The sequence below is a fragment of the Paraburkholderia metrosideri genome (genome assembly GCF_904848625.1).
Lineage (GTDB): Bacteria > Pseudomonadota > Gammaproteobacteria > Burkholderiales > Burkholderiaceae > Paraburkholderia > Paraburkholderia metrosideri.
In genome coordinates this window covers 459,269-515,018 of sequence record NZ_CAJHCP010000006.1, presented here as the reverse complement: position 1 = coordinate 515,018, position 55,750 = coordinate 459,269, and the positions used below count along the sequence as shown (strand labels likewise).

Here is a 55,750-nt window from a genome sequence, read left to right as displayed (position 1 = left end):
TGATCGGAATCGCCGCTTCTCGCGACCTGCTGCGCCGCCTGCGTGAACAGCAGCCGCAACTGGTGCCGATCAAGGTCGAGCGTCCGGATTTGCAGGCTCCGCGGCGCGACCGTTGAGTTGACGCGTTATCGCGGCGCTTTTCGCCTGCTTTGGCAGGTGAGCGCCGCGTGACGTATGAGTTTCCGATCGATGCCGGTGTGCTTACATCCGCGCACGTTAAAGCAGCGCGTCGATCAATCCCGGTTCATCGTTGAGCACACGGTCCACCTCGTGACTCACCCGGTGCCAGCGAAAGCGGCCGGCGGCGAGGCAAGCGCCTCGCGCCAATTGTTCGAGTTCGTCGGGAGGTAGCGCCTGATCTAGCCAGCGGCGTGCCGCATCCGGTGAAAATGCCAGCGGGCGGCGTCCGTGTACGTCGACCAGGCCTGTGTCGGCGCTGGCTGTCACGATCACCAATCCCATCCCTTCTGTTTGCGGCTCCGTGCCGCGTACGCTCGACAATGCCGCCAGATACATCGGCGCGCCGCTCTTCAGGTGCACGAAGTATGGCTGACGTTCGGGTGCCTCCCGTTGCGATGGCTCCCGGTTCCCGCTGCCGTCATCGAGTGTCGTTTCCACGCGCCATTCGAACCAGCCATCTGCCGGCACCAATACCCGGCCCGTTTTCCATAGTTGTTCGAAGTAGCGCGCAGTGGGCGCAGCGTCGGCGCGTGCGTTGATGGTTTGCGGCAGATGCTGCTCGCGCGCCCAATCAGGGCAGTATCCCCAGTGAATGGCGTGCAGGGTTTGATCGGGATAGATCGCCAGCGGATGCGTGCCCGGCGCCAGGTTGTAGCCGGGGCGGCGGTCGGCGGCATCGAAAAGCATGAGCGGATCGGCGAGACCGAGATGGTCGGCGTAAAGGCGGGGATCGCGGTACTGGCTGATTCGACCACACATGCGCGATCTCCATGGATGACCAACGACGCCAGCCTAATGTGTGCGCAGCGTGCGCACAAGCCGCATTACCCCGACCGGCGCCAGGCCGATGCTAGATTTCGACGACTTTGTCCCACGCGAAAAGCGGGTTTTCCAGCAAACCGGTGCGCCGATCGAGATAGCCGCGCGGATTGCACACCACGCGCGTGCCGTTCACGGTGTAGTCGAACGGTGTGTGCGTGTGGCCGTGAATCCACAGCGCAACCGGCGCCCGCACCAGTTCCGGCAAATGACTGACGAACCCCGCCGACACCCGGTCTTCGGCATACCGCTCGGCCAGACTCAGCCGATGCGGCGCGTGATGGGTGACAACGATTGTCTTGCCGTCAAACGGTTTCGCAAGCTCGCTGTCGAGCCATGCACGCGCTTGACGATGCAGCGCGAGCGAGTCGTCGGGGGTGAAGTCGCGGGTCGCGTCGTGGGTGTCGTGCGGCCAGTTAATCTGGATCAGCCCCTTGAAGTCGAGCATGACCCGCCGCGATGCACCGATCGATTCGGCGAGCGTATCCGGATCCGCGCCATACAGCGCGAAGTCGGTCCACAACGTCGTGCCGAGCACACGCCACTCGCCCTGCGGATCGACCAGCGTGGCGTTGTTCAGCACATGAACGTTGTCGACTTGCGCTGCCGCGTCGTCGAGCGCGCGTTCGAGCGCGCCGAACTCGCCGTCGTAGTACTCGTGATTGCCAGGCACGTAGACCACCGGCACGGCGCCGTCGAAGGTCTGCGCCGCCCAGCGCGGACCGGCCGCATGATTGTGGATGTCGCCGGCGAGCACGATCAGATCCGCCTGCGCATGCGGGACCAGTTCGGGTTCGTCGTTTTCCAGATGCAGATCGGACAGCACTCGAATCTTCACGAATTCGACTCCTGCAAACGCCCCCGTGCGGAAGGCAGAGGCTTCGGAGGCCTAGCGTAGCACCTTGCCAGGGTTCATCAGGTTCAGCGGATCGAGCGCGTGTTTGACGACACGCATCAGTTGCACCTCGACGTCCTGCTTGTAATGTGCGGCCTCGTCGATCTTCAACTGCCCCAGCCCGTGTTCGGCGCTGATGCTGCCACGATGCGCATGCACGTTGTCGTAGACGATCCTGTTGATCGGGCTCTGGTACTGCTTGAGAAACGCCTTCGCGTCGACACCTTCGGGCGCCTGCACGTTGTAGTGCAGATTGCCGTCGCCGAGATGCCCGAAGGTCACCATGCGTGCACCCGGCGCCGCCTGCGCGACCGCGGCGTCGGTTGCCTCGATAAAGTGGCCGATGCGCGAGATCGGCACCGCGATATCGTGCTTGATGTTCAGACCTTCCTCGGCCTGCGCGAGCGGAATGTGCTCGCGCAGATTCCAGAACGCCTGCGACTGGGTGAGATTTTCCGCGACCACCGCGTCTTCCACGAGTCCCTTTTCCAGCGCCGTTTCCATCAGGCTTTCAAACAACCCGCGCGCGTGTTCTTCACTTTCGCTATCGGACAATTCGAGCAACACAACTTGCGCGTGCGATTGCGCGAACGGATAACGCATCTGCTCGAAATGCCGGCCGACCAGTCGCAGACAGAAATCCGACATGAGTTCGAAGCCGGTGAGCAGCGGCCCGGCGATGCTTTGCGTGAGCGACAGAAAGTCGAGCGCCGCGTGCGGCGACGCCAGTGCGGCGAGCGCCGTGACCCGGGCAGCCGGTTGCGGATGCAGCTTGAGCACGGCCGCGGTGATGATGCCGAGCGTGCCTTCCGCCCCGATGAACAGGTCGCGCAGATCGTAGCCGGTGTTGTCCTTGCGCAGCCCGCGCAGGCCGTCCCACAACTCCCCTTGCGGCGTGACCACTTCGAGGCCGAGGCACAACTCGCGCGTGTTGCCGTAGCGGAGCACGCCGGTGCCGCCCGCATTGGTGGCGAGATTGCCGCCGATCGTGCAGCTGCCTTCGGCGGCGAGGCTCAACGGGAAAAGCCGGCCCGCTTCCTCGGCATGCTTTTGGACTTCCGCGAGGATCACGCCGGCTTCGACGGTAATCGTGTTGTTGTGCGGATCGATGTCGCGCACGCGATTCAGCCGGCGCAAGCTGACGACCGCCTGCGCGCCGCTCGCGTCGGGCGTGGCGCCGCCCGCGAGCCCCGTGTTGCCGCCTTGCGGGACCAGCGCGACGCGATGCTCGACCGCGAGTTTGACGAGCGCCGCGACTTCAGCGGGCGTGCCCGGGCAAAGCACCGCGCAGGCCGCGCCGGTGTAGCGGCGGCGCCAGTCGGTGAGGTACGGGGCGGTGTCGTGCGAGTCGGTCAGCACCTGGGCTGTGCCGATGGCGTCGCGGCAAGCGTCGAGGAAAGCGGTCTGGGTCATGATGGTCGGTTGGCGGATTTTGGGGAGATTGTCAGGTGGGGCGGGGCGCTCTCATCTGGCCTTACCGGCGTTCGGACTGGAATGCCTGTCGACATCAGTTGCCGGCGCAGAGGTTGGCTGATTTGCCGTGGAGTCGGCCGCGAACGCTGCAGCCTGAAGCGGGGGAGGTGTGCTGCCGTGTTGCGCGTCCGGTTCGATGGCTGGGTCCACGGCGGCTGACGCGGCATTCGAAGCTGTCATCTGGCTCGCCGCCCGTTTCGCCGCCCCCTTAGCAGCCCGTTTCGCGGCTCGCTTGAACGGGCCGACATAAGCCAGCGTGCAAACAAAAAACACCACCGCAAGCGCGGTTTGCAGCCAGCCCAGCCGTGCACTCAACCCATGATCGCTCCAGCCGCGCACGACCCCCTCGGCGAAATACAGCAGAATCAGCATCGACGCCCACTGCAGCGTGTAGAGCCGGCGCCGCCAGACGCCGGGCAACGCGAGCAGCAGCGGGACCGCCTTCAGCACCAGCGCCGAGCCGCCGGGGCGCAACGGCGCGAGCCACCATTCCCACGCGACGGACAGAATGATCAGCGCGAGCAGCGCAGCGCTCGCGCCCAGTGCGGCAGCCGAGCTTGCATGAACCGGCACGGCGGCTGCGTGCAGCGATGCTTTCATCGCCGCATTAGCCTCTCGCGTGGCTGTCGATTCCATGCCCGGGCCGGCGCTCACGGCCGTTCGCTCATGGACGCCGCCGTGCGCGCAACGCGTGCGCCGAGTGCGATGGCGAGGGTTTTTTCGTCGGCGGAGATGCCTTGTGCGGCGCTCCCCGCCCGCGCGAAATGCGATGCGCCATACGGGGTGCCGCCGGTTTGCGTGGTGCTCAACGCGCTCTCCGTGTAGGGGATGCCGACGATCAGCATGCCGTGATGCAGAAGCGGCAGCATCATTGAGAGCAAGGTGGATTCCTGACCGCCATGCAGACTGCCGGTGGCCGTGAACACACAGCCAGGCTTGCCCGCCAGTGCGCCGGAGAGCCACTGCGGCGTGGTGCCGTCGAGGAAATATTTGAGCGACGCGGCCATGTTGCCGAAACGCGTGGGCGAGCCGAGCGCCAGACCCGCGCATTCTTCCAGGTCGCGCAATTCGACGTAGGGCGGACCTTCGGCGGGAATGTCCGGCTGGGTCGCTTCGCAGACGGTGGAAACCGGCGGCACCGTGCGCACGCGCGCCTGCATGCCGGGGACGCTGTCGACGCCATGCGCGATCGCCAGCGCAAGCTCGCGCGTGGCGCCGTGACGGCTGTAATAGAGCACGAGAATGTCTTTCATAGGCCTCATCGGTGAACGGGTATTATAGGGGCTGGGTCCGCCCGAGAGGCCACTGCAAGCCATTCGTAGCCATTCGGCCAGGGTCTTGGTCAGATGCTGGTCGGGGTGCTGAAACAGTCCTGAAACACCGGTTTAGAAAGCAAGGAGGTGGGTTTGTTGTCCAGGGTGCGTTTCGATCTCGACACGCTCAAACGGCTCGCGCGGTTTGCTGCGCAGCGCATTAGCGAAGACCGTATTCCGCAGGTGGCCGGCAGCCTCACGTTCACGGCGATGCTCGCGCTGGTGCCGCTCGCCACCGTTGCATTTGCGCTGTTCACCGCCTTCCCGATTTTCAGCTCGTTCCAGCAGTCGCTGCAGTTTTTTCTCGCCGACCATCTGATGCCGGAGCAGCTGAACAGCCAGATCTTCAAATATCTGAACCAGTTCGCGTCGAAGGCGAAAGGGTTGACCACGATTGGCATGATCCTGCTGTTTCTCACGGCAGTGATGACCATGATGACCGTGGAGTCCGCCTTCAATGTTATCTGGCGGGTACGCAAGGCGCGGCCTATCGCGCAGCGCATCCTCGTCTACTGGGCAATCATCACGCTCGGTCCGCTGCTGATCGGCGTGAGTCTGTCGATTTCCTCGTACGTGTTCACGCAATCCATGACGTTCACGGCGGCTCAGCGGATGACACCGGTCATCGAGTGGGCGCTTACCGGGGCCGCGCTGCCGCTGACCGCGCTCGCTTTCACGATGCTCTATGTGTATCTGCCGAACTGTCGGGTGGAATGGCGTGATGCGGTGATTGGCGGCGTGACCGCCGCGATCGCGTTCGAGTTGGCCAAGCGCGGTTTTGGTTATTACGTGCGCCGTATTCCCACTTATACGGCCGTGTACGGCGCGTTCGCCGCCGTGCCGCTCTTTCTCTTATGGATGTATCTGTGCTGGTTCATCACGCTGGCGGGCGCGATGATCGCGTCTGCATTGCCGGCCATTCGCATCGGCCAGTTTCACCGGCCTACGTTCGAGGGGAGCAATCTGTTCGACTCGCTCGAACTGCTCGCACGGCTCTCCGAAGCACGCGACGCGGGTAAGAGCGGTTACACGGTGCCCGAACTCGCGCGCATGCTCCGCCGTGATATGGACATCACCGTCCGCCTGTTGCAGAAGCTCGAGGAGATCGAATGGATTGCGCGATTGGAGGAGAACGGTGCGCGCCCGCATTTTCTGCTGCTGGCGAATCCTGCGCAGATTACGGTCGAACAGTTGTTCGATCTGTTCATCATCGACCGCGCGGAGCTTCAGTATCAGCTTGAACTGGAATCGACCCGCGTGGATAGCGGGACGCTTCTCGCCGCGCTCGACAACGACAAACTGAAGGTGACGCTGGCTGCGTTGCTGACGGCGCGGGTGGCCGCCCGGGCGGCGCGTGCTGGCGACAGCGAGCGCGCGGCGGCTGCGATGCCGCATCAGGCGGCTTGACGCAATCTGTAAAGGCCGACGCATTGCTGTACACGCCGCAAGCCCCGGCACAACCAGCCGGCACAAACTACAACGAAATTCGGCCGACGCAAATGTCCTTGAACATTACCCAGTCGCCCATCAGGCTGTAAAACGGATGCCGGAAAGTCGCGGGACGGTTCTTCTCGAAGAAAAAATGCCCGACCCATGCAAAGCCGTATCCACAGATAACGGCCGCTGGCAGCCATAGCCAGTCGCCGGTGGCAAGCGCCATCGCGAGACAGCCGATCACGCCGAGCGATCCCACGAAGTGCAGCCGCCGCGAGACCGTGTTGCGATGCTCGCTCAGATAGTACGGATAGAACTCCGCGAAACTCGCGAAGTGATCGGTGTGTGCGGTTTGAGCCATGACGGCCTCCGTGTGGACGCTTGTCGATCCTGTGCCCGTCGCGCCCGGTTGCCTCGACACGTACCTGAACGCCAGCTACATCTGGTCGAGACAGAACGGGCTTGACTCATTGTGCGGCTATCGGGCCAGGCGCGCAACCTGGCCATTCGGCCGATGGCGCGGCTGATTCAACCTGGATAGTGTGACGACTTGCCCGTCTCTATCGCGCTTGCCGAGGCGGGCTGGATGCGAAGCTAAAGAGTGCATCGAGCGTGGCGTCGGGTTGCTCGGTCATCAACGCGTGACCCGCTTCGAGCGTCACCGTGTCGACGGGAACGCCGGCCTGTGCCAGCGCGTCGGCGAGTGTTCGGGCAGCGCGCGGCGGAGTCATCGCGTCACGCCGTCCGACGATCAGACGGGTGGCGCAGCGCACCTGAGCGGCCCGGTTGAGGCCGTCCGCGTAGCTGTTGCAGGCGGTGAAGTCGGTGTGGAACAAATTTGGTTCACCGCTGGCCGACACGCGCTCCATCAGCCGCTGGTTCATACCGTGCAGCCAGAAGCCGGGACCCGGGGAGGACGGCTTCGCGGCGAGCGTCGAATGCGACCATTGATTGACCGTGCCGATTGCATCGGGCTCGCGATTCAGCGCCGCGTCGAGCAGCGCGTCGGAGACCGCCATCGGTACCGCCGTGGCAAGCAGAGCGAGGTGCGTGACGCGTTGTGGATAACGGCCGGCGAAATCGAGCGCGATCAGCGAACCCATGCTGTGGCCCGCGACGAACGCGCGTTTTACGCCCGCCGCGTCGAGCAGTGCGGCTAGCCAGTCTGCCATGGCCGCCACCGTGGTGAGGGCCGGGCCGTCACTGCGGCGATGGCCCGGCAGGTCGACGGCGAGCACGCTGAAGCCATGGTGAGCGAAATAGCGGCTTTGCAAAGCCCACACGCTGTGATCGTGCTCGGCGCCGTGGATGAATACCGCTGTCGGCAGACCGGCGTCGAACGGTTTGCCGCCGGTGTAGGCATAGGCCGACTTGTGTTGGACGGTGACGATCATGCTGACTCCGGGCGGGGTTGAGACGTGCTGCCGGAACCGCTGGCGCTGGCCGATTTCTGCGCCACTTTGAGCGCGCGCTTGAGGTCGTCGATCAGATCGTCCGGGTCTTCAAGTCCGATCGACAGACGAATCGTGCCTTCGGCAATGCCCGCGGCCGCGAGCGCGGCGGCGTCCATCCGGAAGTGGGTGGTCGAGGCGGGGTGAATCACCAGCGAGCGCGCATCGCCGACATTCGCCAGATGCGAGAACAGCGACAACGCCTCGATAAAGCTGCGTCCGGCCGCGCGATCGCCACGCAGATTGAAGCTGAACACCGCACCGGCGCCGCGCGGCAGCAGCCGTTTCGCGAGTGCGTGATCGGGGTGCGTCGGCAATTCCGGGTACGCCACGCTGTCGACGGCGGCATGAGCGGCAAGAAACTCGACCACGCGGCGCGTATTGGCGACGTGCCGCTCCATCCGCAATGGCAGGGTTTCGATCCCTTGCAGCAGTTGCCACGCGGCCTGCGGATGCAGGCACGCGCCGAAATCGCGCAGACCCTCGCGGCGTGCTCGCAGCAGGAACGGCGCGACCGTGCTTTCCTCGGTGAATACCATGCCGTGAAAGCCGTCATAAGGCTCGGTGAATTCGGGGAAGCGGCCCGACGCATCGAAGTCGAACGTGCCGCCGTCCACCAGCACGCCGCCAATCGTCGTACCGTGGCCGCCGAGGAATTTGGTGGCCGAGTGATAAACGAAATCGGCTCCGTGCTCGAACGGTTTGAGCAGGTACGGCGTTGTGAAAGTCGAGTCGACCAGCAGCGGTACGCGGTGTTCATGGGCGATCTGCGCCACGGCGGCGAGATCGAGCACGTCGAGCCCCGGATTGCCGAGCGTCTCGCCGAACAGCAGCCGCGTGGTGGGGCGCAGCGCGGCGCGCCAGGCATCGTGGTCGCCGGGTTTGACGAACGTCGTTTCGATGCCGAAGCGCCGCAATGTGTAGTGCAGCAGGTTGTGCGAGCCGCCGTACAGCGCACTGGAGGCGACGATGTGCGAGCCGGCGCCCATCAACGTGACAATGGCCAGATGCAGCGCAGCCTGCCCGCTGGCCGTGCCGATCGCGCCCGCGCCGTTTTCGAGCGCGGCAACGCGCTCCTCGAACACGGCTACGGTCGGGTTCGAGATCCGCGAATAAACGTGGCCGGCGCGTTCCATATTGAAGAGCGCGGCGGCGTGGTCCGAATCGCGAAACGTGAACGAGGTGGTCTGGTAAATCGGCGTGGCGCGCGCGCCGGTGGCGGGGTCGGGAGCGGCGCCGGCATGCAGCGCAAGCGTGTCGAAACGGTTGGCGGACATCGTGGACGGCGGGGCCACGAGCGGCCTCGCGAATGGTGAAAGTGGCGGCCATGCTATCACCGGCATTGGCGGCTTCAAGCGCGGTTTTCCCGAGGCGCGGGCGCGAAAAAATGCGCCTGGCGGTCCGCGAACGCCCGCTGCGCCTTGGTGGGCGGGCCGCTTTCCTTTTATGAGCCTTTCCGCTAGGATCAAAAATCATTCATGCATTGCCAGCTAGCGGGTATCACGGAGACAGATCATGCGAGTCAGCGACATTCTTAAAGTCAAAGGCAACACCCTTTTCACGGTCACACCGGATACCACGCTGCACGAAGCGGTCAATGCGATGGCCGAGCACGATATCGGCTCGCTGGTGGTGATGGAATATGGCGATCTGGTCGGTATGCTCACCTTCCGCGAAATCATTCTGACGCTCAGCAAGAACGGCGGCAGCGTCGGCACCTCGACGATCCGCAAGGTGATGGACGACCATCCGCTCACCTGCACGCCGGAAACCGACGTCAACGAAGTTCGCCGCATGATGCTCGAGCATCACGTGCGCTATCTTCCGGTGCTGGAAAGCCGCACGCTGATGGGCGTGATCTCGTTCTACGACGTGGCGAAAGCGGTGGTCGAAGAGCAGGGTTTCGAGAACCGCATGCTTAAGGCATATATCCGCGACTGGCCGGAAGAGCAGCAGGAACAGCAGCCGGCGCGTTAATGTCCGGTCACTTATCGTCGCGCTCGGGCTATCGCCACGAGCGCGACAATGCAGCCAAGGCGCGCGCGAAAGTGTGCGCTTTTTTTGTGTCCGCTCGCGTGGCGGACGATCAGAAAGCGCGGTTGCCGGCGCGGGGTTCTTCTCGCGGGCCGGTTCTCACACTTCTTCAAGCGCAATCGCGTTTATCTGGCACCGCGCCGCGTACCACGCCCGACATATGCGCCGTTCGCTTCTTCGCCACTTTTCTGACCTGATCCTTCCACTTCATGAGTGATCGTCCGCTACCTGCTTCCCGCCGCGCTGCCCGCGCGCACGACGCGCACGAATCCCAGTTCCGGCTGCTCGGTCAGCGTCGTTTCGCGCCGTTTTTCTGGACCCAGTTCCTCGGCGCGATGAATGACAACGTGTTCAAGATCGGCTTCACGTCGCTCGTCACGTATCAGGCGGCGCGCTTTTCAGGTGTCGATCCGGCCACTGCCGCGTTCCTGATTTCGGCAATCTTCATCCTGCCGTTCGTTCTGCTGTCCGCCACGGCCGGCCAGATCGCGGACAAGTACGACAAGGCGATGCTCACGCGCTTCGTCAAGACCTTCGAAATCGTCGTGATGCTGATCGGCGCTGCGGGTTTCTGGCTGCACAGCGCGCCGTTGCTGTATCTGTGCACGTTTCTGATGGGCGTGCATTCGACCGTGTTCGGCCCCGTCAAGTACTCGTATCTGCCGCAACATCTGTCGAAATCGGAGTTGGTGGGCGGCAACGGACTGGTCGAGATGGGCACCTTCGTGGCGATTCTGATCGGCACGATCATCGGCGGCGCGGGCGCGGGGCTTGTCGAGCACGGCGCAGTGGTGCTGGCCTGCGCGTGCATCGCGATTGCGCTGATCGGCCGCCTGATGTCGAATTTCGTTCCGGTGACGGCTGCGCCGCAGCCCGATCTGCGCATCAACTGGAATCCGTTCAGCGAGACCTGGCGCAACCTGAAACTCGCACGCGAAAACCGCACGGTTTTCCTCAGCCTGCTTGGCATTTCGTGGCTATGGTTTATCGGCGCGACGTTTCTGTCGTCGTTCTTCAGTTTCGCGAAAAACGTGCTGTCGGCCAACCCGGACGTCGTGACCGTGTTGCTCGGCACGTTCTCGATCGGCATTGGGCTAGGGTCGCTGATGTGCGAAAAACTGTCCAAACGGCGCATCGAAATCGGTCTCGTGCCGCTGGGTTCGATCGGCATGAGTGTGTTCGCGATCGACCTGTTTTTCGCGAGTCATGCGCTGCCGCCGGGGAGGCACCTGCTGAGCGTCGGCGAATTTCTCGTGCAGGCCGCGCATTGGCGCGTGCTGACAGATCTGTTCCTGCTCGCGATGTTCGGCGGCTTTTATAGCGTGCCGCTCTACGCGCTGATCCAGAGTCGTAGTCAGCCAAGCCATCGGGCGCGCATCATCGCCGCGAACAATATTCTGAATTCGCTGTTCATGATCGTATCGTCGTTGATGGCAATCGGCCTGACCGCGGCGGGCTTCAGTATTCCGGCGATTTTCCTCGTCACCGCGCTGCTGAACATCGTCGTCGCGACTTATATCTATTCGCTGGTGCCGGAGTTTCTGCTGCGCTTTATCGCGTGGATGCTGGTCCATACGTTCTACCGGATCAGGCTCGTGCATGCCGAGCGGATTCCCGAGGAGGGCGCGGCCGTCCTCGTGTGCAACCACGTGAGTTTCGTGGACGCTATCGTCATCATGGCCGAGAGCCCGCGGCCTATCCGTTTCGTGATGGACCACCAGATTTTCAGGTCGCCGTTCGCGGGTTGGGTGTTCCGTCATGCGAAAGCGATTCCGATCGCCCCCGCGCATCAGGATGCGGCGCTGCTCGCTCAGGCTTATGACCGCTGCGCGCAGGCGCTGGCCGAGGGCGATCTGGTGTGCATCTTCCCGGAAGGCAAGCTCACGCGAACCGGCGAGATGAATCCGTTCCGCCACGGCGTGACGGAGATCATCAAACGCACGCCCGCGCCGGTCATTCCGATGGCGCTGCGCGGCTTGTGGGGCAGTGTGTTTTCTCGCGGGAACGACGCGCGCTGGCCGCGGCCGATCCAGAAGGGCGTGATGAGCCGGCTGAGTCTCGCGGTGGGCGAGCCGATTGACCCGGCGCAGGCCACACCTGAGAAACTGCAGGAGATCGTTACGGAGTTGCGGGGAGCCCGGAAGTAAGGGGGCGGGTGCGGAGCAGGTAGGGTGGCACTCTGCCGGCGTGCGGTTGCCGGGTGCATCGGTCAGGTTGGGTGACTGGGTGTGCGCCGAGCGCGGCGCTTGGGTATGGCTGCCAGCAAAGCCCAACGCGTGCCCTCGCCGGGCGCACCTGCCAGCAAAACCCAACGCGTGCCCACCCACCCCTGGCCAATCGGCCAGAACCGCCGCGCGGAGCGGCCCAGATGCGATGGGGCTGGCATAATAGCGTTCTCCCCGCATTTCTTTGGACGACGCCCATGTCCGGCAACACGCTCGGTACGCTTTTCACTGTCACGACCTTCGGCGAATCGCACGGCCCCGCTATCGGCTGCGTGATCGACGGCTGCCCTCCGGGCATGACGCTCAACGAAGCCGACATCCAGTTAGAACTCGACCGCCGCAAGCCCGGCACGTCGCGGCACGTTACGCAGCGTCAGGAAGAAGACAAGGTCGAAATCCTGTCGGGCGTGTTCGAAGGACAAACCACCGGCGCCCCGATCGCACTGCTGATCCGCAACACGGACCAGCGCAGCAAGGACTACGGCAACATTGCCGACACGTTCCGTCCCGGCCACGCCGATTACACCTATTGGCAGAAATACGGTATCCGCGACTATCGCGGCGGCGGCCGTTCGTCCGCACGTCTGACTGCGCCCACGGTCGCGGCAGGCGCGGTTGCGAAGAAGTGGCTGCGCGAGAAGTTCGGCACCGAGATTCGTGGCTACATGGCCGCGCTGGGCGAGATTGACGTACCTTTCGTCGACTGGGTACACGTGCGCGAGAACCCGTTCTTCGTACCGAACGCCGACATCGTGCCGCAGCTTGAGTCGTATATGGACGCGCTGCGCAAAGACGGCGATTCGATTGGCGCGCGTATCAACGTGGTGGCCTCCGGCGTGCCGGTCGGTCTTGGCGAGCCGCTGTTCGACCGTCTCGACGCAGACATCGCGCACGCAATGATGGGCATCAACGCGGTGAAGGGCATCGAGATCGGCGCAGGTTTCGCAAGCGTCGCGCAACGCGGTTCGGTGCATGGCGACGAACTGACGCCGGAAGGCTTCGTCGGCAATCACGCGGGCGGTGTGCTTGGCGGTATTTCGACAGGGCAAGACATTACCGTGTCGATCGCAATCAAGCCGACTTCGAGCATCCGCACACCGCGCCGTTCGATCGACAAAGCGGGCAGTCCTGCTGTGGTCGAGACGTTTGGGCGGCATGACCCCTGTGTGGGCATTCGCGCCACGCCGATCGCTGAATCGATGCTCGCACTGGTATTGATCGACCACGCGCTGCGCCATCGCGCGCAATGCGGCGATGTCGCCGTCGGCACACCGAAGATCGCGGCCAGCGCGCCTTGATCGCCGTTATCTAACGCTCTGCGCGTGTGAACGCCACGCGCAGAGCGCAGCGCCGTCATGTCCAGTCCCAATGCCCACGGCCAGGTGGTGAACCATCTGGCAACGCTGCGCGCACGTGCGTCTTTGCCGGCTGCTATGGCAACTGACTGCTGCGCGTTCGGCCAGCGGTTGTCGCGACACGCTGGCGGTGACAGAAACCATCAGCAAGAGGCGCTCGCCGCTCTGGTACGCGCCTATCAACTCGACCCCGCCTGCGAACCCACCCTGCTCAGTACGAGATTGAAGCGCTGACGCGAAATTGAATTCCGGCCTTCGCCACGCCGACTTCTTAGGCGGCGCCGCGAAGGCCAACAAAGCCTGATTACATATTCGGGTAGTTAGGGCCGCCACCACCTTCCGGCGTGACCCACACGATGTTCTGTGTCGGGTCCTTGATATCGCACGTTTTGCAATGCACGCAGTTCTGCGCATTGATCACCAGGCGCTCGGTGTTGTCGTCGTTCTTCACGAATTCATACACCGCAGCCGGGCAGTAACGCGCTTCGGGACCGGCATAGGTCTGCCAGTTCACGTTCACCGGCACCGACGGGTCTTTCAGCGTCAGGTGAGCCGGCTGGTTTTCTTCGTGATTCGTGTTCGAGATGAACACCGAAGAGAGCCGGTCGAACGTCAGCTTGCCATCGGGCTTCGGATACGTAATCGGCTTGCATTGCGAAGCCGGTTTCAGCATCTCGTGATCCGAATGCTGATGATGCAGCGTCCACGGCACATTGCCGCCCAGCAGCTTCTGCTCGATGCCGACCATCAGCGTGCCGAGGTACAGGCCCTTGCTCATCCACTGCTTGAAGTTGCGCGCGCGGTGCAATTCAGTGTGCAGCCACGACGCCTTGAAGCTCTCCGGATAGGCCGTGAGTTCGTCGCTGGTGCGTCCACTCTGGACAGCATCAAAAGCAGCTTCAGCGGCCAGCATGCCGGTCTTGATCGCCGCGTGCGAACCCTTGATCCGCGATGCGTTCAGGAAGCCCGCATCGTCGCCGACCAGCGCGCCACCCGGGAACACCAGCTTCGGCAGCGACATCAGCCCGCCAGCGGTAATCGCACGCGCGCCGTACGACACGCGCTTGCCGCCTTCCAGAATCGCGCGGATCGCCGGATGGGTCTTGTAGCGCTGGAATTCCTCGAACGGCGACAGATACGGATTCGAGTAACCGAGACCCACCACGAAACCCACCATCACCTGGTTGTTGTCCATGTGATAGAGGAACGAGCCGCCGTAGGTGTCGTTCTCCAGCGGCCAGCCGGCGGTGTGCATCACCAGACCCGGCTTGTGCTTTGCCGGATCGATTTCCCACAGTTCCTTGATGCCGATGCCGTAGACCTGCGGATCGGCGCCTTCGCGCAGCTTGAACTTATCGTTCAGCTGACGGCCGAGGTGCCCGCGCGCGCCTTCGCAGAACAGCGTGTATTTAGCATGCAGTTCCATGCCGAGCTGGAAGTTCTCGGTCGGCTCACCGTCCTTGCCGATGCCGAGATTGCCGGTCGCGACGCCTTTGACCGAGCCGTCGTCGTTGTACAGAATTTCAGCCGCCGGGAAGCCCGGGAAAATCTCGACGCCCAGCGCCTCGGCCTGCTGACCGAGCCAGCGCGTGACATTGGCCAGCGAAATGACGTAGTTGCCGTGGTTCTTGAAGTTGTCCGGCAACGCCCAGACCGGCACGCTCTTCGAGCCGGTTTCGGTCAGGAACAGGAACTTGTCTTCGGTCACGTCGACCGTCAACGGCGCGCCTTTTTCTTTCCAGTCCGGGATCAGTTCGGTGATCGCGCGCGGATCCATCACCGCGCCCGAGAGGATATGAGCCCCAATCTCCGAGCCTTTTTCCAGCACGCACACGCCCAGCTCGACGCCTTTGTCAGCCGCCAGTTGCTTCAGGCGGATCGCGGCGGACAGGCCAGCCGGGCCGCCGCCTACGATCACGACGTCGTATTCCATCGACTCGCGTGGACCGTATTGCTCAATGAGACTTGCGGGGGTCATTGATGCTCCTCTTACCGTTAGAATGCTTTTTTCGGGATCGTATTGTGGGCGAACGACTCCCGCACTGCAACCAGATGAGCAGAGATTAGCACGATCGTTCTATTTCTATGGTACGGTATTGACCCGCATCGACAGTCTTACCGTATCTGTCAACCGCATCTGTCTTTACTACCGAACAAGGAACGACAATGGGCCGTTCGATCAATCTGGAAGGCAAGGTCGCGCTGATCACCGGCGCGTCGAGCGGGTTGGGGAAACGCTTTGCGCAGGTGCTGTCGCAGGCGGGCGCCAAGGTCGTGCTGGCGAGCCGCCGCACGGAGCGTCTGAAGGAATTGCGCGCCGAGATCGAGGCGTCCGGCGGCGCGGCGCACGTCGTTTCGCTCGACGTGACCGACTATCAGAGCATCAAGTCGGCGGTCGCGCATGCGGAAACCGAGGCCGGCACGATCGACATTCTGGTCAACAACTCGGGCGTGTCGACTACGCAGAAGCTCTCGGAAGTCACGCCTGCGGACTTCGAATATGTGTTCGATACCAATACGCGCGGTGCGTTCTTCGTCGCGCAGGAAGTCGCCAAGCGCATGATCATGCGCGGTAATGGCGCGCAAAAGCCGTCTTACCGGATCATCAATATTGCGTCGATGGCGGGTTTGCGCGTGCTGCCGCAAATCGGCCTGTACTCGATGAGCAAGGCGGCCGTCATCCATATGACGAAGGCAATGGCGCTGGAGTGGGGCAAGCACGGCATCAACGTGAATGCAATCTGCCCCGGCTATATCGATACCGAGATCAATCATCATCACTGGTCGACCGAGCAGGGGCAAAAGCTGGTATCGATGCTGCCGCGTCACCGGGTCGGCAAGCCGGACGATCTGGACGGGCTGCTGCTGTTGCTGGCGGCCGACGAGTCGCAGTTCATCAACGGCTCGGTGATCGCCGCCGACGACGGTTTCGGGCTTGCCTGAGCGCGTCGCCCGCCTTTGCGCTGAGCCGCAGAAAATGTTTCGCAGACGCCGGCCTCTCATAGCGGAGGGGCCGGCGTTATGGTTTCAGGGCCCTAAAGTAACGAGAAGAACGGAAGTACGATGAGCAATTTTCACGCAGTTTTCGAAATGTCGATGCCGATCCGCTGGGGCGACATGGATGCCTTCGGCCATGTGAACAACACGGTCTATTTCCGCTACATGGAACAGGTGCGGATTTCATGGTTCGAGCACCTGGGCATGGCCACCAGCAACGCGGACGGGCAGGGGCCGGTGATCGTCAATGCCTCGATGGAGTTTCTGAAGCAACTGCACTATCCCGGCGACGTGATCGGCCGGATGACAGTGGCCACGCCGGGCCGCAGCAGTTTCGACACGGGCTTCGAACTGGTGCGCGCCGACGACCCGGACACGGTTTATGCGCGCGGTGCGGCGCGTTGCGTGTGGATCGATTACGCGGCGGGCAAGTCGGTGCCGGTGCCCGACAGGCTGCGCGAGACCATTGAGCGGGCGGCGCTGGTCAAAGCGGCCTGATTCCGCGCATTCCGCGCATCAATTGCCGAGCAGCCGCTGTAACAACTCGGTCGCATTCCCCGTATCGTATTTACGCATCAGCCGCGCGCGGTAGACGTCGACCGTGCGCGGGCTGATCTCCAGCACCCGGCCGATCTGCTTGCTGGTTTTACCCGTCACCAGTTGCGCGGCGATCTCGCGTTCGCGCGGCGTCAATTCCACCGCTACGCGCCGCGTTGCGCTCAAATCCTCGAAAGTCCAGACGCCCGCCGCGTGCGCGTCCGCGCGCTGCTGCGCGCGTCCTGTCACGTGGCACCAGAATAATTCGCCGTTGGCTCGCTTCATGATGCGGTCGTCCGCATAGCTGCCTTGTGCAGTCATGATGGGCGGAATTCGCGCGCCGATCCGCTCGAATTCGTCCGCCGATGGATACAGCACCTGGAACGACTGCCCGAGCAGCGCCTCGCGCGTGGTGCCAAAGATCGACGCCAGTTCGTCATTACAGTCTTCGATTTTGCGGTCGCGCGACAGCACGAGTCCGATCGGGGCGAGGTGAAACGCGGTTCGGTAATCCAGGGCGGGCATGGGTCGGCGGCAAGTACTTATGTAGTTTTGCGTATTGTGCCGTATGGGGCGCGCAGCGTACTCTTTCGGGCACATGACAACGCAGCGAAAGCGTCCATGGCGGGCATTGGGTGACGGTTGAGGCAACCTGAGCGCACAGCCTGCCCCGGATGACTAGAATGACGTGTCGGGCGTCGCCCGCAGAACGTCATAAGAGCTGCAACGATCCGGATTCGGGTTTCCATAAAGGAAGGGACATACTGATGAACAAGGTCTATCCAGGCGCCGCCGAGGCGCTGAAAGACATCGTCAAGGACGGCCAGACGTTCGCCGTCGGCGGCTTCGGGCTGTGCGGCATTCCGGAGGCGCTGATCGGCGCGCTGCGCGATTCGAAGGTGCAGGGCATTACCTGCATCAGCAACAACGCGGGCGTCGACGGTTTCGGCCTCGGTCTGCTGCTCGAAACGCGCCAGGTCAAGAAAATGATTTCGTCGTACGTCGGCGAAAACAAGGAGTTCGAGCGCCAGTATCTGGCCGGCGAACTCGAACTCGAATTCACGCCGCAAGGCACGCTCGCCGAGAAGCTGCGCGCGGGCGGCTCGGGCATTCCGGCATTCTTCACCAATACCGGCTACGGCACGCTGATCGCCGAGGGCAAGGAAACCCGCCAGTTCGGCGAAAACCACTACGTGCTCGAACATTCGCTGACCGCCGACGTCGCGCTCGTGAAAGCGTGGAAGGCCGACAAGTCGGGCAACCTGATCTACCGCCGCACCGCGCGCAACTTCAACCCGATGTGCGCGATGGCCGGCAAGATCACGGTCGCGGAAGTCGAAGAGATCGTGGAGGTCGGCGAACTCGATCCGGACGCGATTCATACGCCGGGCATCTTCGTGCAGCGCATCGTGCTGAATGCGCATCCGGAAAAACGCATCGAACAACGCGTTATCCGCGCGAAAGGAGACTGATCATGGCATGGACTCGTGACGAAATGGCCGCGCGCGCGGCGAAGGAATTGCAGGACGGTTTCTATGTGAACCTCGGTATCGGCTTGCCGACGCTGGTGGCCAATCACGTGCCGGCCGGTGTCGAAGTGTGGCTGCAGTCGGAAAACGGCCTGCTCGGCATCGGTCCGTCGCCGACCGAAGAGGAAGTGGACGCCGACCTGATCAACGCGGGCAAGCAGACGGTGACCACGCTGCCGGGTTCGTCGATTTTTTCGTCGGCGGATTCGTTCGCGATGATTCGCGGCGGCCACATCAATCTGGCGATCCTGGGCGCGATGCAGATCAGCAAGAAGGGCGATCTGGCGAACTGGATGATCCCCGGCAAGATGATCAAGGGCATGGGCGGCGCGATGGATCTGGTCGCGGGCGTCAAGCGCGTGGTCGTGCTGATGGAGCACGTCGCGAAGGGCGACCAGCACAAGATTCTCGAAGAATGCACGTTGCCGCTGACGGGCGTGGCTGTGGTCGATCAGATCATTACCGACCTCGGCGTGATCGAAGTGACCGAAGGCGGCTTGAAGCTGACCGAACTGGCACCGGGCGTGACAGTCGAGGAAATCAAGGCCAAGACTGGCGCGCCGCTCGATGTGAGCGCGGTGAGTTGATGGCGGAACCGCCGGGCGTTGCGCAGCCGCTGTTTCCCTGGTTGTGAGCGGTGACGGAAGGCGGCAAACTGGTTCTTAAACGGGCGAGACGCGAGTCTTGCCCGTTTTGTTTTTTGAGCCAGCAAACGCTTCTTTTGCCTCCGGGCTGAGTTGCCTGACCAGGTTGTCCTGGTCTGTCCTAGGCCGTTTGGCTGATCCTTGTCGCGCGACAAAGCGGTTTACAATCGTTCGAAGAGTGAGTGCTTATCTGTTCCGTTAGATTGTCCCGCTTTGTCCAGTTTGATCCCGGCTGTGCCGAGGCCAATTTTGCAGCGCTTTTGCAAGGAACCCAGATGACCGCAATGACATCCGCTTCCACCGTCGACCAGCGCGCGCCGCGCCAGCGTTATGTGCAGTGCGCGAGCGGCGCTGGCCTGCATCGCATCGCCTATACCGAATGGGGCGACCCTGACAATCCGCGCGTGCTTCTCTGTGTGCACGGATTGACCCGTTCGGGGCGCGATTTCGATCGCGTCGCTGAAGCACTCGCGGGCACGTACCGCGTGATCTGTCCGGATGTAGCGGGGCGGGGCTTGTCTTCGTGGCTCGCCAACCCCAACTTCTATAGCGTGCCGCAATACGTCGCCGACATGGTCACGCTCATTGCGCGTCTGAATGTCGAAACGGTCGACTGGTTTGGCACCTCAATGGGCGGTCTCATCGGAATGGCGCTGGCCGGTTTGCCAGATACGCCAATTCGCAAGCTGCTGCTAAACGACGTCGGCCCGCATCTGGAACCGGTGGCGGTGCAACGCATTGGCGATTATCTCGGCAAGCCCATCCAGTTCGAAACGCTTCAGCAAGGTATCGACTACGCGGCATTGCTCGCGCAGACGTTCGGCCCGCTCTCGCCGGATGAGTGGCGTGAGATCAATACGCCATTGCTGCACGAGAAAGACGGTGCGTGGCGGTTCCGTTACGACCCGCGTATTGCACAGCCTTTTACCGCGATCACCGAGGACGCCGCGAAGCTCGGCGAGGCCGCGCTGTGGCACTCGCTCGCGTCGTTTCAAGGGCCGGTGCTGGTGGTGCGCGGCGAGCAATCCGATCTGCTGTCGCGTGAAACCGTCACGAAGATGGTCGAAACGGGCAAGGCTGTTTCGAGCGTCGAAATCGCCGGCGTCGGGCACGCGCCGGCGTTTGTCTCGGCCGATCAGATCGACATCGCCCGGCAGTTCTTTATCGGTTAGAGCGCTGACGCGTCATAATATGCGGTTTCGCGCGGCGTCCCTGGCGGGGCGCCATGCGGAATGCATCCCCGTTAATTTTTCAACCAGATTCAGGACTCACCATGGCAGTTATCCGTCATTACGTTGACAAGCGCCTCTCGGAAATCGCCGTGCATAACGGCACCGTATACCTCGCGGGTCAGATCGCCGAAGACGCGGATCAGGACATCACGGGTCAGACGCGCGAAGTGCTTGGCCACATCGACCGGCTGCTGGGCGAGGTGAACAGCGACAAGGCGCATCTGTTGTCGGTGCAGATCTACATCGCGGACATGGAGCACTTTGCCGGTATGAATGCTGTGTGGGACGAGTGGGTCGCGCAAGGCAACACGCCGCCGCGCGCTACCGTCGAGGCAAAGCTGGCCAACCCGAAGTGCCTCGTCGAAATCGTCGTGGTCGCTGCGCAGCGCTAAGCTGCGCCCCGTTGTCGTCATTGAAACCCTGTTGATTCGTCTGGCCCGGTGGGCCGTCGCACCATGAATACCGAAATCGCTACGAGCACGCCTCACCCCATTCCTTCTTTCGACGAAGCGATGGCGTTCGTGCGTAAGCATGCGGGAGAGGTGCGGCTGTCATCGGGCGAGTTGCTGGCGGATCACGCGGCGGGGACGGCGTCGATCATGCGCACGCTCAACGTCGATCCGCCTGCGGTGCTGGCGGCAGCGTTGTTCGCGTTGACGCCGCATTTGCAGGACCCGGAGCGTGTGATTGCCGACAACTTCGGCGAAGAGATCGCGCAACTGGTCGGCGACGTGCGCAAGTTGTTGCGCCTCGGCACAGTCAGCCTGCGGGCCGCGCAGAACGCGATGCCTGAGGCCGGGCGCGATGCGCAAGCCGCACGCCGCGCGCAGGTCGAGGCGCTGCGCAAGATGTTGCTCGCGTTCGCGCAGGACATTCGCGTGGTGCTGATCCGCCTTGCTTCGCGTTTGCAATCGCTGCGTTATTACGCGGCGGCGAAGATCATGCCGTCGCCGGACGTGGCGCGCGAAACGCTGGATATTTACGCGCCGCTCGCGAACCGTCTGGGCATCTGGCAATTGAAGTGGGAACTCGAGGATCTCGCGTTCCGCTTCGAAGAGCCGGTGACTTATAAGCGCATTGCCAAGCTGCTCGACGAGAAGCGCGTGGAGCGCGAGAGCTATGTCGCGCAGGCTATCGAGCGTCTGCAACAGGAGTTGGCTGCCGCACACATTCGTGCGGAAGTCAGCGGCCGGCCGAAACATATCTACAGCATCTGGCGCAAGATGCGCGGCAAAGAGCTGGATTTCGCCGAACTGTACGATGTGCGCGCCTTTCGCGTGATCGTGCCGGACATCAAGGATTGCTACACCGTGCTCGGCATCGTGCACAACCTGTGGCAACCGGTGCCGAGAGAATTCGACGACTACATCTCGCGGCCCAAGCCGAACGGCTACAAGTCGCTGCACACGGTAGTGGTGGGCGACGACGGTCGCGCGTTCGAAGTGCAGATCCGTACGCAGGAGATGCATCAGTTCGCCGAATACGGTGTCGCCGCTCACTGGCGCTACAAGGAAGCGGGTTCGCGTGGCTACGGTGGTCAGGTTACGGCCAATGAGAAGTACGACGAGAAGATTGCGTGGCTGCGTCAGTTGCTCGCATGGAAAGACGAAGTCTCCGAAGGCGAGCACGGCGAACAGCGCGCGGCACAGCCGTGGGAGCAATTGCGTCAGGCTACGCTCGACGACGATCACATCTACGTGCTGACGCCGCAGGCGCGGGTGATCCCGTTGCCGCATGGCGCCACGCCGGTCGATTTCGCGTATCACCTGCATAGCGAACTGGGGCACCGCTGCCGTGGCGCGCGCGTGGACGGCGCGATGGTTCCGCTTAACACGCAGTTGCAAAACGGTCAGACGATCGAGATCGTTGCGGTGAGGGAGGGTGGTCCATCGCGCGACTGGCTCAACCCCCAACTCGGCTATCTGCACAGTCCGCGCGCGCGGCAGAAGGTGCGCGCGTGGTTTAACGCGGTCGAGGTGCAGGAGCACATCTCGAGCGGCCGTGCGATGGTCGAAAAGACCTTGCAGCGCGAGGGCAAGACATCGGTCAATCTCGATCAGCTTGCCGCGAAGCTGGGCTTCAAGACCACCGACGATCTGTTCTCCGTGGTCGGCAAGGAAGAGTTCAGTCTGCGTCTCGTCGAGCAGGCGTTGCATGATGCGCCGCCGCCCGAGCCGGTGGTCGAAGCACCCGAGCATTTCGAGAAGCGTAGTAGCGGAGCAAGTGTGGCGCGCGGTGCGTCCACGGGCGTGCTGGTCGTCGGCGTCGACGCATTGCTCACGCAACTCGCGCGGTGCTGCCGGCCGGCGCCTCCGGACGATATTTGCGGTTTCGTCACGCGTGGCAAGGGCATGTCGATTCACCGCAGCGATTGCCCGACCTTCCAGCGGATGGCCGATCGCGCGCCTGAGCGTGTGCTGCAAACGGCGTGGTCGGCGGACGTGATGAGCGGCCGCGGCCAGTCCGTTTATCCCGTCGATCTGAGCATCGAGGCAACGGACCGGCAGGGGCTGCTGCGCGATATCTCCGAAGTGTTCGCGCGCGAGAAGATGAACGTGATTGGTGTGAAGACGCAATCACGCCGTAATGCCGCGTTTATGCAATTTACCGTCGAGGTGTCGAGCGCTTCGCAGATTCAGCGTGCGTGTACGGTGCTCGGTGAAATTACGGGCGTGGTGCGCGCGTCGCGCAAGAATTGATGGGTTGCCGCGAGGTGGCTCGTGCCGCCGCGCGTACGCGCGGCGTGCGCACGAACTCGCAGCAGAGAGTTGAGTAGAAAATTTAAAGTCGATGCATAAAAGTACTTGCCAAGCGGTGTAGCGCTCCATATAATCTCGTTTCTTCAGGCTCGTAGCTCAGCTGGTTAGAGCACCACCTTGACATGGTGGGGGTCGTTGGTTCGAGTCCAATCGAGCCTACCAACGAAAGAGAAATTCCGGTTTTGCCGGGGTTTCGCAAACTGCAGTAAGCGCCTTTGGCGCAAAAGGCGAATACGGTTATGACACCGCGAACGTTGACCGAGACCACTTCGGAGCGACGCTAGTCGAGGACCACTTTCGCCAAGGTAGTTTGCAGGAAATGTGAATGCGGCCCCTCGAAAGCGGGGCCGCATTTTTTTTGGGCTTGTTTGATGGTTGTATGTGCCGCCGCCGGTCGGCACCACGGAGAACGCAATGGTTTCGATACGTCTGCCTGACGGTTCTGTTCGACAGTACGAGCATCCGGTGACCGTCGCCGAAGTGGCGGCCTCGATTGGCCCCGGTCTCGCAAAGGCCGCGCTCGGCGGCAAGATCGACGGTGAACTGGTCGATACGTCTGCTCTGATCGATCATGACGTGGCGCTCGCCATCGTCACTGAAAAAGACGCAGACGGTCTCGATATCATCCGTCACTCCGCGGCGCACTTGCTCGCGTACGCAGTGAAGGATCTGTATCCGGAAGCTCAGGTCACGATCGGCCCGGTCATCGACAACGGCTTCTACTACGACTTCGCGTACAACCGTCCCTTCACGCCGGAAGATCTCGAGAAGATCGAAAAGCGCATGCAGGAACTCGCGAAGAAAGACGAGCCGGTCTCACGTCGCGTAGTGTCGCGTGAAGAGGCGGTGGAGTACTTCAAGAGCATCGGCGAAAAGTACAAGGCCGAGATCATCGAATCGATTCCGTCCAGCGACGATATCAAGCTGTACTCGCACGGCGGCTTCACCGATCTGTGCCGTGGGCCGCATGTGCCGTCCACCGGCAAACTGAAGGTCTTCAAGCTGATGAAGGTCGCGGGCGCGTACTGGCGCGGCGATTCAAAAAACGAACAGTTGCAGCGCATCTACGGTACGGCCTGGACCAAGAAGGAAGACCAGGAAGCGTATCTGCACATGCTCGAAGAAGCGGAGAAGCGCGACCACCGCAAGCTCGGCAAGCAACTCGACCTGTTCCATATGCAGGACGAATCGCCGGGCATGGTGTTCTGGCATCCGCGTGGCTGGACGTTGTGGCAGCAGGTCGAGCAATACATGCGCCGTCGCGTGAATGACGCTGGGTACCTCGAAATCAAGACGCCGATGATCATGGACCGCTCGCTGTGGGAAGCGTCGGGCCACTGGCAGAACTATCGTGAAAACATGTTCACGACGGAATCGGAAAAACGCGACTACGCGATCAAGCCGATGAACTGCCCGGGTCACGTGCAGGTGTTCAACCATGGTTTGCGTTCGTATCGCGATCTGCCGCTGCGTTACGCGGAGTTCGGCTCGTGCCACCGTAATGAGTCGTCGGGTGCGCTTCATGGCCTGATGCGCGTGCGGGGTTTCGTTCAGGACGACGCGCACATTTTCTGTACCGAAGACCAGTTCATCAGCGAATCGATTGCGTTCAATACGCTGGCGATGAGCGTCTACAAAGACTTCGGCTTCGACAATGTCGAGATCAAGCTGTCGTTGCGCCCCGACGCTCGTGCCGGTACGGACGAAACGTGGGATCGCGCGGAGCAGGGCTTGCGTGAAGCGCTCACGGCTTGCGGTGTGACGTGGGAAGAGTTGCCGGGCGAGGGTGCGTTCTACGGCCCGAAGGTCGAGTACCACATCAAGGACGCGCTCGGCCGCTCGTGGCAGTGCGGCACGTTGCAGCTCGACATGGTACTGCCGGAGCGTCTGGGCGCCGAATACGTAGCCGAAGACAACAGCCGCCGTCGTCCGATCATGTTGCACCGTGCAATCGTCGGTTCCATGGAGCGTTTCCTTGGTATTCTGATCGAGCACCATGCTGGTGCAATGCCGTCGTGGCTCGCGCCGATGCAGGTTGTCGTGATGAATATCGCGGAAAGTCAGACCGAATATGCGCAGTCTCTAGCCCAATCGTTGCAAAAACAAGGGGTTAGAGTTGAGGCCGATTTGCGCAACGAGAAGATTAGCTATAAAATACGCGAGCACACGCTGGAAAAGGTGCCGTACCTGCTTGTGGTCGGCGACAAAGAGCGTGAAGCCCAAACGGTAGCCGTGCGTGCCCGTGGTGGTGTCGATATGGGTGTCATGCCCCTCGACTCCTTCATTGAGCGTCTGCGCCAGGACGTGCAGTCGTTCAAGTGAGCCACTTGCAGCCCGGCTCGTTTTTTTAATTTTTAGAGGAAACGTAACATCGCTACTGATAAGTCTGCGCACCGCATCAACGGTGAAATTACGGCACCCGAGGTGCGTCTGGTCGGCGTCGAGAACGAACCGCTCGGCATCGTGAAACTCGCTGATGCGTTCCGCATGTCGGAACAGCAAGATGTGGATCTGGTCGAAATCGCTCCGCAAGCGGTTCCGCCGGTTTGCCGCTTGATGGACTACGGCAAGTTCAAGTACTCGGAAGCGAAGAAACAACACGAGGCCAAGCTCAAGCAGAAGGTCGTCCAGGTTAAGGAAGTCAAATTCCGCCCGGGCACCGACGACGGTGACTACAACGTCAAGCTGCGCAACCTCATCCGCTTCCTCGACGACGGCGACAAGACGAAAATCACGTTGCGTTTCCGTGGCCGCGAAATGGCCCACCAGGAAATCGGTATGCGCATGCTCGAACGCTTGCGCACGGATCTCGATGAAGTCGGTCAGGTCGAGCAAATGCCGAAAATGGAAGGGCGCCAGATGATCATGGTGCTCGCTCCGAAGAAAAAGAAGTAAGCAGCCAGAGCAGCGGCGCGCCGGGCGGTGCGCGCTCAGGCGGCTAAAGTTTGAAGTGATGCTGTGCCGGGTGTCCGGCGCGGTATCAGCAGGTTTCGGAAAGGTGTGTATTCAGGCGCTTTTCCCGAAAAGCGGCCGTTGGCAGGATTGGCGGTCTGCATACCAAGTGGAATGGGTTTCGAAGGGCGGGTAATGGCCATCAGGCCGACCGCACACCCATATCCATCTAATAATGGAGTTGTCATGCCGAAGATGAAGACCAAGAAGAGTGCTGCAAAGCGCTTCGTGGTGCGTCCGGGCGGTACCGTCAAGCGCGGTCAGGCCTTCAAGCGTCACATTCTTACCAAGAAGACCACCAAGAACAAACGCCATTTGCGCGGTTCGACGGCAGTTCATGATGCAGATATGAACTCCGTGCGCGCAATGCTGCCGTTCGCTTAACCCTTAACTGAAACTCATAGGAGCAAGATATGCCTCGAGTAAAACGTGGGGTTACCGCACGGGCCCGTCACAAGAAGATCATCAAGCTGGCCAAGGGTTACCGCGGCCGTCGCAATAACGTCTATCGCATCGCCAAGCAGGCGGTCATGCGCGCAGGCCAATACGCCTACCGCGATCGCCGCAACAAGAAGCGTGTGTTCCGTGCATTGTGGATCACGCGTATTAACGCGGCGGTGCGTCAGCACGACATGACGTACAGCGTGTTCATCAACGGCCTGAAGAAGGCTTCGATCGAACTCGACCGCAAGGTGCTGGCCGACATGGCTGTGTTCGACAAGGCTGCTTTTGCTGCGATCGTTCAGCAGGTGAAAGCCGCCGTTGCAGCCTGATTGCGCTTCTGGCAATTAAAACTGCGTGGTTCGTTGCAGCGAACATCCGGTAGTCTCGGTGACGCTGCAGCAAAAACGGGGCTCCTCACCGAGCCCCGTTTTTGTTGGTAGAACCAGTTTTGCTTCGATTGAACACTGACGTTGAAATGATGGGATCAATGGATCTGGACCAGATTGTCGCCGACGCGCAAAAAGCCTTCGCAGAAGCCTCCGACGTCACCACCCTCGAGAACGAGAAAGCACGCTTTCTTGGCAAATCGGGTGCGCTGACCGAGCTATTGAAGGGCCTTGGCAAACTCGATCCCGAAACGCGCAAGACCGAAGGCGCTCGGATCAACCTCGTCAAGCAACAAGTGGAAGCCGCTTTGACGGGCCGCCGTCAGGCACTCGCCGACGCGTTGCTGAATCAGCGCCTTGCCGCTGAAGCCATCGACGTCACGTTACCGGGCCGCGGCACCGGCGCAGGCAGCCTGCACCCGGTGATGCGCACGTGGGAGCGCGTCGAACAGATTTTCCGGTCGATCGGATTCGACGTGGCCGACGGCCCCGAAATCGAAACCGACTGGTACAACTTCACCTCGCTGAACAGCCCGGAAAACCATCCGGCGCGTTCGATGCAGGACACCTTCTACGTCGACGGCAAAGATGCCGACGGCCGTCAACTGCTGCTGCGCACGCATACCAGCCCGATGCAGGTGCGCTACGCGCGTACCAACACGCCGCCTATCAAGGTGATCGTGCCGGGTCGCACGTACCGTGTGGACAGCGACGCAACGCATTCGCCGATGTTCAACCAGGTCGAAGGCCTGTGGATCGACGAGAACATCAGCTTTGCGGATCTGAAGGGCGTCTACTCCGACTTCCTCAAGAAATTCTTCGAACGCGACGACATTCAGGTGCGCTTCCGTCCGTCGTATTTCCCGTTCACCGAACCGTCGGCTGAAATCGACATGTTGTTCGAAACGGGCAAGAACGCCGGGAAGTGGCTTGAAATTTCGGGCTCGGGCCAGGTTCACCCCACGGTGATCCGCAACATGGGCCTCGACCCTGAGCGTTACATCGGCTTTGCTTTCGGCAGCGGCCTCGAGCGCCTCACGATGTTGCGTTACGGCGTGCAAGACCTGCGTCTGTTCTTCGAAAACGACCTGCGTTTCCTGCGTCAATTCGCGTGAACCTGCGCGGTCGAACGCGACAAGCATAGAGCGCGGCACGGATTCGATGCGTGCCGCCAGCGTCCCCGGCAGTGGTTTGCAATCTCACGAACACCGAGTTGCAGGAAGCCGCCGCCGGACGTGGACCTAACCTGATCAGAACGTACACAGAACCATGCAATTCCCGGAATCCTGGCTGAGAACCTTTGTCGATCCGACACTTACGACCGATGAACTGTCGCACGCGTTGACGATGGCCGGTCTCGAAGTCGAAGACCTGCGGCCGGCTGCGCCGCCGACCACGAAGATCGTCGTCGGCCAGGTGCTGGAAGTCGTCAAGCACCCGGACGCGGACAAACTCAACGTGTGTCAGGTCAACGCCGGCACGGGCGCCACGCTGAACATCGTGTGCGGCGCGCCGAATGTGGCGCCGGGCATCAAGGTGCCGGTCGCGTTGGTGGGCGCGCAATTGCCGCCGGCCGAAGAGGGCGGCGCACCGTTCGCGATCAAGCTTTCGAAGCTGCGCGGCGTGGAAAGCCAGGGCATGTTGTGCTCGGCACGCGAACTGAAGCTGTCGGAAGATCATAGCGGGCTGATGATCCTGCCGGAAGATACGCCGATCGGCCAGGATATCCGCGAGACGCTGAATCTCGACGACACGGTTTTCGAAATCAAGTTGACGCCGAACAAGGCGGATTGTCTGTCGGTATTCGGTGTCGCGCGCGAGACGTCGGCGATCACGGGCGCGCCGTTGCGTCCGCTGGAAATCAAGCCGGCTCAAGTCACGCTCAACGAAATACTGCCCGTCAAAATCTCGGCACCCGATCTGTGCGGCCGCTTCTCGGGTCGCGTGATTCGCGGCGTGAACGCGCGCGCAAAGTCGCCGGCATGGATGGTGCAGCGTCTCGAACGCTCGGGGCAACGCAGCATTTCCGCGCTCGTCGACATCTCCAACTATGTGATGCTCGAACTGGGCCGTCCGTCGCACGTGTTCGATCTCGACAAGATCCACGGCGGCATGGATGTGCGCTGGGGCCGCAAGGGCGAAACGCTCAAGCTGCTGAACGGCAACACCGTCGAGCTCGATGAAACCGTCGGCGTGATCGCGGACGAGCAGCACATCGAAAGTCTCGCGGGCATCATGGGCGGCGACAGCACGGCCGTCACGCTCGACACCACCAACATCTATCTCGAAGCCGCGTTCTGGTGGCCAGATAGTATTCGTGGCCGCTCGCGCAAATACAACTTCTCGACCGATGCGGGTCATCGCTTCGAGCGCGGCGTTGACTATGCGACGACTGTCGAGCACATCGAACGTATTACGCAGTTGATCCTCGATATCTGCGGCGGCGAGGCGGGTCCGGTCGACGACCAGACCGTCAACGTGCCGAAGCGCGAGCCCGTGAAAATGCGTGTGTCGCGCGCGAACCGCATCATCGGTATCAAGATCGACGCCGACGAAATCGCGCAGATTTTCACGCGCCTCGGTCTCACGTTCGAGCACGATGGCGACACATTCTCGGTGATGCCGCCGTCGTATCGCTTCGACATCGAAATCGAAGAAGACCTGATCGAAGAAGTCGCGCGGATTTACGGCTTCGAAAAGATCCCGGCGCGTCCGCCGGTCGCGACCAGCGAAATGCTCGCGACCAACGAAACGCAGCGCTCGATCCACGTGATCCGTCACGCGCTCGCCGCGCGCGATTACGCGGAAACGGTGAACTTCAGTTTCGTCGACGCGGAGTGGGAACAGGACTTCGCCGGCAACGACAAGCCGGTGCGTCTGCTGAATCCGATTGCAAGCCAGATGTCGGTGATGCGTACGACGCTGTTCGGCAGCCTGATCAACGTGCTGCGTACGAACCTGAATCGCCGCGCGGCAGATCGCGTGCGCGTGTTCGAAGCGGGTCGCGTGTTCCTGCACGATCCGTCGATCAAAGCTGGCGAGTTGACGGTCGAAGGTTTCGCGCAGCCGAAGATGATCGGTGCGCTCGTGTACGGTCCCGCGCTCGACGAGCAGTGGGGCGCGTCGACGCGCGCGGTCGACTACTTCGATATGAAGGGTGACCTCGAAGCGGTACTGGCACCGGCGGTGGCCCGTTTCGTGAAAGCGGAGCATCCGGCATTGCATCCGGGACGCAGCGCGCGCGTTGAAGTTAATGGCCAGGCAGTAGGCTGGATTGGCGAATTGCATCCGCGCTGGATGCAGAAATATGATTTGCCGCATGCGCCGATTCTGTTTGAAATCGAAGCCGAAGCATTAATGCAGCGGGTATTGCCGATTCCGTCGGAAGTTTCAAAATTCCCGCCGGTGCGCCGTGATATTGCGGTTGTCGTGGATCAGAAAATCGAGGTTCAGGCATTGCTCGACGAGCTTCACAAGGCCCAGTCGGAAGCGGCTTGCAAGAGCGTCCAGAAGGTGGTGCTTTTCGACGAATTCCGTCCAAAATCAAACACTTCCGGTGGTCTGGCTGCTCACGAGAAAAGCCTTGCGTTCCGTGTGACCTTGCAAGATACTGGCGGAACCCTTCAGGATGAAACAGTCGATCTGGCTATTCAAACTCTGGTGGAACGTCTGGCTCGAGTATATGGCGCACGGTTGCGCGGATAACCCGCATTTAACAATTGCACGGCTGTTTCCGCATCCATTGTTTTCTGCTTGGCGCGCCATTTGATAGATATGAATGAAATGAACTCGAGTGATTTCGAAGCCCTTCTTACGGCGCAACGCAGCGCCATGATTCGCGATATTCCGACATCACCCGCCGTCGTTTCCACAGAAACGCCGACGCTGACCAAAGCTGAACTTGCCGAGTTGCTGTTCGACAATGTCGGGCTCAACAAGCGGGAAGCGAAAGACATGGTCGAAGCGTTTTTCGAGGTGATTCGCGATGCGCTGGAGAGTGGCGACAGCGTGAAGCTGTCGGGGTTCGGCAACTTTCAGTTGCGTGACAAGCCCCAGCGTCCCGGCAGAAATCCGAAGACCGGCGAAGCGATTCCAATCGCCGCGCGTCGCGTTGTGACGTTTCATGCAAGTCAAAAGCTGAAAGCGCTCGTTGAGAACGGCGCTGAGGCAAGCTTCACGCGCTGATAGACCGGCGCGTCCCTGCGCAACCCACCACGACGGCTAACTGACGATGACAGCGACGATCGAAAAAGTCGTCTTGCCTCCGATTCCGGCGAAGCGCTACTTCACGATTGGTGAGGTCAGCGAACTATGCGGCGTCAAACCGCATGTGTTGCGTTACTGGGAGCAGGAGTTCACGCAGTTGAGGCCGGTCAAGCGACGCGGCAATCGCCGGTATTACCAGCATCATGAGGTGCTGTTGATCCGGCGGATTCGTGAGTTGCTGTATGAACAGGGTTTCACGATCAACGGTGCGCGTAACCGGCTCGATTCGCATGGCGGGGGCGCGCATGGTGGTGCGGGTGCTTCGGTCGACGAAGGCGAGGACGCAGTTGCCGCGCAAGTGCCTGTCACTACAACTGCCGCCGTCGACGTTGAGCAATTGCGCAAGGAATTGCTGCAGGTCATCAATTTGCTGGACCACTGACGCTTTGTTCGTATGAGATGGTTCAAATCGAATGAAGTGTCTGTTATAATTTTTCTCTATTCGGGGCGTAGCGCAGCCTGGTAGCGCACACGCCTGGGGGGCGTGTGGTCGGAGGTTCAAATCCTCTCGCCCCGACCAAAGACATAAAACCCGGTAAGCTCAATCAGTATTGGTAACCCAATGTTGATCAGGTTTGCCGGGTTTTCTCGTTTACGGCTCCGCTATTCTGGCATCTGAATCATGCGTGGCAACGTAACCGCTGCCCAATGCCAATCCCTTCTTTCTCAGACGGTGTGTTGTAGCGTCGTGCGATTCGACGCGCGGTGTTCAAGCAGATTGCCACTTCCCAGCTAGGCAGTTGCGCACGGTCTTTGACAGGGAAAAGGCCGTCGCCCTGAAAACGATGCGGTGACGCGCGACGGTTTAAACGCGTTGCACTGCGCCATGCGTAACCGTGAGAAACACACCAGCGCGTCAGCCGTATAAAGCCCCATTGCGCCAATCCCCTCCGCCGCATGCCGATCGCGTAACATAACCAATCCTTTCCGGCAAACCGACGGAGGCCTCAATGCAGTCCGCAGAGATTCACCCTGACGACGACATGTACACAGGCTCGCTGGAGCACTACGAAAAGTGTGGCAACCAGTTCGCCGGCTTTGCCGAGCAGGCCGCGGGGTTGGTCGGGAGATCGACACGCCGCGTCCTGGAACTCCCGTGCGGTTACGGCAGAGTCACACGCCAGCTTGTCAAACACTTCGATCCGAGTCGGATAGAAGTCGCAGACATCATGATTCCGGCTGTCGATTACACGACCAGAACCTTCGGCGTGACCGGCCATTACGTCGCCGATCCGGTTAATGAATTTCGCACTATCCCCGCGGGCGAATTTGATATCGGCTTGATGGGTTCTCTTCTAACGCATCTATCGGAGAGCAACGCACGCACGGTACTCGAGAATTTCCTCGCGAAGTTATCGGCCGATGGTGTTGCCGTGGTGACGACGCACGGCGTGCGTGCTCATGAAATGCTGTCTTCAGGCGGCTGGTTCGAGGTTGCGCCAGGAGACAAAACGGCTCTTCTCACAGCGTACTCAATGGGCTCATACGGGTTCGCAAACTACACGCCGGATCAGCCGTTCGAAAAAAAGACAGTCGACTATATTGGCAGGTCATACGGTGTGTCGCTGATTCCTCACGCCTGGATGGTGGAGCAGGCCGATGAGCTCGGTTATCGCATCCTGAAGTTCAGTCCAGGCGCGTGGGACAACCATCAAGACGTATTCTGGCTAGCCCATCGCTAATCGGCGAGCGGTGCGCACACGTTGCGTTTGCAAAGTTGCAAAGCCCGTGAAAACGCACCGCACACCTCACCAGAACGCCGGCAGAATATCCACAAACAGGATCTTCACGATCGTCATAGCCGGAAAGATCATCGCGTAACCGATATCGGGCTTGTCTGTCGGCGTGAGCTTGTTAGCAAATGCAAGGATCGCCGGATTGCCACAAGCGCCCGTGACGATGCCGGCCACTTCATCGAACGGAAGCCGGTACACGAGCAACCCGAGAATCAGAATCGGCAGCACCAGTGCAATCAGCACGATCGCGCCGAGTCCGAGCATCAGTAAGCCGGTTTGCGAGACCGTAGCCGCGAACCTCGGCCCCGACGACATGCCCACTTGCGCCAGAAAAATCGTCAGTCCGAGATTGCGCATTACCAGATTGGCAGGCAGCGGCATAGTCCAGTGGACGCCGCCCGTATGGCGCAATTTTCCAAGTACGAGCGCTACGATCAGCACCCCGCACAAGCCCAGCGCGAGCTTGCCAATACCCGGCAAAGGAATCTGGACGGCGCCGACCAGGAACCCCAGCGCCATACCGAGTCCCACCGACACATAGCTGAATTCAGCGGTGCCCTTAATCGAATCGCCAAAGAAGGTGCGCAGTGCGGGGAACGTCGCGCGTCCGGTAAGCAGGCCCACCCGGTCGCCGTACTCAAGGACGAATTCCGGATTCGGCATGATGTCCGCATCGCCACGCCGTACGTGTGCCACGATCGCGCCATCCGGCAATTCAAGCTCGCCAAGCTGACGGCCCACCACCGTGGCGCGCGAAGCGAATACCCGCAGATAATCGAGGTCGCCACGATCACGCAGCACGCGCCCGGGCGCCGCTTCGCCGAGGCTCTTGCGAGTCTCCGCGAGCGCTGCGCTGTCGGGGCTGACAGCGAGTACGACATCGTTCTCCGCCAGCACGAGTTCGGGTGACGCAGGCGCATTGTGGTGAGCGCTGCGCACGGCGACGATCCGCACGTTCGCGGGCAATCCCGTGAGTGCTTCGGCCAGCGTCTTGCCGCAAAACGCCGGGTTACGCAGCGCGATTTCGAGAATGTCGAGTCCGGCGTTCGCGGTTGTCGCGATCTTCTGCGGACGCATCAGGAACGCCAGATAAAGCAGCAGAATCGGCCCGGCGACGCCAAATGGATAGGAAACCGAATAACCTACCGCTGCGTCATCGTTACCGAGTGCTGCGATGGCAGCTTGCAATGCAGCTGTGCTGGTGCCTGCGCCTGAGAAGAGACCGAGCGCATAGCCGGGATTGATCTGCATGACTCTCTGGATCGCGACGCTCGTCGCGCCCGCGCACAATACGCCGATCAGTGCGAGCAGATTCGCGCGTCTTCCTGCCGCGCTGGTGAGTCCGAGGAAAAACTGCGCGCCGTATTGAACGCCGACGGTGTACAGGAACAGCGAAAGTCCGAGTGTGCCGACCATCGGGGCCGGTGCGGATTTCGGTGCAAACCAGCCGGCCGCGAGCGCGACGAATAGCACTGCGCCGACCCCAAGCGAGAACCCCTTGATATTGATTTCACCGACGAAATAGCCAATCGCGATGGTGAGGAACAGCGTCATCAAAGGCTGATGTTCGAGTAGCGTCTTCAGGAAATCCATGTTTCCTCCGCTGCAGGGGCAGACTTCGACTCGTGCTGATCTATCTCTTGCTACGGCGCTATAAACGCAAAATGCGGGAGAGCGGCGTCTGCAAGGCCGGTCTCCCGCATGAATCTAACAGAATCCGTTTAAATCGACTTAATCGGCTCCGAGCGCAATGAATCTTTCAAGATGATGATCTTCATCGCCGAGTTCATGATCGATCATCACCAGACGCTTCGCGTAATGGGCGAGCGGCAATTCCCACGTCATGCCGATTCCGCCATGCAGTTGAATGCATTCCTCCGCGACCAACGCGCCGATTCTGCCAATGCTGAATTTCGCCGCCGACACCGCACGTTCCCGCACCTTGCGTTCGGCGCCCAGCGCCGCGGCCGCATTGATGACCGCAGAGCGTGCCTGTTCAATTTCGAGCGACATGTCGGCCATTCTGTGTTGCAGCGCCTGGAAACTGCCGATCGGTACGCCGAACTGTTTGCGCGTGCGCAGGTACTCCAGCGTGTAATCTCTGGCCACATCCATCGCGCCGACGGCCTCGGCACACAAGGCCAGTACACCGCAGCCAATCGCGTATTCGAGCGTCGCCAGGCCTTCGTCGACTATGCCGAGCACAGCGTCGTCGTCGAGCGTCACGTTGTCGAATGTGACTTCGGCTGCACGCCCGCCGTCTATCTTGCGATAACCACGCACATTCACGCCCGCCGCGTCGCGGGGCACGAGAAAGAGCGTGATGCCGTGCTGCGCATCGTCAGCGCCGCTCGTGCGTGCGGACATGAGAAAGAGGGACGCGTGCTCGCCGTGCTGAACCACCGCCTTCGCGCCGTGAAGTTGCCACGTTTCACCATGGCGTTGCGCGCGTGTGGTGACGCGGGCGAGTTCATAGTGACTGTCCGGCTCGCCGTGCGCGAGCGCAACGATTTTTGAACCGTCGATCAATTCGCCCAGCAGCGCTTTCTGCGCGTCTGCGCCGCTCTTCGCGATAGCCCGTCCGACAATCAGCGTATCGAGAAAGGGTTCGACGACGAGACCACGGCCGAGGCTTTCGAACACGACGCTGATATCGAAACCGCCGCCGCCAAAGCCTCCATCGGCTTCATCGAACAATGCACCGATAATGCCGAGTTCCGCAAAGCGGCCCCACAGTTCACGGCTGAAGCCCGGCGCCGATTGCGCAATCCGGTCGCGCGTCTCGAAGCCATATTGCTCGCTGATAAAACGGTTGAGCGTGTCCGCCAGCATGCGGCGGTCTTCGGTGTGCTGGAAATTCATGACATGCGCCCCTTACAGTCCGAGGATCATTTTGGAAATGATGTTCTTCTGGATTTCGTTCGAACCGCCGAAGATCGACAGCTTGCGATTATTGAAGTAGAGCGAAGCGGCGCTCGCGGCTTCGTCGGGTCCAATCGGTGTGCCGTCGAATCCATCGTGCAAGGCTTCTTCAACGAATGGCTGTGCATAAGCCCCCATCGCACGCCGCGTGAGAGATGAGATTTCCTGGCGGATTTCGGTGCCGCGAATCTTCAGCATCGAACTTTCCGCGCCGGGCACGCCGCCGCCTGCTACCGCAGCGATCACACGCAGGTTGGTCGTCTTCATGTTCTCGAGATCGATTTCGACGCGTGCCATGCGCGCCGCGAACGTCGGGTCTTCAGACAGCGGCCGGCCATTGCGCCGCTGTTTGGCAGCGATCTTGCGCAGGCGATTGAACGCGGCCACCGAGAAGCCAACGCCCGCAATATTCGTGCGTTCATAGGTGAGCAGATATTTAGCGTAAGTCCAGCCCTTGTTCTCTTCGCCGACGAGGTTGGCGACCGGCACGCGCACATCGGTGAAAAAGACTTCGTTGACTTCATGCTCGCCGTCGAGCGTGATGATGGGCCGTACCTCGACGCCAGGCGTATTCATGTCGATCAGCAAGAAGCTGATGCCTTCCTGCTTGCGCACGTCGGTCGCGGTACGCACGAGGCAGAAAATCATGTTCGCGTAATGACCTAGCGTGGTCCATGTCTTCTGGCCGTTGACGATGTAGTACTCGCCCTGATCGTCGTTGCCGCGCACCGCGCTGGTTTTAACCGAGGCGAGATCGGAGCCCGCGCCCGGTTCAGAGTACCCCTGGCACCACCAGTCGGCGCCGTCGAGAATGCGCGGCAGCCAATGCTGCTTTTGTGCGTCATTACCATATTTGATCAGCACGGGGCCGAGCATGTTGACGCCGAAGGGCACCACGCGTGGCGCACCTGCCAATGCACATTCGTTTTCGAAGATAAACTTTTGCACGGCGTTCCAGCCGGGGCCGCCATATTCCTTTGGCCAATGATTCGCGAGCCAGCCTTGCGCATTCAGAATCGCGTGCCATTGCGCCATGTCGTCGCGCGTGAGCCGGCGGCCGCCGTGTACTTTGCCGGATAGACGTGACGGTAAACTGTCGCGCAAGAACGCCCGCACGTCTGCGCGAAACGCTTCTTCTTCGGGAGTGAAGTTCAGATCCATGACGGTTCTTCCGTAAAGTTTGAGCAGACCGGTGTTTGTTTCAGCACCGGTCGAGAGGGTTCAGAAGATCAGCTATCCGCTTCAGGCCGTCTGATTCAGGCTCGCGAAATCCGCGCCGCGTTCCACGAGATCGATCAACAATGGCGACGCTTTCCAGAATAGCGGATCTTCTTTGGCGAACTCGCGTATGTCGGCGAGAATCGTCGGCAGGCCGACGGTGTCCGCATATTTCATCGGACCGCCGCGATAGCGCGGAAAGCCGTAGCCGTACAGGAACGTGACGTCGACATCGAGAGGACGCAGCGCAATGCCTTCGTGCACGACGTTCGCGCCTTCGTTGATCATCGCGGCCATGTAGCGACGCATGATGTCGTCATCGGTGAAAGTGCGCGGCGCGATGCCGGCACGCGTGCGTTCGGTGTCGATGATTGCTTCGACTTCCGGATCAGGCACGCCATGGCGCGAACCTTCGGGATACAGATAAAAGCCCCGGCCGGTCTTCTGGCCGAACCAGCCTCGCTCGCACAGTCGGTCGGCGATCTGCACGTAGCGCGCAGCCGGATTGCGAGTTGCCGCGCGGCGCTTGCGCGTGGCCCAGCCGATGTCGCCGCCCGCAAGATCGACCACCTGGAACGGCCCCATCGCGAAGCCGAATGCGCGCACTGCCGCGTCGATCTGATAGGGCGATGCGCCGTCTTCCATCATCGCGTCCGCCGCGCTGCGATAGACCGCGAGCACACGGTTGCCGATAAAACCGTCGCACACCCCCGCGCGTACCGGTGTCTTGCGCAGCTTCTTCGCGAGTTCGAAGGCGGTGGCGACCACATCCGCGCTGACCTGCTTCGGCACCACGACTTCCAGCAGCTTCATGATGTTGGCCGGCGAGAAAAAGTGCAGGCCGATCACGTCCTGAGGGTGCGAGACGCTGGCTGCTATCGCGTCGATGTCGAGATAGGACGTGTTGGTCGCGAGTACGGCGCCTTTCTTGCAAACACGATCGAGTTCGGCAAATACGGCCTTTTTCACGTCGATATCTTCGAAGACGGCTTCGATCACGAGGTCCGAACCGGCCAGCGCATCGTATGACGTGCTGCCTTGCCAGCGCATCATGATGTCGGCTTTCTTCTCGGCGTTCAGACGGCCTTTCGCGATCAGACCGTCGTAGACTTTTTCGATGTGTGCACGGCCGCGCGCGAGCGACGCGTCGTCGCGTTCGATCATCGTCACCGGCAGGCCGGCGTCGAGTATCGCGACGGCGATGCCCGCGCCCATCGTGCCGCCGCCCACCACGCCGATCGTGTTCAGCGCGCGAGGCGTTGCGTGACGGGTTTCGGGCGCCTTGAGTACTTCGCGCTCGGCAAAGAACGCGTGGATCAGACCGGCGCGTTGCGGACTGTCCAGGCATTGCAGGAACAGGTTCCGTTCGACGCGCAGGCCTTCGTCAAAGGGCTGTTCGATCGCGGCCTGCACGGCATCGACAATTTTTAGCGGCGAGAACAGACCCCGTGATTTTTTCGCTGTCTCCGCACGCGCGGTAGCGACGGCAGCGAGGCTCGCGGCACGGTCGCTGAGTGCCAGCGCGTCACGCGTGCGGCGCACCGGCGCATGGCTGGCCAACAGTTCCTGCACATAAGCGAGCCCCTCGGCCAGCACATCGCCACTGTGGCCCACGCGGTCGATGAGACCCAGCGCCAACGCTTCTTTAGCGCCCGCATGCCGGCCGCTGACGATCAGATCGAGTGCGGCCTGTGCACCGATCAGACGCGGCGTGCGCTGCGTGCCGCCCGCGCCCGGCAACAGGCCAAGTTGTACTTCGGGCAAGCCGAGTTTCGCCCCGTCGACGGCAATCCGGTAATGCGCGGCGAGCGCCACCTCCAGGCCGCCGCCGAGCGCGGCGCCATGAATCGCGGCCACCACCAGCTTCGCGCATGCTTCGATGCGGTTGCAGACATCCGGCAATGCGGGCGGCAGCGGCGGCTTGCCGAACTCGCGAATATCCGCGCCTGCAATGAAATTGCGGCCCGCGCCGACGATCAGCACGGCCTTCACGGCCGGATCGTTATCTGCGGCCTCGATGGCCGCCAGCAGGCCTCGCCGCACGTCGGCGGATAGCGCGTTGACCGGTGCATGATCAAGGGTGACCAGCAGCACTTTGCCGCGCAATTCGCGCGTGACAACGTCGGTCGAAGGGGTGAGGGTCATCAGTTGTCTCCATACTTGTGTGCCGGCGGCAGTAGGCGGGCCGGGTCTGGCGAATTTGTCTGATTGTGGAGTGGTCAAGGTTTATTGACAATCACATCAACGATTGACAGACTGTCAAAATTATTTTGACAAAGGCGCCGCCATGGACGTCAACTCGCTGACCCTGCTGGTCGACATTCTCGACGCCGGCAATCTGAGCGAGGCCGCACGCCGGCTGAAAATGAGCCGCGCGAACGTGAGTTATCACCTGAATCAGCTTGAGCGTTCAATCGGTTTGCAACTGGTGCGGCGTACCACGCGGCGCGTCGAGCCGACCGAGATCGGTCTGCAGTTATACGAGCATGGCCGCACGATCCAGAATGCACTGCTGGCCGCACGTGAATCGGTGACGACGCTCGGGCAGAGCCTGCAAGGCCGCGTGCGGCTCAGTGTGCCTAGTGGCTACGGTCAGCTGGTGATGTCCGACTGGTTGATCGCGTTCAAGCGTCTTTATCCTGGCATCGTGCTGGACGTGCTCTTTGAAAACCGCGTCGAAGACCTGATGCGCGACGAAGTGGATATCGCCGTACGCGTGATGTCGGAGCCGCCGCAAAATCTGGTGGCACGCGACATGGGGCCGGTGAGTTATGTGGCATGCGCTTCGCCCGCTTTTGCGCAAACGCACGGCATGCCCGCGAAACTCGACGATTTGCGTACCGCGCCGCTTATCACCGCAGCGGTAGTCGGCAGGCAGTTGCGGGTGGCCGCGTATCTGCGCGACGAACGGCACGAAGTTCTGCTGGAGCCGACCCTCATCTCCGAGAATTTTTTGTTTTTGCGTCAGGCCATCCAGGCTGGGTTGGGCGTTGGCCTCGTGCCGGATTACGTCGTGCAGGACGATCTGAAACGCGGCGATGTCGTGACCACACTCGATGAATGGCGCCTAAGCATCTTTGGCACGCACATGTACCTGCTTTATATGCCGAACCGGCATCACACGCGCGCTGCTGCGACTTTTATCGAATTTATCTTGCAGCAGGCGCATGGCAGCGGCAGGGGACTTTCTGTTTGACCTGCCGTGTTATTGAGGGCGGAGTCTGCGCCCAATCGCCGTCTTTACCAGAGGGACGCCTATCTGCAAGAGTTTTCGAACCCCTTCGTCACGTCCGACTTTCTGAACCGCATTATCGATCATCGTTTCCATCACGCTGGACGGATAGAACTCGTGGAACAGATTATTTGAACCCAAGGTCGCGAACACGTGGTGCAGAAACGAACCAGCAGGCGGTCCGATCCGCTTGAACAGTCCCAGCTTCACGACGCGATTATTCCAGAGGTGCAGCGTATAGGCGTCTTTGCATAAGGCCGCGCATTCATCCATGTACTTCGGCAGAAATACTTTGTAGTAGTCGTCGAAATGAACCGGATAAAACACGCTCTCGGGCAAACCCGCCTTCACGCCGTACACCGCAGTGAGGAGGCGCGGACCGGTGTCGCCCCAATTGATATGCGTGCCCTTCATTCCCTCGACCCGTCTGATCAGATCCTGCAGGCGCGCGTTATTCGGATCGAGACGCAATAGGGCGGTGCAAATGCTGGTCGGCGATTCTTTGCCGATCAGGTCGCCCGATAGCGCGAGATCGAAATCCCGCAATAGAAGCATGTCGGTATCGACCCAGATTTCGTCGGTTCTGGTGAACATCACGAATCGGAAATAATCCGTGAAATGCGCCATGGAGGGCACCCCGTGAATGGGGAAGTCATTCAACGAGTCGGACGAAAGTATCGTGCTGGCGTCTTTCGCGACGACGCCCTTCGGCAGATTCTTGACTTCATGGTAACTATATAAAGCGACTTCGTTACCATAGGCCGTGAACGATCTCAGGCACGCCAGTTCATACGGTGAGAGATCAGGGCCATGCCAGAACGACGCAAATCGCGCTTTGCTCATAAAGTATCCCGAAGAGGCTGTTCATTGAAACGGGCGGCTCACATTGACGAGGAGCGCGAATGACGGGCATGCGAAGTCAGACATCGCAGTACCGGCGAGCCGTCTTCCGGATACTAGACCGGCAGATTTATCGCATTGCACAATCGTCGTTAAATGCACATCAGTTGTCGCGAATCGTTGAGGTTGCCGGTAAATTGGTCCGGAAAGTGGCGGGGATGTCATACATACCGAATTCAATCGGGTCACGTTGAATGCCTGTCGGTAACCAGATCAATGCTCGAAAGAGCGCAACATAGAGTTCGATCCCTATAAAGAAGCGAAGGAGACGCAATGGACCTCGACGGCCAAACCTACGAATCGCTGACAGACAATTTTGCGTGGCACATTCCTGCGCGCTACAACATGGGCGTCGACGTATGCGATAAATGGGCTGATGGGTCAGGCCGGCTTGCGTTGATCTACGAAGACGCGGAAGGCAACGCAACGCGTTATACGTTCGACCAGTTGAAGACGCTGTCCGACCGCTTTGCCAATGCATTGCAGGCGTGCGGCGCGCAACGCGGCGACCGCGTCGGTATCTTCCTGTCACAGTCGATCGAAACGGCAATCGCGCACCTCGCTGCATACAAGGCCGGCATGGTGGCCGTGCCGCTTTTCGCACTATTCGGCGTGGATGCGATCGAGCATCGTCTGGCCGATAGCGGCGCGGTCGCGCTGATAACCGATCGCGCCGGTGTGCAGAAGATCGACGAAATCCGCGCGTCGTTGCCCGCATTACGCGATGTGTTCAGCGTCGATCACGATCAGGACGATGAGGCTGCCTCGTCGCATGTGCGTTCATTCTGGCTCGCGTTGAACAGCGCGCCCGCCGACTTCATTCCCGTTGACACCAGTGCGGACGATCCCGCCATCATCATCTATACATCGGGTACGACGGGCAAGCCGAAGGGCGCGTTGCATGGCCACCGTGTGCTGCTCGGCCACCTGCCGGGTGTCGAGATGTCGCAACAGGGTTTTCCTGCGCACGCCACGCTAATCTGGACCCCGGCGGACTGGGCATGGATCGGCGGTTTGTTCGATGTGTTATTGCCGTCCTGGCATCACGGCGTGGCGGTACTCGCGCGCCGCTTTGCGAAGTTCGACGGCGAGGCCGCTTTCGATCTGATGGCGCGTCATGAGGTCTCGCATACTTTTCTCCCCCCCACCGCGCTGAAGATGATGCGCGGCGTCGAGCGTCCCGAGCGCTGGAATCTGGTCTTGCGCTCAGTGGCAAGCGGCGGCGAATCGCTTGGCGAAGAACTGATTGGCTGGGGACGCCGGGCATTGGGTGTGACGATCAACGAGTTCTATGGGCAGACCGAATGCAACGTCGTCGTGACGTCATGCGCAGCGCTGTTCGAGCCGAGCGTCGGCGCGATCGGGCGCGCGGCGCCAGGCCATCATGTGGCGATCATCGATGCGAATGGCAATGAAGTGCCGCGAGGCGCGATCGGCGATATCGCGGTGGCCTCGCCCGATCCCGTGATGTTTCTCGGTTACTGGGGCAACGAAGCGGCGACGCGCGAAAAATTTCGCGGCAGGTTCCTCGTAACCGGCGACCTCGGCACGTGCGACGTGGACGGCTTTATTCGTTTTGTTGGCCGTGGCGACGATGTCATCACGAGTGCCGGTTATCGCATTGGACCGGCGTCGATTGAAGATTCGTTGCTGCGCCATCCGGCCGTTTCGATGGCTGCGGTGATCGGTGCACCCGATAGCGAGCGCACCGAAATCGTAATGGCGTTCGTGGTGTTGAAAGCGGGGTTTATCGGCGATGATGCGCTGGTGCGCGAGATTCAGCAGCATGTCAAAACACGGCTCGCCGCACATGAATATCCGCGCGAGATACGCTTCGTCGACAGTCTTCCCATGACAGCGACTGGCAAGGTGATTCGCAACGCATTGCGTGCGGAAGTCGGCAACCGAGCGAATCCACCGGCGGCGAAAACCTGAATGCGATGCGAGCATCGTCGTTCGTCATCTCATTCATGCGTGACCGTTTAAGCAAAAAGAAAAGCAGACTTGAACGTGCTTTACCGCACACACCATCGCACTGTATCGTTATCGGGTTTTGCCTGATGCCGTAATCCCCAGTGACAGTGCGCGAGGCCGGGTGCTGCATCGCAACCTGACGCGGCGTCCCGTCCCTGAGTGCTTGCCTGTTCCAACCTGCATCAAATGTCAGATGCGCGACGCGCCTGCAACATAGGGCAAGTCCCTGGAACGATTTAGCCGTGCATTACCACTCGCGTGTCGGGCCTCCTAAACTTCATTCAAACAGGAGGGGACACCGATGGCCAAACTCATCCACACGATGATTCGGGTGCAGGATCTGCCGCGCTCGCTGCAGTTCTATCAAAAGGCTTTCAACTTCGACGTAGCGCACCGGCTCGACTTTCCGGAGTTCTCACTCGTCTATCTGCGCAACGGCGAGGCCGACGCGGAAATCGAACTCACGTGGAATAAAGGTCGCGCCGAACCGTATTCGCACGGTGACGGCTACGGTCACGTGGCGTTCTGTGTCGACGATGCGAAAGGAGAACGCCAACGTCTGATCGATCTCGGCATGACCCCCAACGATCTGCGCGAATTTCATAACGATAACGGCGAGCTACTGGCGCGTTACTTTTTTATTCAGGATCCCGATGGCTACAAGATTGAAGTGCTGGAACGCTACGGCCACTATCAATAGCAAGTAATCCAGGCGGCCGCCGCGCGTAGTTGCATTGCCCCACAAGGAGACAGACATGAAAAAAGCGGTCATTCCGATCGTCGCGTCCGATCACGCGTCCCATGCGCATCATCACGATCACCCCCACGAAGACCACGCGGCGCGGGCAGCTTCTGCGGCGTTGCGCATTCCGCTCACGCGACGCGAACTGCTAAGAGGCACCGGCGTGCTAATGGGCACGCTCGCATTCTCTTCAATACTGTCGACGCTCGCACCGAGCCGTGCGTGGGCGCTCGAACTCCAGGGTCTCGATACCCATCAAGGCGAAGTGATACTTGCGTTCACCCGTCAGCTCTACCCGCATGCCACGCTCGACACGGCGGTCTACGCGCTAGTGGTTAAAGATCTCGACGCAAAAGCGAAGGCCGATCCGGCGGTGCGTCAGCAACTTGCGGACGGCGTCAAACAACTCGACGCGAAAGCGGGCTCGGACTGGCTCACCCGCACGCCCGCCGCGCAGGCAGAGGATGTCGCGGCGCTGGCGGGATCGCCATTTTTCAACACGGTACGCAGCACGGCGATTGTCTCGCTGTATAGCAACACGATGGCCTACGCGCATTTTGGCTATGGCGCGGCCGAGGGCGATGGCGGGTACCTGACCAAAGGCTTCGACAGTCTTTCGTGGTTGCCCAATCCGCCGCCGGGTGCCAGCGGTCCGATTCCGACCGATAGCTAATCAGCCGGCAGACAGCCAGAACATCGCACAATCAGCGGAGACAGAGCATGGATCAGGACAACAACAAGGTGCGTTTTTCGCACAACGACGACAAGGTCGTCGTGATCATCGGTTCGGGCGCGGGCGGCGGTACGCTGGCGAACGAGCTGGCGCAAAAGGGTATCGACGTCGTCGTGCTGGAAGCGGGCAAGCTGCATACGCAAGCCGACTACGTGACCGAGGAATGGGCGTCATTCCAGCAATTGGCGTGGCTCGATAAACGCACGACGTCCGGCAGTTGGCGCGTGGCGAAGGACTTTCCGAATCTGCCCGCATGGATTTGCAAAACCGTTGGCGGCACGACCACACATTGGGCGGGCGCTAGCCTGCGAATCCAGCCGCACGAGTTCAAGGCCAAAACGACATACGGCGATATCAAGGACGCCAATCTGCTCGACTGGCCATTGACGCGCGCAGAACTCGATCCGTACTACGACCGCGCGCAGGCGAAGATGGGCGTGACACGTACCAATGGTTTGCCAGGCTTGCCGGGCAACAACAACTTCAAGGTGATGTCAGCCGGCGCGATGAAAGTCGGCTACAAGGAATGCAACACCGGGCACATGGCGATCAATAGCATCGTGCGCGACGATCGCGCGCATTGTTTCCAGCGCGGTTTCTGTTTTCAGGGCTGCCGCACCGGCGCGAAATGGTCGACGCTTTATACGGAACTGCCGCGAGCGCAAGCCACCGGTCACATGGAAATGCGTACTCAGGCGCATGTCGTACGAATCGAAATCGATGCACGGGGCAAAGCGAAAGAGGTTCTGTACTACGACAGCAATGGCAAATTGCAGCGGCAAAAAGCGCGCATCGTTGCGGTAGCCGGCAATTCGATTGAAACGCCGCGCCTTTTGTTGAACTCGCATTCGAGCAAGTTTCCGCAAGGTCTGGCGAATGGCTCGGGGCAACTCGGCCGCAACTATATGCGCCACACCACGGGGTCTGTGTACGCGGTGTTCAACGACAAGGTGGACATGTTCAAGGGCACCACGATGGCCGGCATTATCGAAGACGAAGCGGTGTTCAATCCGCAGCGTGGCTTCGCGGGCGGCTATCACATGGAAACCATTTCGCTCGGGCTGCCGTTTTACGCTGCGTTTCTCGACCCCGGCGCGTGGGGTCCCACTTTTACTCAGGCGATGGATCAGTATGCGTACACGGCGGGGATGTGGATCGTCGGCGAGGATATGCCGCGCGAAAACAATCGCGTGACGTTGAACACCGACGTGAAAGACCAATACGGTCAGCCGGTCGCCAACGTGCATTTCGACGATCATCCGAACGACGAGGCGATGCGCGAACACGCGTTCAAGCAGGGCACGGCGGTGTACGAAGCGGCGGGTGCGAAGACGGTGTATCGCGTACCGCCGTATCCGTCGACGCATAACCTGGGCACCGCACGCATGAGCGCACGCGCAGAAGACGGCGTGTGCAACAGTTTCGGCCAGACCCACGAAGTGTCGAATCTGTTCATCTCCGATGGCAGTCAGTTCACGACCGGTGCGGCCGAGAATCCAACGATGACGATCGTTACGCTGGCAATCCGCCAGGCCGACCACATTGCGTCGCAGATGAGCAAACGCTCCGTGTAACGCGGGGCAGCGGTTGAGTAGCTGAGTGCGGCGTTCGGGTTCGACGCGATTGTCGGACCCCGGATGCCGGCGTATGTTGGCGGAGAAGGGCGGCGTGCGGTGACGTAGTGAAGCGGGTCACCGCGCGTCGTGCTCAATCAGGGAGTGCACGCCATGTGTGGGATTTACATTAACGCCGATCCGATCCTGTATGAATCGCGCACCCGTTCGTTGCGGATTCACGGGGTGATCACCACGGTCCGGTTGGAGAATCTGTTCTGGGACGTGCTGCATGAAATCGCCGCGCGCGAGAGCATGACGACCAGTCAGTTTGCAGTGAAGCTGTATGACGAATTGATCGCGTTGCGCGGCGAAATGCCGACTAATTTCGCGTCGTTTCTGCGCGTGTGCTGTTTGCGTTATCTGTCGATGCGTAAGGAAAACAGCACGAATGCAGCGGAAGCAACGCCGGAACTCGCGGCCGCGGTCAACGAAACGAGACCGCGAATCCTGAAGACCGTTTGATCCGGCGCATCAGTGTGCGATGGCGATTACGGCGCGTCGTCTTCCGCGAAGACCGGAACGAAATCGATGTTCGGTATGACGAAGGTCTCCTGCGCACTTGACCCTGGCCGCTGGTAGCTGACTACCGACGTATTCTTGTGCGCCGCTTGCACACTCACTGTCATGCCCGGCTGAATATCGACGCAGCCGCCTGTTTGCGCCTCAGCGAGTTGGGCGGGCGTAACGGTGTCACCGTGGCTGCGGCTGTTGCCGTCGGGCAGCGTGAGTTGAGCGAGCGCCTGAGTCGAAGTACACATGACACCAGGCTTCGTGGCGATCAGATCGGCCGCAACAGCGTGATTGCCGAGCAAGCCACTCCCTGCGATGAAAATCAAAAGCCGGACATTGAACCGGGGTGTAAACATTTATCAGTCTCTTGTTGTGCGGTCCAGGCGCGGATTATAGAAAACTCCCTGAGAGCCGAACAGACTTCGGTGGCCGACATCGCGATCACACGAGAAAAACGCGGCGCATAAACAACAACCGACGCACCAGGCGACGCAACGCCCGCATGCTACGATGCTTCGCTAATCGCGTATAAAGATCGGAGACATAGATGCGCCCGGAGAGTGCCGCCCGTTTCGATGAACAGTTTGCGCCTCGAATCGCAGAGGCGATTGCCGCCTGTTTTCCCACCACCGTGCATACCGAAGTGCTGCCGTATGGCGGCCACGGCCATCCCACTCGCGTGCGGATTTACGCCACCCCACTCGAAGATCTGGGCCACTACGCGCATCCATTGAATCTTTATTTAACGTGGGATAGCGACGAGATAGAGAGACTGGTGGAGGAGCCGGGGCAAGCTCGTTTCGCCGGCTATCTCGCCGCGCTGCCGCGCAAATTGACGGCATGGACCCACGCACGCGAACTGGACTTTCTGACGCATACGCAAGGTGAGCCCGTCGCATTGCTTGGCGGGCTCGATTTCGAATCGTAAGAAACGCGCAATGGCTCACTTACGGTGCGCGTATTCATCAACAGACTAATCCAGCTTGAATTGCGTGACCGCGCTCGACAGACTCACCGCCTGACCCTGCAATGCAGTCGCCGCCGCCGTCGATTGTTCGACCAGCGCTGCATTCTGCTGAACCATTTCATCGAGCTGACTCACGGCACGATTCACTTCCTGGATGCCGCGATTCTGCTCGTTGGCAGCCTGCGTAATTTCGGAAATGATCGTTGTCACGCTGGCGACGTTCGCGACGATTTCCGTCATCGTCTGACCGGCCTGGCGCACCTGTCCTGAACCTGACGTGACGCTTGCCACCGTCGCTTCAATCAGCGCCTTGATTTCTTTCGCGGCTTGCGCGCTGCGCTGCGCGAGACTGCGCACTTCACCGGCCACCACCGCGAAACCGCGACCCTGTTCACCGGCACGCGCAGCCTCCACCGCCGCATTCAATGCGAGGATGTTAGTCTGAAACGCAATCCCGTCGATCACGCCGATGATGTCGGAGATTTTCACCGAGGCCTTCTCGATCTCACCCATTGTCGTAATCACTTCGGAGATCACCACGCCTCCGCGCGAAGCAACTTGCGAGGCGGACACGGCGGAATGGTCGGCCTGTTTCGCCGCGCCTGCGGATTGCGTGACCGTCGCGGTGATTTCTTCCATCGACGCAGCGGTCTGCTGCAGACTCGCCGCAGCCGATTCAGTGCGTCCGGACAGATCGACGTTACCCGCTGCAATTTCATTGGCGGCGACCCGCACCGATTCGCTGGCATCGCGAATCTGGCGCATCACGTGATTGAGTTTGTCGACGAAGGTGTTGAACGACCTTGCGATCTGCGCAACCTCGTCGTTGCCGAGTGCAGGCAGGCGTTGCGTCAGATCGCCTTCACCGGAGCCGATAGCGTCCATCGCATCGCGCACTTTCGACAGGCGCTGGAACGAAACAGCGGTCACCGCAGCGACGATCACCGCGGCGATGCCGGCGATCACGATCAACGCGATCAACGAAGTGGTCAGCGCCGAGCGCATGCCCGCCGTCGCTTCATCTTTATCGAGCGCGACGACGACGTACCAGTCGGTGCCGGGAATGGCCTGTGCGCGCAACAGTTTCGTGCTGCCATTCACATCCATTTCGAGCGGACGGTCGGTGCTGAAAAGTGCGGAGAGCTTGTCGCTGGTCAGCGCGGGCACGAGGTCCGACACCGGCTTCAAAGTCAGCTTCGCGTCCGGATGCGCGACGATGTGGCCGCTCGCATCGATCAACATGCCGAAGCTCGACGGTGTGGGGTGAATCGCCTTGACGTTGGCGATCACGCTGTCCATCGCGACGTCGCCGGAGAGAACGGCTTTCACCGCGCCGTCGCGCACCACGGGCGCGGCGAACGCGACCACCAGCTTGCCGGTGCCTACGTCGACATACGGCGGCGTCACCACGGGCTTGCCCGCTGCGACGGCCTGCCTGTACCACGGGCGGCCGGTCGGATCGTAGTCGGAGGGAATGCCGGTGGCGTCGGAGAACTTCGCTGTCTTGTCTGCGAAACCCACGTACACGTTAGTGAATCCGCCGCCTGCGGCCGTCTGTTTCAACGCGGGGACCGGATCGGCTTGCAGCACCGTGTCCTGCAGCGAGTTGATCATCTGGCTGTTGGACGCGACCCAATCAGCGATGCCGTCGGCGTGACCGGCTTCGACTGCGGTCAGGTTGCTGTTGATCGTATCGTTGTTATACGAGTTGGTGACGACATAGTTGAGAGCCGCGTTGGCAGCGAGCGCAACCACAACGATAGCGACGCACAGGGCGACGATGCGCGCACGAATTGAGGAGAACATGTCGGGAATGGTGTTGGAGTGAGCGGTGAGCCGTAATCGGCGAGGCAGGCGCCTCATCCGCGTATACGGCTTCACCGCTGCAGACTTGAGCGTTGAATACTTTCAGTTTCTTAAGCTTCGGCGCGAAGCCGCACGCAGCGGTCAACGGCTTCGTCAAAAAAAACTGGTCGCGCTGGCAGCTTTTTCCGTCGACGCTGAAATAGCGCAAGCATCGCGAGTCGCCCGCCGTTGTATACATACGACGACAACGTGAGTCCGCACTACATTACCGGCGAATGCAGATGATGGGGATGCTCGAGTGTTTCCGCCACGATGTGCAGCGCCTGTTCGCATTCGTCACGCGTTTTCGAGCCGCCGAGACAAACGCGCATGGCGTTAGGCGGATTGCCGTCGGTTGAAAATGCGGCGCCCGCGACTGCGGCAATTCCCTGATTACGCAATTGCAGCGCGAGTTCCGACGCACTCCAGCCGCTTTCCACCGGCACGGGTAGCCACAGATGAAAGCCGTCCGGATGCGCTTCGTAGGGCCACGCTTCGAGTACCCGCGACGCAATCGTCTGGCGGGCGCGCGATTCGTTGCGGATCGCGTTGAGCATGTCGAGCGCGGTGCCGTCGGCGATCCACTGCGTGGCGAGCGTCACGGTGAACGGACTCGCCATCACCGTGGTCGCGCGCAGTGCGCCGGCCAGGCGTTGCGTTTGTCGGGCCGTCGGCGCATGCAGATGCGCGACGCGCAAGCCTGCGCCGAAGCTCTTCGATAAACCCGTGACGTAGTAGGTCAGTTCCGGCGCGAGACTCGCGAGCGCGTCGGGCGCGCTTTGCGGCAGCATCGCGTACGCGTCGTCTTCGATGATCGGCACGCTGTAGCGCAATGCGACGTCGGCGAGTGCCTCGCGCCGCTTATGCGTGAGCGTCAGCGTGCTCGGATTCTGCAAGGTCGGATTGCAATAGAGCGCACTGGGTTTATCCGTTTTGCACAGCGCTTCGAAAGCATGCGCAAGCGGGCCGTCGTCATCGCGTGGCAGTGCCTGCAGGCGTACGCCAAGTTGTGCGGCGATGGCCTTGATGCCGGGGTAGGCCAGCGTATCGAGGCAGATCGTGCCGCCGGGCCGTGCCAGTTGCGAGACGAGCGCGACCAGTGCACTGTGAATGCCGGGGCAGACCAGCACGTTCTGCGCGTCGCAATGCGGCACGCGCCGCTTCAGCCACTCGGCGCCCGCGTCCTTGTCGGCGGCCGAGCCACCGAAATCCTGATAGCGCAGCAACTGATAGGGATCGCACGCTGCCATCTGGCGAGCGGCCGAATCGCGCAGGCGCATCGCGTGGTCGGGTGGCTCGGGCGGGGTGTTCATCGACATTTCGATGCTGCTGCCACCGGCTAACGGCAGCGTGGCCGTGCGGCCGCGCACGAATGTGCCGCTGCCTGCGCGCGAATCCAGCAGTCCGCGCTTGCGTGCTTCCGCATACGCGCGCGCGACGGTCGTGTAGTTCAACGCGAGTTCTTCGGCGAGATCGCGCAACCCTGGCAGACGGTCACGCGGACGCAACCGTCCGGTGGCGAGGTCTTCTTCGATCAGATCGGGAATCGCGAGATAGGCCGGCTTGCGGATGTCGGCAAGACGTTTGATCCAGTGATGCGTCGGGCTATTCATTGCGTCTGGGCTTCGCTTTGAGGTGAAAAGACAATGATCGGATTGGCGGCGGCTCAATGATCGGATTGATCGACCTTGGTGAATGACTGCACCACGCCGACACGCTGGTTCTGCCAAACCGCACCCGCCTGGTGCGATCTGGCGGTTCGAACGGCAATCGCCTGTCACGCTTTGCCTATACGCAACCTTCGTGCAACCTTCAGCCGAAAATTTTTTCAGGTCGCACTTCGAATCGACACGCAATTGATTGCGGATTGATCGCATTTTCACGGCCAATCAATGGCACGGGCGTTGCATTAGAGGAAGTGCGCACAGCCTGAACGCGCTTCCTCTTTTACTTAGCAAACCTGATCGGAGAGTGTCATGCCAGCCGTCAATAAACCGCTGCATCAGAAAGGCGATTACCTTGTCGACTACGAAGAGAAAGTCTTTGAGGACGTGAAAGCGGAGCCGGGCGAGAAAGCACTGGTCACGTTCCATACAGTCGCGTTTGAAGGCTCGATTGGCTTCGTCAATCTGCTGCAGGCCACCCGCCTGCTGCGCAAAGGCTTTGAAACGTCGGTGCTGCTATATGGGCCCGGTGTCACGCTGGGTCTGCAACGTGGCTTTCCGACGCTTGGCGATGAGGCCTTTCCCGGCCACCTGAACTTCAACAAGCAACTGATGAAGTTCATGGAAGAAGGCGGCAAGGTCTACGCGTGCCGCTTTGCGCTGCAGGCGTTGTACGGTCACGGTGAAGCGTCGCTGATCGAAGGCATTCGCCCGGTCAGTCCGCTCGATGTGCTCGACATCCAGTTGCTGCATCGGAAGGACAATGCGCTGATCATTCATACGTGGACGGTTTGACGAAACTGACCAAACGCGAGTGACCACCATGTCCGACACATCGGCTGTTAAACCGACCGGCAAGCGCATCGTGCGCGCGGCCGCAGTCCAGATCGCACCGGACTTCGAACGCAGCGGCGGCACGCTCGACAAGGTCTGCGAGGCGATCGAAAAAGCGGCGCGCGAAGGCGTGCAGCTGATCGTGTTCCCCGAGACTTTCGTGCCTTATTACCCGTACTTTTCTTTCGTACGGCCGCCCGTCGCCTCCGGCGCGGATCACATGAAACTCTACGAGGAAGCCGTGATCGTGCCGGGCCCGGTGACGCAGGCGGTGGCCGAGCGCGCGCGTTTGCACCGGATGGTGGTGGTGCTTGGCGTGAATGAACGCGATCACGGCAGCCTCTACAACACGCAACTGATCTTCGACGTGGACGGTCAACTGGTGCTCAAACGCCGCAAGATCACGCCGACGTTTCACGAACGGATGATCTGGGGGCAGGGCGATGCAGCGGGTCTGAAAGTCGCGCACACGGCCATCGCCCGGGTCGGTGCGCTGGCCTGCTGGGAGCATTACAACCCGCTCGCGCGCTACGCGTTGATGACCCAGCATGAAGAAATTCATTGCAGCCAGTTTCCCGGTTCACTGGTTGGGCCAATTTTCGCCGAACAGATCGAGGTGACGATTCGTCATCACGCACTGGAGTCGGGTTGCTTTGTCGTCAACGCGACAGGATGGCTGACAGAGGCGCAGATCGCCTCGGTCACGCCGGATACGAACTTGCAGAAAGCACTGCGCGGCGGCTGCAATACCGCGATCGTGTCGCCTGAAGGTCAGCATCTCGCGCAGCCGTTGCGTGAAGGCGAGGGCATGGTGATCGCCGATCTCGACATGTCGCTGATCACCAAACGCAAACGCATGATGGATTCGGTCGGTCATTACGCGCGGCCCGAATTGCTGAGCCTCGCGATCAACCGGCGCCCCGCTGAAACCGTTGCGCCGATGCAGGGCTGGTCCGGTTCAATGAGCGCGGAGAGTGCCGATTTCAACCCAACCGTAGGAGCGAGCGATGAACTCCAGCGAGACGCTGTCGGCTGAAAGCCGTCAATTGATGACCGAATTGCAGTCGACCGGCCTGCGGCTTGTCTCTCCCGATGCGGGCGCGGCTAGCCGGCGCGGCGGTGCGGGTCCGTCGGATCACAAGGCGGTGACCGTCGACGGCGTGACGATCATGGTGCCTGTGCATACGAGTACGGCGTGGCACTCGCCGTTCGTCGCGCAGGCGCCCGACTCGACCGGTTCGAGCGCCTTGCTTCGCGGCACGATTCCGATTGCGAATATCAGCTTTCCGAAAGCGCCGCGCTTTTACGGCATGCAGACGCTGGATGGCGTGCCGTACTCGCATATCGCGGCATTGCACAGCGCGGACGTTCTGGCGACGACGGTATTGCAAACCTGCATTCGCTACGAGAGCCGCCGCAAGAGTTGCAAGTTCTGTGCGATTGGCCAATCGCTCGCGGCGGGCCGCACGATTGCACGCAAGACGCCAGAACAACTCGCGGAGGTAGCGCGTGCAGCCGTATTGCTCGATGGCGTCAAGCATATGGTGCTGACTACCGGCACGCCGCCGACTCCCGATCGCGGCGCGCAGATTCTGTGCGAGAGCGCGTTCGCGATCAAGGCCGCCGTCGATCTGCCGATCCAGGCACAATGCGAGCCGCCCGACGATGACCGCTGGTTCGCGCGGATGAAAGCGAGTGGTATCGACACGCTAGGCATGCACCTGGAAGTGGTCACACCGGCTTTGCGCGAACGCATCATGCCGGGCAAGGCGAGTGTGCCGCTCACGCGTTATATGGACGCGTTCAAGGCCGCAGTGGCCGTGTTCGGACGCGGACAGGTCAGCACGTACATTCTCGCGGGACTGGGCGATAGCGCCGCAGCCATTCTCACCATGTCGCGCGAATTGATCGATCTTGGCGTCTATCCATTCGTCGTGCCGTTCGTGCCGATCAGCGGCACGCCGCTCGAAGATCATCCTGCACCGACGCCGGAATTCATGAAGTCGGTTCTGCAACCCCTTGGTGCGATGCTCAACGCCGCAGCGATGCGTTCGGGCGATATCAAGGCAGGCTGCGGCAAATGCGGCGCCTGTTCGTCACTGTCATCGTACGAGGAGTGACCATGTTCGGTGAGGCGATTGCAGGCGAAGCACTCGACGGCGAAGCGGATGTTGTGCCGTACATGCCGAGCGAATTCCGCATCAAATGGACCACGCTCGATTGGGAAGCTGAAGAGGCGTTCCGGTTGCGACGTGCGGTGTTCTGCATCGAGCAGGGCATTTTTGTCGGCGACGATCGGGACGATATCGATCAGCATGCGCAGCAACTGGTGGCGGTGAGTTGCGTGGCGGGCATGCCGGAACAGGTGGTCGGCACGGTGCGAATTCATCGCGATCACGACAATGTATGGTTCGGTTCGCGGCTCGCTGTCCACGCCGCATTCCGTCGATATGGAAAGATCGGTGCAACGCTGATTCGCCTCGCGGTAAGTAGCGCGCATGCGCTAGATTGCGAAACGTTTCTTGCGCATGTACAGAGTCAGAATGTGCCGCTGTTTCAGGCAATGCATTGGGACGTCCTCGCCGAAGAGACTTTACTGGGCAGGCCCCATCATCTGATGCAGGCGCAACTGCATGCATACCCGCCGTGCGCGACGCCCCATGGCGGCTTCGTGACGCTGACGCAGCAGTCACAGCGTTCTCCTCTGCGGAGAGCGGCATGAATGACATGAATGGCATGCGGGCAGCCGACCTCGTCGCCAGCTTGCGGGAAAGCCGTGGCTTCCGGCACAAGACGGATATTGCCGACGTAGTCGGCTCGCTTGCGCGTCGTTTGCCCGGTGGCACACATGATCTCGCGCAAGCGGTGGGGTTGGGCGACGATTGCGCAGCACTTGCCGACGGCGATGGCTATCTGCTATTCGCGATCGAAGGGATGGTCAGCGATTTTGTCGGTGCCATGCCGTGGTTCGCGGGCTACAGCAGTGTGATGGTCAACGTAAGCGATATCTATGCAATGGGCGGCAGACCGCTGGCCGTTGTCGACGCATTATGGAGCCATGGTATCGCCGCAGCGGATCAGGTGCTGGCGGGGATGGCGGCCGCGTCGGTTGCGTATGGTGTGCCGATTGTCGGCGGTCACACGAATACGCGCAGCGATGCCGCGCAATTGGCGGTGTCGATTATCGGTCGCGCGAAAGCACTGCTATCGAGCTTCAACGCCAAACCGGGCGACACACTGATGATGGCAGTCGATCTGCGTGGTCATTTCGAAGAACCGTATCCTTTCTGGAATGCTTCAGTAGATGCACCGTCGGAACGTCTGCGCGCAGATCTGGAACTGTTGCCGCAACTCGCTGAGAGCGGACTGTGCGATGCGGCTAAAGATATCAGCATGGCGGGAACGTTAGGTACGGCGCTGATGTTGCTCGAATGCTCGCAGGTGGGCGCCCGGATCGATCTCACGCGTATTCCAAAACCCGCCGGTGTGACGTTCTCACGTTGGGTGACGGCGTTTCCGAGCTTCGGTTATCTACTGTCGGTGCGTCAGGACAAGGTTGAAGCGGTGCAGGCGTTGTTCAATTCACGCGCGCTCGCCTGTTCGGCGATCGGCATGGTGGATGATTCGCTTGAAGTATCGCTGCATCAGCAAGATGACTCGGCCGTATTGTGGGACTTCAGACGCGAGCCGTTTATCGTCGCGAAGGACAGCCCGCGATGAATCCTCTGCGTATCGCGTTGCTGACGCATTCGGTCAACCCGCGCGGCGGAGTGGTGCACACGCTTGAATTGGCAAGCGCGTTGACGTCGATCGGGCATGACGTGACGGTGTTCGCACCCGCCGGGCCAGGTGAAACGCTATTCCGTTTGCCGCCGTGCCGCGTGGTGTATGCACCGATCACATTGCCGCAGGCAACTACCGTCGACATGGTG

52 protein-coding genes, 2 tRNA genes and 1 pseudogene (2 of these 55 cut by a window edge) are annotated in these 55,750 nt (G+C 61.0%); 37 read left to right on the top strand and 18 right to left on the bottom strand.

All coding sequences use genetic code 11. The features are described from left to right. Positions 1-116: the 3' portion of a hypothetical protein gene (locus LMG28727_RS15985; protein ID WP_201643288.1), read on the top strand. Its footprint begins 43 nt before the window's first position; the window shows 116 of its 159 coding nt (coding positions 44-159); its start codon lies beyond the left edge, outside the window; it ends in the stop codon at positions 114-116. Between the two features lie 100 nt (positions 117-216). Here LMG28727_RS15985 and LMG28727_RS15980 read toward each other — a convergent pair whose 3' ends face one another. The 5 genes and pseudogenes from LMG28727_RS15980 to wrbA all read right to left on the bottom strand — a co-directional run bounded on the left by LMG28727_RS15980 (position 217) and on the right by wrbA (position 4,620). Then, positions 217-939 carry an SOS response-associated peptidase family protein gene (locus LMG28727_RS15980; RefSeq protein ID WP_201643287.1) on the bottom strand — a complete coding sequence of 241 codons (723 nt, stop codon included), beginning with the start codon at positions 937-939 and terminating at the stop codon, positions 217-219. Between the two features lie 91 nt (positions 940-1,030). Beyond that, the gene (locus LMG28727_RS15975; protein ID WP_201643286.1) at positions 1,031-1,837 is read right to left on the bottom strand and encodes a metallophosphoesterase; all 807 of its coding nucleotides are present in this window, start codon (positions 1,835-1,837) and stop codon (positions 1,031-1,033) included. 51 nt (positions 1,838-1,888) lie between these two features. Beyond that, positions 1,889-3,307, bottom strand: coding sequence for an FAD-binding oxidoreductase (locus LMG28727_RS15970; protein WP_201643285.1), 1,419 nt, complete (start codon positions 3,305-3,307; stop codon positions 1,889-1,891). A gap of 237 nt (positions 3,308-3,544) precedes the next feature. After that, positions 3,545-3,967 (bottom strand): annotated as a pseudogene (locus tag LMG28727_RS34190) (DUF2069 domain-containing protein); the annotation flags it as partial. 50 nt (positions 3,968-4,017) lie between these two features. Then, entirely contained in the window at positions 4,018-4,620 is a 603-nt protein-coding gene (wrbA, locus tag LMG28727_RS15960) for an NAD(P)H:quinone oxidoreductase (RefSeq protein WP_201643283.1), read from the bottom strand. Between the two features lie 153 nt (positions 4,621-4,773). On the opposite strand from wrbA, the gene LMG28727_RS15955 reads away from it, so the two are divergent. Further along, complete coding sequence (locus tag LMG28727_RS15955; RefSeq protein ID WP_201643282.1) at positions 4,774-6,087, top strand: YihY family inner membrane protein; 1,314 nt, start codon at positions 4,774-4,776, stop codon at positions 6,085-6,087. Positions 6,088-6,154: 67 nt separating this feature from the next. Here LMG28727_RS15955 and LMG28727_RS15950 read toward each other — a convergent pair whose 3' ends face one another. The 3 genes from LMG28727_RS15950 to LMG28727_RS15940 all read right to left on the bottom strand — a co-directional run bounded on the left by LMG28727_RS15950 (position 6,155) and on the right by LMG28727_RS15940 (position 8,842). Further along, positions 6,155-6,475 carry an Mpo1-like protein gene (locus LMG28727_RS15950; protein WP_201643281.1) on the bottom strand — a complete coding sequence of 107 codons (321 nt, stop codon included), beginning with the start codon at positions 6,473-6,475 and terminating at the stop codon, positions 6,155-6,157. Between the two features lie 199 nt (positions 6,476-6,674). After that, positions 6,675-7,508: an alpha/beta fold hydrolase gene (locus LMG28727_RS15945; protein WP_201643280.1), complete on the bottom strand. Its 834-nt coding sequence runs from the start codon at positions 7,506-7,508 to the stop codon at positions 6,675-6,677. Beyond that, complete coding sequence (locus tag LMG28727_RS15940; protein ID WP_201643317.1) at positions 7,505-8,842, bottom strand: O-acetylhomoserine aminocarboxypropyltransferase; 1,338 nt, start codon at positions 8,840-8,842, stop codon at positions 7,505-7,507. Before LMG28727_RS15940 ends, LMG28727_RS15945 begins: the two co-directional genes overlap by 4 nt. Before the next feature lie 238 nt (positions 8,843-9,080). Here LMG28727_RS15940 and LMG28727_RS15935 point away from each other — a divergent pair, with 238 nt between their 5' ends. The 4 genes from LMG28727_RS15935 to LMG28727_RS15920 all read left to right on the top strand — a co-directional run bounded on the left by LMG28727_RS15935 (position 9,081) and on the right by LMG28727_RS15920 (position 13,413). Continuing rightward, entirely contained in the window at positions 9,081-9,542 is a 462-nt protein-coding gene (locus LMG28727_RS15935; protein WP_042322331.1) for a CBS domain-containing protein, read from the top strand. A gap of 266 nt (positions 9,543-9,808) precedes the next feature. Further along, the gene (locus LMG28727_RS15930; RefSeq protein WP_201643279.1) at positions 9,809-11,746 is read left to right on the top strand and encodes an MFS transporter; all 1,938 of its coding nucleotides are present in this window, start codon (positions 9,809-9,811) and stop codon (positions 11,744-11,746) included. A gap of 275 nt (positions 11,747-12,021) precedes the next feature. Further along, complete coding sequence (aroC, locus tag LMG28727_RS15925) at positions 12,022-13,122, top strand: chorismate synthase (protein WP_201643278.1); 1,101 nt, start codon at positions 12,022-12,024, stop codon at positions 13,120-13,122. Between the two features lie 57 nt (positions 13,123-13,179). Then, positions 13,180-13,413 carry a hypothetical protein gene (locus tag LMG28727_RS15920; RefSeq protein ID WP_201643277.1) on the top strand — a complete coding sequence of 78 codons (234 nt, stop codon included), beginning with the start codon at positions 13,180-13,182 and terminating at the stop codon, positions 13,411-13,413. A gap of 70 nt (positions 13,414-13,483) precedes the next feature. Here the strand turns inward: LMG28727_RS15920 and LMG28727_RS15915 are convergent, their stop codons facing one another. Then, entirely contained in the window at positions 13,484-15,157 is a 1,674-nt protein-coding gene (locus LMG28727_RS15915) for an electron transfer flavoprotein-ubiquinone oxidoreductase (protein ID WP_201643276.1), read from the bottom strand. A gap of 188 nt (positions 15,158-15,345) precedes the next feature. Between LMG28727_RS15915 and LMG28727_RS15910 the strand changes: the two genes are divergently transcribed. Together LMG28727_RS15910 and LMG28727_RS15905 are read left to right on the top strand one after the other, a co-directional pair. Next, complete coding sequence (locus LMG28727_RS15910) at positions 15,346-16,122, top strand: SDR family oxidoreductase (protein WP_074764681.1); 777 nt, start codon at positions 15,346-15,348, stop codon at positions 16,120-16,122. A gap of 120 nt (positions 16,123-16,242) precedes the next feature. After that, the gene (locus LMG28727_RS15905; protein WP_201643275.1) at positions 16,243-16,674 is read left to right on the top strand and encodes an acyl-CoA thioesterase; all 432 of its coding nucleotides are present in this window, start codon (positions 16,243-16,245) and stop codon (positions 16,672-16,674) included. A gap of 18 nt (positions 16,675-16,692) precedes the next feature. Here the strand turns inward: LMG28727_RS15905 and LMG28727_RS15900 are convergent, their stop codons facing one another. After that, positions 16,693-17,238, bottom strand: coding sequence for a LuxR C-terminal-related transcriptional regulator (locus tag LMG28727_RS15900; RefSeq protein ID WP_201643274.1), 546 nt, complete (start codon positions 17,236-17,238; stop codon positions 16,693-16,695). Positions 17,239-17,480: 242 nt separating this feature from the next. On the opposite strand from LMG28727_RS15900, the gene LMG28727_RS15895 reads away from it, so the two are divergent. The 16 genes from LMG28727_RS15895 to LMG28727_RS15820 all read left to right on the top strand — a co-directional run bounded on the left by LMG28727_RS15895 (position 17,481) and on the right by LMG28727_RS15820 (position 32,607). Further along, positions 17,481-18,185, top strand: a complete 705-nt coding sequence (locus LMG28727_RS15895; protein ID WP_074764675.1) for a CoA transferase subunit A — start codon at positions 17,481-17,483, stop codon at positions 18,183-18,185. Between the two features lie 2 nt (positions 18,186-18,187). Continuing rightward, a complete protein-coding gene (locus LMG28727_RS15890) occupies positions 18,188-18,829 on the top strand; it encodes a CoA transferase subunit B (protein ID WP_201643273.1) in 642 nt (213 codons plus the stop codon). 332 nt (positions 18,830-19,161) lie between these two features. After that, positions 19,162-20,058, top strand: coding sequence for an alpha/beta fold hydrolase (locus LMG28727_RS15885; protein ID WP_201643272.1), 897 nt, complete (start codon positions 19,162-19,164; stop codon positions 20,056-20,058). Positions 20,059-20,159: 101 nt separating this feature from the next. Beyond that, positions 20,160-20,510 (top strand): RidA family protein, encoded by a 351-nt coding sequence (locus LMG28727_RS15880; RefSeq protein WP_201643271.1) that lies wholly within the window; start codon positions 20,160-20,162, stop codon positions 20,508-20,510. 63 nt (positions 20,511-20,573) lie between these two features. Beyond that, a complete protein-coding gene (locus LMG28727_RS15875; protein ID WP_201643270.1) occupies positions 20,574-22,817 on the top strand; it encodes a RelA/SpoT family protein in 2,244 nt (747 codons plus the stop codon). Positions 22,818-22,962: 145 nt separating this feature from the next. After that, positions 22,963-23,039, top strand: a tRNA-Val gene (locus LMG28727_RS15870). Between the two features lie 252 nt (positions 23,040-23,291). After that, positions 23,292-25,199: a threonine--tRNA ligase gene (thrS, locus tag LMG28727_RS15865; protein WP_201643269.1), complete on the top strand. Its 1,908-nt coding sequence runs from the start codon at positions 23,292-23,294 to the stop codon at positions 25,197-25,199. A 48-nt stretch (positions 25,200-25,247) separates the two neighbouring features. After that, complete coding sequence (infC, locus tag LMG28727_RS15860) at positions 25,248-25,772, top strand: translation initiation factor IF-3 (protein WP_075643546.1); 525 nt, start codon at positions 25,248-25,250, stop codon at positions 25,770-25,772. A gap of 243 nt (positions 25,773-26,015) precedes the next feature. Then, positions 26,016-26,213, top strand: coding sequence for a 50S ribosomal protein L35 (gene rpmI, locus LMG28727_RS15855; RefSeq protein ID WP_012433738.1), 198 nt, complete (start codon positions 26,016-26,018; stop codon positions 26,211-26,213). 29 nt (positions 26,214-26,242) lie between these two features. Beyond that, positions 26,243-26,602, top strand: a complete 360-nt coding sequence (gene rplT, locus LMG28727_RS15850) for a 50S ribosomal protein L20 (protein WP_006052502.1) — start codon at positions 26,243-26,245, stop codon at positions 26,600-26,602. A gap of 158 nt (positions 26,603-26,760) precedes the next feature. Then, on the top strand, positions 26,761-27,774 hold the full coding sequence (gene pheS, locus LMG28727_RS15845; RefSeq protein ID WP_201643268.1) for a phenylalanine--tRNA ligase subunit alpha: 1,014 nt from the start codon (positions 26,761-26,763) through the stop codon (positions 27,772-27,774). A gap of 154 nt (positions 27,775-27,928) precedes the next feature. Beyond that, complete coding sequence (gene pheT, locus LMG28727_RS15840) at positions 27,929-30,364, top strand: phenylalanine--tRNA ligase subunit beta (RefSeq protein ID WP_201643267.1); 2,436 nt, start codon at positions 27,929-27,931, stop codon at positions 30,362-30,364. A 69-nt stretch (positions 30,365-30,433) separates the two neighbouring features. Then, a complete protein-coding gene (locus LMG28727_RS15835) occupies positions 30,434-30,844 on the top strand; it encodes an integration host factor subunit alpha (protein WP_074764652.1) in 411 nt (136 codons plus the stop codon). 46 nt (positions 30,845-30,890) lie between these two features. Beyond that, entirely contained in the window at positions 30,891-31,307 is a 417-nt protein-coding gene (locus LMG28727_RS15830) for a MerR family transcriptional regulator (protein ID WP_201643266.1), read from the top strand. Positions 31,308-31,368: 61 nt separating this feature from the next. Then, positions 31,369-31,445: transfer RNA gene (locus LMG28727_RS15825), tRNA-Pro, on the top strand. Positions 31,446-31,875: 430 nt separating this feature from the next. Then, positions 31,876-32,607 (top strand): methyltransferase domain-containing protein, encoded by a 732-nt coding sequence (locus LMG28727_RS15820; protein ID WP_201643265.1) that lies wholly within the window; start codon positions 31,876-31,878, stop codon positions 32,605-32,607. A 66-nt stretch (positions 32,608-32,673) separates the two neighbouring features. On the opposite strand, the gene LMG28727_RS15815 is transcribed toward LMG28727_RS15820, so the two are convergent. From LMG28727_RS15815 to LMG28727_RS15800, 4 genes are all read right to left on the bottom strand, one after another. Next, positions 32,674-34,254 carry an aspartate:alanine exchanger family transporter gene (locus LMG28727_RS15815; protein WP_201643264.1) on the bottom strand — a complete coding sequence of 527 codons (1,581 nt, stop codon included), beginning with the start codon at positions 34,252-34,254 and terminating at the stop codon, positions 32,674-32,676. Positions 34,255-34,392: 138 nt separating this feature from the next. Further along, positions 34,393-35,523, bottom strand: a complete 1,131-nt coding sequence (locus LMG28727_RS15810; protein WP_201643263.1) for an acyl-CoA dehydrogenase family protein — start codon at positions 35,521-35,523, stop codon at positions 34,393-34,395. 12 nt (positions 35,524-35,535) lie between these two features. Further along, positions 35,536-36,744 (bottom strand): acyl-CoA dehydrogenase family protein, encoded by a 1,209-nt coding sequence (locus LMG28727_RS15805; protein WP_201643262.1) that lies wholly within the window; start codon positions 36,742-36,744, stop codon positions 35,536-35,538. 81 nt (positions 36,745-36,825) lie between these two features. Further along, a complete protein-coding gene (locus tag LMG28727_RS15800) occupies positions 36,826-38,946 on the bottom strand; it encodes a 3-hydroxyacyl-CoA dehydrogenase NAD-binding domain-containing protein (protein WP_201643261.1) in 2,121 nt (706 codons plus the stop codon). A 142-nt stretch (positions 38,947-39,088) separates the two neighbouring features. Here LMG28727_RS15800 and LMG28727_RS15795 point away from each other — a divergent pair, with 142 nt between their 5' ends. Continuing rightward, positions 39,089-39,997, top strand: a complete 909-nt coding sequence (locus LMG28727_RS15795) for a LysR family transcriptional regulator (protein WP_201643260.1) — start codon at positions 39,089-39,091, stop codon at positions 39,995-39,997. A 9-nt stretch (positions 39,998-40,006) separates the two neighbouring features. Here the strand turns inward: LMG28727_RS15795 and LMG28727_RS15790 are convergent, their stop codons facing one another. Then, the gene (locus LMG28727_RS15790) at positions 40,007-40,876 is read right to left on the bottom strand and encodes a hypothetical protein (protein ID WP_201643259.1); all 870 of its coding nucleotides are present in this window, start codon (positions 40,874-40,876) and stop codon (positions 40,007-40,009) included. Positions 40,877-41,206: 330 nt separating this feature from the next. On the opposite strand from LMG28727_RS15790, the gene LMG28727_RS15785 reads away from it, so the two are divergent. The 5 genes from LMG28727_RS15785 to LMG28727_RS15765 all read left to right on the top strand — a co-directional run bounded on the left by LMG28727_RS15785 (position 41,207) and on the right by LMG28727_RS15765 (position 46,460). Beyond that, positions 41,207-42,868 (top strand): acyl-CoA synthetase, encoded by a 1,662-nt coding sequence (locus LMG28727_RS15785; protein ID WP_201643258.1) that lies wholly within the window; start codon positions 41,207-41,209, stop codon positions 42,866-42,868. A gap of 340 nt (positions 42,869-43,208) precedes the next feature. Beyond that, complete coding sequence (locus tag LMG28727_RS15780; protein ID WP_201643257.1) at positions 43,209-43,607, top strand: VOC family protein; 399 nt, start codon at positions 43,209-43,211, stop codon at positions 43,605-43,607. Positions 43,608-43,662: 55 nt separating this feature from the next. Next, positions 43,663-44,322 carry a tat (twin-arginine translocation) pathway signal sequence gene (locus tag LMG28727_RS15775; protein ID WP_201643256.1) on the top strand — a complete coding sequence of 220 codons (660 nt, stop codon included), beginning with the start codon at positions 43,663-43,665 and terminating at the stop codon, positions 44,320-44,322. 47 nt (positions 44,323-44,369) lie between these two features. Beyond that, positions 44,370-45,956 carry a GMC family oxidoreductase gene (locus LMG28727_RS15770; protein WP_201643255.1) on the top strand — a complete coding sequence of 529 codons (1,587 nt, stop codon included), beginning with the start codon at positions 44,370-44,372 and terminating at the stop codon, positions 45,954-45,956. Positions 45,957-46,109: 153 nt separating this feature from the next. Beyond that, positions 46,110-46,460, top strand: a complete 351-nt coding sequence (locus LMG28727_RS15765) for a ribbon-helix-helix domain-containing protein (protein WP_201643254.1) — start codon at positions 46,110-46,112, stop codon at positions 46,458-46,460. Between the two features lie 26 nt (positions 46,461-46,486). Here the strand turns inward: LMG28727_RS15765 and LMG28727_RS15760 are convergent, their stop codons facing one another. After that, positions 46,487-46,864 carry a hypothetical protein gene (locus tag LMG28727_RS15760; protein WP_201643253.1) on the bottom strand — a complete coding sequence of 126 codons (378 nt, stop codon included), beginning with the start codon at positions 46,862-46,864 and terminating at the stop codon, positions 46,487-46,489. A 191-nt stretch (positions 46,865-47,055) separates the two neighbouring features. On the opposite strand from LMG28727_RS15760, the gene LMG28727_RS15755 reads away from it, so the two are divergent. Continuing rightward, complete coding sequence (locus LMG28727_RS15755) at positions 47,056-47,436, top strand: DUF5594 family protein (RefSeq protein WP_201643252.1); 381 nt, start codon at positions 47,056-47,058, stop codon at positions 47,434-47,436. Between the two features lie 45 nt (positions 47,437-47,481). On the opposite strand, the gene LMG28727_RS15750 is transcribed toward LMG28727_RS15755, so the two are convergent. After that, the gene (locus LMG28727_RS15750; protein WP_201643251.1) at positions 47,482-49,281 is read right to left on the bottom strand and encodes a methyl-accepting chemotaxis protein; all 1,800 of its coding nucleotides are present in this window, start codon (positions 49,279-49,281) and stop codon (positions 47,482-47,484) included. Between the two features lie 260 nt (positions 49,282-49,541). Further along, a complete protein-coding gene (locus LMG28727_RS15745) occupies positions 49,542-50,933 on the bottom strand; it encodes an aminotransferase-like domain-containing protein (RefSeq protein ID WP_201643250.1) in 1,392 nt (463 codons plus the stop codon). Between the two features lie 363 nt (positions 50,934-51,296). On the opposite strand from LMG28727_RS15745, the gene LMG28727_RS15740 reads away from it, so the two are divergent. The 6 genes in view from LMG28727_RS15740 to LMG28727_RS15715 are tightly spaced (at most 28 nt apart) and all read left to right on the top strand, a layout consistent with a single transcriptional unit that may run on beyond the window. After that, positions 51,297-51,779 carry an MSMEG_0572/Sll0783 family nitrogen starvation response protein gene (locus tag LMG28727_RS15740; RefSeq protein WP_201643249.1) on the top strand — a complete coding sequence of 161 codons (483 nt, stop codon included), beginning with the start codon at positions 51,297-51,299 and terminating at the stop codon, positions 51,777-51,779. 28 nt (positions 51,780-51,807) lie between these two features. Further along, a complete protein-coding gene (locus LMG28727_RS15735) occupies positions 51,808-52,854 on the top strand; it encodes a Nit6803 family nitrilase (RefSeq protein WP_201643248.1) in 1,047 nt (348 codons plus the stop codon). A gap of 13 nt (positions 52,855-52,867) precedes the next feature. After that, positions 52,868-53,938: an MSMEG_0568 family radical SAM protein gene (locus tag LMG28727_RS15730; protein ID WP_201643316.1), complete on the top strand. Its 1,071-nt coding sequence runs from the start codon at positions 52,868-52,870 to the stop codon at positions 53,936-53,938. A 2-nt stretch (positions 53,939-53,940) separates the two neighbouring features. Then, the gene (locus tag LMG28727_RS15725; protein WP_201643247.1) at positions 53,941-54,540 is read left to right on the top strand and encodes an MSMEG_0567/Sll0786 family nitrogen starvation N-acetyltransferase; all 600 of its coding nucleotides are present in this window, start codon (positions 53,941-53,943) and stop codon (positions 54,538-54,540) included. A 14-nt stretch (positions 54,541-54,554) separates the two neighbouring features. Continuing rightward, a complete protein-coding gene (locus LMG28727_RS15720; RefSeq protein ID WP_201643315.1) occupies positions 54,555-55,538 on the top strand; it encodes a sll0787 family AIR synthase-like protein in 984 nt (327 codons plus the stop codon). Then, positions 55,535-55,750, top strand: partial view of an MSMEG_0565 family glycosyltransferase gene (locus tag LMG28727_RS15715; protein WP_201643246.1) — the 5' portion only. 954 nt of this gene lie beyond the right edge of the window; the window shows 216 of its 1,170 coding nt (coding positions 1-216); it begins with the start codon at positions 55,535-55,537; its stop codon lies beyond the right edge, outside the window. Before LMG28727_RS15720 ends, LMG28727_RS15715 begins: the two co-directional genes overlap by 4 nt.

What these genes read in the sequence shown, in the direction of transcription:
- LMG28727_RS15780 (WP_201643257.1), top strand. Translation starts at nt 43,209, where the DNA reads ATGGCCAAACTCATCCACACGATGATTCGGGTGCAGGATCTGCCGCGC.
- LMG28727_RS15730 (WP_201643316.1), top strand. Translation starts at nt 52,868, where the DNA reads ATGACCGAATTGCAGTCGACCGGCCTGCGGCTTGTCTCTCCCGATGCG.
- LMG28727_RS15935 (WP_042322331.1), top strand. Translation starts at nt 9,081, where the DNA reads ATGCGAGTCAGCGACATTCTTAAAGTCAAAGGCAACACCCTTTTCACG.
- LMG28727_RS15820 (WP_201643265.1), top strand. Translation starts at nt 31,876, where the DNA reads ATGCAGTCCGCAGAGATTCACCCTGACGACGACATGTACACAGGCTCG.
- LMG28727_RS15750 (WP_201643251.1), bottom strand. Translation starts at nt 49,281, where the DNA reads ATGTTCTCCTCAATTCGTGCGCGCATCGTCGCCCTGTGCGTCGCTATC.
- LMG28727_RS15880 (WP_201643271.1), top strand. Translation starts at nt 20,160, where the DNA reads ATGGCAGTTATCCGTCATTACGTTGACAAGCGCCTCTCGGAAATCGCC.
- LMG28727_RS15915 (WP_201643276.1), bottom strand. Translation starts at nt 15,157, where the DNA reads ATGACCCCCGCAAGTCTCATTGAGCAATACGGTCCACGCGAGTCGATG.
- LMG28727_RS15725 (WP_201643247.1), top strand. Translation starts at nt 53,941, where the DNA reads ATGTTCGGTGAGGCGATTGCAGGCGAAGCACTCGACGGCGAAGCGGAT.
- LMG28727_RS15920 (WP_201643277.1), top strand. Translation starts at nt 13,180, where the DNA reads ATGTCCAGTCCCAATGCCCACGGCCAGGTGGTGAACCATCTGGCAACG.
- LMG28727_RS15775 (WP_201643256.1), top strand. Translation starts at nt 43,663, where the DNA reads ATGAAAAAAGCGGTCATTCCGATCGTCGCGTCCGATCACGCGTCCCAT.
- aroC (WP_201643278.1), top strand. Translation starts at nt 12,022, where the DNA reads ATGTCCGGCAACACGCTCGGTACGCTTTTCACTGTCACGACCTTCGGC.
- LMG28727_RS15720 (WP_201643315.1), top strand. Translation starts at nt 54,555, where the DNA reads ATGCGGGCAGCCGACCTCGTCGCCAGCTTGCGGGAAAGCCGTGGCTTC.
- LMG28727_RS15740 (WP_201643249.1), top strand. Translation starts at nt 51,297, where the DNA reads ATGCCAGCCGTCAATAAACCGCTGCATCAGAAAGGCGATTACCTTGTC.
- LMG28727_RS15900 (WP_201643274.1), bottom strand. Translation starts at nt 17,238, where the DNA reads ATGCCCGCCCTGGATTACCGAACCGCGTTTCACCTCGCCCCGATCGGA.
- rpmI (WP_012433738.1), top strand. Translation starts at nt 26,016, where the DNA reads ATGCCGAAGATGAAGACCAAGAAGAGTGCTGCAAAGCGCTTCGTGGTG.
- LMG28727_RS15760 (WP_201643253.1), bottom strand. Translation starts at nt 46,864, where the DNA reads ATGTTTACACCCCGGTTCAATGTCCGGCTTTTGATTTTCATCGCAGGG.
- LMG28727_RS15790 (WP_201643259.1), bottom strand. Translation starts at nt 40,876, where the DNA reads ATGAGCAAAGCGCGATTTGCGTCGTTCTGGCATGGCCCTGATCTCTCA.
- thrS (WP_201643269.1), top strand. Translation starts at nt 23,292, where the DNA reads ATGGTTTCGATACGTCTGCCTGACGGTTCTGTTCGACAGTACGAGCAT.
- LMG28727_RS15795 (WP_201643260.1), top strand. Translation starts at nt 39,089, where the DNA reads ATGGACGTCAACTCGCTGACCCTGCTGGTCGACATTCTCGACGCCGGC.
- LMG28727_RS15930 (WP_201643279.1), top strand. Translation starts at nt 9,809, where the DNA reads ATGAGTGATCGTCCGCTACCTGCTTCCCGCCGCGCTGCCCGCGCGCAC.
- wrbA (WP_201643283.1), bottom strand. Translation starts at nt 4,620, where the DNA reads ATGAAAGACATTCTCGTGCTCTATTACAGCCGTCACGGCGCCACGCGC.
- rplT (WP_006052502.1), top strand. Translation starts at nt 26,243, where the DNA reads ATGCCTCGAGTAAAACGTGGGGTTACCGCACGGGCCCGTCACAAGAAG.
- LMG28727_RS15970 (WP_201643285.1), bottom strand. Translation starts at nt 3,307, where the DNA reads ATGACCCAGACCGCTTTCCTCGACGCTTGCCGCGACGCCATCGGCACA.
- LMG28727_RS15980 (WP_201643287.1), bottom strand. Translation starts at nt 939, where the DNA reads ATGTGTGGTCGAATCAGCCAGTACCGCGATCCCCGCCTTTACGCCGAC.
- LMG28727_RS15895 (WP_074764675.1), top strand. Translation starts at nt 17,481, where the DNA reads ATGAACAAGGTCTATCCAGGCGCCGCCGAGGCGCTGAAAGACATCGTC.
- LMG28727_RS15815 (WP_201643264.1), bottom strand. Translation starts at nt 34,254, where the DNA reads ATGGATTTCCTGAAGACGCTACTCGAACATCAGCCTTTGATGACGCTG.
- pheS (WP_201643268.1), top strand. Translation starts at nt 26,761, where the DNA reads ATGGATCTGGACCAGATTGTCGCCGACGCGCAAAAAGCCTTCGCAGAA.
- LMG28727_RS15735 (WP_201643248.1), top strand. Translation starts at nt 51,808, where the DNA reads ATGTCCGACACATCGGCTGTTAAACCGACCGGCAAGCGCATCGTGCGC.
- LMG28727_RS15910 (WP_074764681.1), top strand. Translation starts at nt 15,346, where the DNA reads ATGGGCCGTTCGATCAATCTGGAAGGCAAGGTCGCGCTGATCACCGGC.
- LMG28727_RS15940 (WP_201643317.1), bottom strand. Translation starts at nt 8,842, where the DNA reads ATGTCCGCCAACCGTTTCGACACGCTTGCGCTGCATGCCGGCGCCGCT.
- LMG28727_RS15810 (WP_201643263.1), bottom strand. Translation starts at nt 35,523, where the DNA reads ATGAATTTCCAGCACACCGAAGACCGCCGCATGCTGGCGGACACGCTC.
- LMG28727_RS15890 (WP_201643273.1), top strand. Translation starts at nt 18,188, where the DNA reads ATGGCATGGACTCGTGACGAAATGGCCGCGCGCGCGGCGAAGGAATTG.
- LMG28727_RS15885 (WP_201643272.1), top strand. Translation starts at nt 19,162, where the DNA reads ATGACCGCAATGACATCCGCTTCCACCGTCGACCAGCGCGCGCCGCGC.
- LMG28727_RS15875 (WP_201643270.1), top strand. Translation starts at nt 20,574, where the DNA reads ATGAATACCGAAATCGCTACGAGCACGCCTCACCCCATTCCTTCTTTC.
- LMG28727_RS15945 (WP_201643280.1), bottom strand. Translation starts at nt 7,508, where the DNA reads ATGATCGTCACCGTCCAACACAAGTCGGCCTATGCCTACACCGGCGGC.
- LMG28727_RS15800 (WP_201643261.1), bottom strand. Translation starts at nt 38,946, where the DNA reads ATGACCCTCACCCCTTCGACCGACGTTGTCACGCGCGAATTGCGCGGC.
- LMG28727_RS15755 (WP_201643252.1), top strand. Translation starts at nt 47,056, where the DNA reads ATGCGCCCGGAGAGTGCCGCCCGTTTCGATGAACAGTTTGCGCCTCGA.
- pheT (WP_201643267.1), top strand. Translation starts at nt 27,929, where the DNA reads ATGCAATTCCCGGAATCCTGGCTGAGAACCTTTGTCGATCCGACACTT.
- LMG28727_RS15830 (WP_201643266.1), top strand. Translation starts at nt 30,891, where the DNA reads ATGACAGCGACGATCGAAAAAGTCGTCTTGCCTCCGATTCCGGCGAAG.
- LMG28727_RS15905 (WP_201643275.1), top strand. Translation starts at nt 16,243, where the DNA reads ATGAGCAATTTTCACGCAGTTTTCGAAATGTCGATGCCGATCCGCTGG.
- LMG28727_RS15835 (WP_074764652.1), top strand. Translation starts at nt 30,434, where the DNA reads ATGAATGAAATGAACTCGAGTGATTTCGAAGCCCTTCTTACGGCGCAA.
- LMG28727_RS15765 (WP_201643254.1), top strand. Translation starts at nt 46,110, where the DNA reads ATGTGTGGGATTTACATTAACGCCGATCCGATCCTGTATGAATCGCGC.
- LMG28727_RS15770 (WP_201643255.1), top strand. Translation starts at nt 44,370, where the DNA reads ATGGATCAGGACAACAACAAGGTGCGTTTTTCGCACAACGACGACAAG.
- LMG28727_RS15950 (WP_201643281.1), bottom strand. Translation starts at nt 6,475, where the DNA reads ATGGCTCAAACCGCACACACCGATCACTTCGCGAGTTTCGCGGAGTTC.
- LMG28727_RS15805 (WP_201643262.1), bottom strand. Translation starts at nt 36,744, where the DNA reads ATGGATCTGAACTTCACTCCCGAAGAAGAAGCGTTTCGCGCAGACGTG.
- LMG28727_RS15745 (WP_201643250.1), bottom strand. Translation starts at nt 50,933, where the DNA reads ATGAATAGCCCGACGCATCACTGGATCAAACGTCTTGCCGACATCCGC.
- LMG28727_RS15785 (WP_201643258.1), top strand. Translation starts at nt 41,207, where the DNA reads ATGGACCTCGACGGCCAAACCTACGAATCGCTGACAGACAATTTTGCG.